The sequence below is a fragment of the Thermanaerothrix solaris genome (genome assembly GCF_032334255.1).
GTDB lineage: Bacteria > Chloroflexota > Anaerolineae > Anaerolineales > Anaerolineaceae > Thermanaerothrix > Thermanaerothrix solaris.
Window position 1 is genome coordinate 403196 of record NZ_JAUHMF010000001.1, and the last position, 57671, is coordinate 460866.

A 57671-nucleotide genomic window follows, 5' to 3' on the forward strand; every position below is an offset into this window, starting at 1 on the left:
GGCAATTGTGATGGCGCAAGCCGGGAGTCGGGTCTTGTTAATGGATACCGATTTGCGGCAACCGCAAGTCCATGAACGCTTGCGTTTACCTAATCGGTTAGGATTGAGTGATGTTTTGCGTGAACATAGTAATCTGGACGAGAGTCTGCATCATCTAACCACAGAGGGCATTGATGTCCTTACGAGTGGAACATTGCCACCCAACCCGGCTGAAGTCCTTTCCTCGGAACGCATGGCAAACCTCTTAAGTGAAGTAGCAATGCGCTATGATAAGGTAATTTTGGATGGGCCACCGTTCTTAATTTCAGATGCCATCGTTTTGGCTTCACGAGTGGACGGGGTATTGCTGGTCCTACGCGCCCGGAGCACATCACAAAGTGTAGCGTTGGAGGTGCTAGAACAATTAGATCGAGTAAAAGCGAGGGTTGTGGGAGCCGTACTTAATCGCGTTCAGGATTCCATTTCCAACCACTACTACCATAACTTAAAGTCTTATGCCTATATTTCTAAAGAAACCGACGAATTGACCTTACTCGAAGATTAGTGTTGCCCGGTGGGAGGAACCCATGCCCCAGTCCATCTGTCCTTATCTTGGGCTTAGACGAGACCCAAGCACAGTATTGGAATTTCCAAGTGAGCGCAACCATTGCCACCACGCTCGACCAATAGCACCGGTTAACTTAAGGCATCAGCGTTTATCATGTCTAACCGATCGCTACGTTAATTGTCCCGTCTATCATCAATCAAAAGCACAATCTCTCCCCGAGGACTTACTACTGCCAAGTTTTAATCAAACGCGCCAGCGGTGGGTGATCCTTGGGCTTTTTTTATTCCTTATTCTCGGTGGGGTAATTGTAGGTGGGGTGAGTGCATTCAAGATAGAGGGTCGTGGGATTATACCTAAAACGGGCGATATGAATGAACCAGGAGAAAGCTCTCAAGGTCTTTTACTGTTAACCGAAGCCCTGAGTTTGACCAAGGGGGCAGTAAATTCGCCAGATAACTTAACGGTGACTTCGGGGGTTCCAGTTGAATGTTATCCACCAGAAGGATGGGTGGCGTATTTGGTTAAACCAACAGATTCGCTTTTACGGTTGAGTCTATTGTTTCGCACCAGTGTTGAAGTGTTGCAATCAGCCAATTGTTTAGGGGAACGCACTCTAATCCGTCCGGGTGAAATACTTTATGTTCCCCCTTTGCCTACCCCAACTGCTACTTTCACCCGCACACCTACAAGAACCCGTGTTCCGGCTTCGGTTCTTAATCCCACGTCCCCTTCGCGTGGTGAAAACCCACCTCCATTTATTCCAACACCTACTTTCACCTTAGTAATGCCTTCCAATACTTCCCGTCCAACGGCTACCTCAGTACCGTCAACTTCGACCTCAACCCCTTTACCAACCCTTCCTCCACCCCCGCCGTCTCCAACCCTACCTCTTCCTACACTTCCACCAACTGTACCACCGCCTGAACCTACCTCAACATTGGAAGAGACTCCCACTTCTTAAGAAATCAATTCTTCACACTCTAGAAAACAATTTAGGAGCACAGGATGCTTGAGATAGCCTTTAGGTATCTCGTAGTAACATTGGCTTTAATGTTGCCAATCTATCACGGAACGGTGCAGTTGGGATTTTACCCACCAAATGAGGATAAATTGTGGCCATTGAATCTCAGCGCTGACGAGATCAACAATACTTCGCCTATTGCATCTGATGATTTTTTCTCAATATCCGAGGATTTGGATTTAATGGTTTCAGCACCGGGGGTTTTGGAAAATGATAGTGATTTAGAGAGCGATCCGCTTACCGCCATTAAAGTCAGCGATCCAGCACACGGGAGCTTGACGCTTAATAACGATGGTAGTTTCACTTACTCGCCAGATACAAATTACGTTGGGCCTGACTCGTTCACTTACAAAGCGAATGATGGTCAAGCAGATAGTAATGTGGCTGTGGTTACTATAACCATCACGCCAGTGAATGATCAACCCAAAGCCAACCCACAAGAAATAACCGTAGCCGAAGATAACAGTGTTGAGTTTGTTTTGACCGCTTCAGATGTAGATAATGAGGAATTAATTTTTAGCGTGGTAACACAACCGACTCATGGGATATTAACCGGAACACCTCCCTACTTGACATACACACCCGATGAAAATTTTTTCGGCTTGGACTCGTTCACGTTTAAAGTCAATGATGGGCAGTTAGACAGCGAAGTGGCGACTGTGAGCATTACAGTGACAGCGGTCAATGATGCGCCGATAGCAACAAACGACACCTATATGATGGACGAGGATGCAGTTCTGAATATACTTGCCCCTGGTGTGTTGAGCAACGATCAAGATGTTGAAGGGGATGTTTTGAGTGTTGAACTGGTGAATAATGTTAGCCATGGGGGACTGACCCTCAACACTACTGGCGGTTTCACTTATACGCCAATCGCCAATTACTATGGTACGGATTCATTTATTTATCGCGCTTATGATGGCCAACTTTATTCGAATGTGGCAGTAGCAACCATAACGATCAATAATCTCAACGATCCTCCTCTTGCGCTGGACGATTCCTATACAATAGCAGAAGATACGCTATTAAATATCCCCGCTCCAGGGATACTAAGCAACGATACTGATCCTGAGGGAAGGTCGTTAAGTGCAAGTAAAGTAAGCGATCCAACCCATGGTAGTCTGATCCTTAATAGCAATGGCGAGTTTACTTACTCACCGGCTTCGAATTATTATGGTCCAGATTCATTTACTTATGTTGCAAATGATGGTCAGTTAAGTAGCAATGTGGCAACGGTAAACATCACGGTGACCCCTGTCAACGATGCGCCAGTCGCAAACTCACAAACGAAAACCGTGGCAGAGGACGGTAGCACTGTCATTGTTCTGACAGGCGCGGATGTGGATGAGGATGCACTGACATTCACCGTGGTGACCCAACCGGCTCATGGAACGTTGAGTGGCCTACCCCCAAGTCTAACATACACACCCAATCCAGATTATTCCGGTTCGGATTCGTTCACTTTTAAGATAAGTGATGGTCAGGTGGATAGTAATGTAGCCATGGTAAGCATTACCGTTACCCCAGTCAATGATGCTCCTGTCGCATTAAGTGATGTTTTTTCTGTTAACGAGGATACGGTGTTGAGTGTAACTACTCTGGGTGTACTGATCAATGACCAAGATGCAGATGGGGACGTGTTGAGTGCTTTGCTGGTGAGCAACGTAGACCATGGGACATTGACTCTCAACACCAACGGTGGTTTCATTTACATCCCCAGCAAAGACTATAACGGCTCGGATTCGTTCACTTATTTTGCTAATGATGGTCAAGCCAACTCGAATCCAGCAACCGTAACGTTAATTGTAAATCCGATCAACGATGCGCCAGTGGTTGTTGATGATACATATCGAGCGAATATCTTGGGAATCCTTGTAAGTAATCCGAATGTTTTAGGAAATGATAGCGATGTGGATCAAGATAATTTATCAGTAGATCTCCGGAGTACCCCGATCCATGGGGTATTGAATATAAACAATAATGGCAACTTTACCTATGTCCCAACTCCGGACTATCGCGGAACCGACTCGTTCACCTATCGAGCCTACGATGGTAAGGCGTATTCAGTCCTTGCCACAGTGACCATTGAGGTTGACTCCGTTCGTCCATTGCCTCCGGATTGGATTCAGCCAGTAGGGAATGAAAGCATATATATCATGCGAGAGGACACGGTGACTTTGGGGGTCACAACTTATGACACGGACATAAATTATGTGCGATTTCAGTGGTGGAACCCCGTGAGTAATAATTATGAACTTCTTGGCGTAGATACAGAAAGCCCATTTTCAGTTGCTCTAAATTTTAGTCGTTTACCGGTAAATCAGTTGAGCCAAGTGTTTGCAGAGGTTTGGGATGATTTCGGAAATGTTTCACTTAACACATTGAACCAAGAGACTTACCTTCAAACCGTTCGACGAATTTTTATCTTTCCTACCACTTTTCGTAATCAAATCTATTTGCCACTGATCTTCAAATGACAGGTTAGGGTATAATAATGTCCGTTCCTTATGCCCACACTTGAGCGACTTTCAATCGTAGTGCCTGTTTTCAACGAGGAAGAAAACCTGCCTCTCTTATACCAGGCGATTTGTTCTGCCATGGCGGCTATCCCGTGGGTGTGGGAAGTCGTGTTTGTTAATGATGGTAGTCAAGACCGCAGTGGGGAAGTATTAGAGTCTTTGGCCGTTTTTGATCCTAACCACGTGCGAGTGGTTGAATTGCGACGCAATTTCGGGCAAACGGCGGCAATTGCCGCAGGAATAGATCATGCTTTTGGGGACGTCATCGTCCTAATGGATGCTGATCTGCAGAATGACCCAGCTGATATCCCAATGATGCTGGAAAAAATTCAAGAGGGATACGATGTCGTTAGCGGATGGCGTGTGCATCGAAAAGATGCATTTCTTACTCGTACTTTGCCATCACGGATTGCCAACGGCTTGATTTCTTGGGTTACTGGTGTCCATTTACACGATTATGGTTGTACCCTAAAAGCCTATCGGCGCGATGTCCTAACAGGGTTCAAACTCTACGGTGAAATGCATCGGTTTATTCCGGTTTACGCTCATGGAGTGGGAGCAAAGATCATCGAGGTGCCGGTTCGTCATCACCCGCGGCGTTTCGGAAAAGCAAAATATGGGCTTGAACGTACTCTCAAGGTGATCCTGGATTTATTTACGGTCAAATTTCTCAATAGTTATGCTAATAAACCCATTTACCTTTTCGGCGGCACCGGCGCGATATTGATTTTTCTTAGCACTCTGTTATTGCTCTATTTGTTCATTCGCCGTGTTTTCTTTGGCATCGGTGTGTTAACCTCGCCGTTTTTCCAAATGGCAACGATGATCGGGATTTTAGGATTCCAATCTATCTTAATGGGGTTGATTGCTGAATTACTGGTGCGGACCTATCATGAATCTCAAGGTAAGCCCACATATACGGTTAGACGAATTATTCGAGAAGGTGTAGAGGAACCAGTATCCCTGAGTAACACACGTTGAAGTGACCAAAGAATCTATGAAGCGCAAAAACGAACAACATCAACGCTTGTTTTTAGTCATCTCTCTAATGCTTGGGTTGGTGTTTGTTGGGGGATTGGTTCATTGGGCTCAGACTGTTAGTGGTCTGGGCTTTTTTGTTATATCTTGGAAATGGCGATTGGGTTTAGGGGGATGGATTGGTCTGGCTATTCTTTGGGCAGGATTGTTGATTACTGCTTATTTTCACGATATCACACCGTCTTTGTGGTTACAACGAACCATAACGTCGCGGATAGCTCGTTTTTGCGGTTTTGTCATTGCAATGGGTTTTATGATGATTCCGGTGGTTGCCATAAGTGGATGGTTGCCACATCCCGAAGTTTGGGAAGCCTTTCCAGCACGATTGATGTTATTAAGCGCTGGGATTTTTTTCGGTGGAATGGGAATCTCGTTGGTAACAAATGATGAGATTGGTTGGTTGGGATGGATAGGAAGCGCTTTGGTTTCGGGTATTGGATTTATTCTATTGCAGTATTTACCGGGGATTAGTTCTTATCCTCTTTCTCTAGGTTGGTCTGAGGCCAGTCGTTATTATTATGGCTCACTATTTTTCGCCAGGCGCATCTATGGCGTTTCCGTGCCCCTTTCGCCACTTCATCCGGCCCGCTATATGCTGTTGGCGATCCCGTTTGCATTGGGCCACCTTCCGTTATGGGTACATCGGTTTTGGCAAATTGCCTTATGGTTAGGAATGAGCCTCGCTACTTCAGCGGCTCTGGTAAAAAGATTGCCAATTGGAAATCGGCTTGCGCGTTTTTGGGCTGTCATTTGGGGAGCATTGTTCCTGTTGCAAGGGCCGGTGTATTATCACCTCACCTTGTGTGTCATCCCTGTATTATTGTTTTTTGATGCTAAAAAGCCCTGGCGCACATTGTTGGTGGTCCTAATCACCTCACTTTGGGCAGGGGTCTGCCGTATTAATTGGTTTCCTGTGCCCGGGGCACTGGCAATTTTTTTGTGGCTGCTTGAAGAACCTATCGGGGAACAACCTTTTTATCTTTACTACAGATGGCCTCTTATATTCGGCGTATTGGGTTTGGCTGTAGCCTTCGCTGCGCAAGCGGTATATATCACATTATCTGGGCAACCATCCTGGATGTATGAATCGACATTTACTTCGGATTTACTTTGGTATCGTCTTCTCCCTAGCCCGACCTATCCGATAGGGATTATTCGTGGTATCGTCTGGGTGTCTTTGCCATTATGGATTCTTATTACTGTCAATGGTTTACGTAACTTTAGTAGAATCAGCATTTGGCGATGGGCGGGAATTGCGGCTATTATAATGATTTTCTTTGTGGGGGGATTAGTGGTCAGTGTTAAGATCGGTGGGGGTAGTAATATTCATAATTTGGATGCCTATCTTATCTTTTTAATGACAATTGGAGCATACCTTGTAACCCATCGCGTCGTTGCGGATGGGAGATCGTTGCAAGTATGGCGTCCAATTCCTGTTTTGTTGTTATTAGCATTCCTGCCAGTAGGGTGGCACATGTATTTTGCGCACCCCATCATGAGGCTTGATGAAAAAATAGCCTGGCAGGATGTTGAAATCCTTCGGGATTGGGCTCAAAAAGCCACTGCTCAAGGGGGGAGAGTATTATTCATTAACCAACGCCATTTGTTGACCTTTGGGATCATACAGGGAGTGCCCCTGGAGCCAGAATATGAGTTACTGGTGTTAATGGAAATGGCAATGGCTAACAATTCTCGTTATCTCGGTCGTTTCTATAATGATTTAGAACAACGAAAATTTGATGTGATCATTGTTGGCACTCCTAATACACCAATAAAAGACCCTGCGAAGGATGCGTTTGCAGAAGAGAATAATGTTTGGGTAGAGAGGGTGGTCTTGCCGTTGCTACGGAATTATAAAGTCGCTCTTGTTTTGCAATCTGATGTCGCTGTGATGGTGCCGCGAATTGAAGACATCACCGTTTCTCCATAGATTGTGGTCGGGCGGTATGGTGTCTAAGGCAAATCGTTGCTAGATGGTCTTCATATAGACATTCCCAGCCCGGGTCTTGACGGAGAGCCATAATCAAACGAGAATCTTGGGGAAAAATTACCCAATTGATTTGATATTTGTCCAACCAAAACTTCCATCCTTCGTCCAGGGTTAAAATTTTCTCATACGTTCGCGTCAAATCTTCTCCATAAAAATCGGTTTGTCCATCTATAAAAACGCGATATTCTGGCCAAAGGCGGAATAGCAAATAGCCTCCCCAAGGAAAGTAATTCATCATGTTTCCTTGGGGTGAGGAGGCGATAATCCAGTTTGTAGCCTCGATTGGAAATACATTGGGATCAAATTGGTTGCGTTCTTTGAACCAAGGAGAAGTTAGAATCAGGCAGATAATGATTAATGAACCTATGGTTGCCCAGATGGGTAATCTAATCTTGGTTTGCAGGCTGATAAATTGCTTTTCACGATTTTCCCATCGGGTTCCCGTCAGGAATCTTTTTATTTGCATACTTAGAATTGGGGTCATAATTAGAGCGTATAAGGGAATATTGCGAGCGCTCATTAGTGCCAATGCTGTCCAACCCACCCCCAAAAAACGGTGGGCCATAGGAATTGGCTGTCTTTGTGACATGGCTAACCATAGGGAAAGTAGAATCATTATCAGGAAGGGCCAAGTAGTGAGCGATTGAAAATTGGGGGGAAGATATTCTTGTGTATGGCTAATGAGGTAGCGATTGGTTACGTACTCGATACTGGTTTTCCAGAGCCGGATACCAACCGGGTTGATTAAGGAGGTAACAAATAAGAGAATTCCGAGGCCGGAGAATTTTGCCAATTGACTGCGGAAAAAAGGGATGTCTTTTCTGTGCTTAAGATACTCCCCAAAAAATTCTGCCCAATAAGCCATGAAACAGGCAAATCCGGAAATGAAAGCACCATGGGTGTTAACCCAAATCAACATCAAAAGGAGAGGTTGCCAAAAGGGAAGGGGACGTCTGAGGCGAAGGTTTTCTAACATTCCAAACCAAATCGCAAGGTAAAGAAAAGTAAAAATGTGAGGTCTGGCTAAAAAATGTAAACTGGCCGCGGCAAACGAAAGGAGGCTCACCATTAGAGAAGTTAGAGGGAGAAGGCTTGCGGTAAGCGCCTGACGATAGATCAACGACCAAGTAATGGCGATCACCATTCCAACGAAGAGGACAATCCCGTTTAAGCCAGCCCATTGGTGAATTAGGGCAAAAGTCAATTGGGCCAACCATTCGTGAGGGGTAAGTGGTTGTCCATAGAGGGAATGTGAGAATAAATCTCGGGTTGGGATGGTGTAGGAGGATAAGATATAGTAGCCCAGGGTTAGATGTCGCCCCAAATCGCCGTCCTGGTTTAACAATCGTGGTCCAATTCCTATGACGCCAAGTAATGTGGCAAGGAAAAGGATTTCTTCAATCCTTGGTAAACCAATGGGAAAAAGGTACTTCTTCGCTTTCTTGATCGACATGGTTGGGGATATTTTACATGATAGATAAACGGGAAGATTGTGTGAAGTACAATAAAAATTATCGCACTATCTAATGCTTTATTTGAGGGATATAAGGCGTGTTTATATTGGCCCTTGTTTTGGGATTTATCTCAGGAAGTCTGCCTTTTTCTGTTTGGTTGGGAAAACTATTTTTATCGCAAGATATTCGAGAAATTGGCGATGGAAATCCTGGCGCCACAAATGTCTTTCGAACTGGTAATTGGAAGGTCGGAATATTGGCTTTGTTGTTAGATTACCTTAAAGGCGTTTTGCCAGTTGCCATTTCTTATTCGGTATGGGGGATCCAAGAAGGAAAATTAGTAGCAGTGATGATGGCCCCCTTATTGGGACACCAACTTTCGCCTTTTTTGGGATTTAGGGGTGGCAAGGGCGTGGCGACAACCTTTGGAGTTTGGACTGGGGTAACTATGTGGGAAGGCCCCATTGTTCTGGGTTCCCTTCTAACCATATTTTATTTCCTTTTTGACCATGATGCCTGGTCGGTTATTTTTGGTATGATCGGATTGCTTTTGTATTGGTTACTAAAGGGAGCAACTGCAGAAATTTATGGCGCAGCATTGGCAAATTTGTTCTTTTTATTGTGGACCCATCGGTTGGCACTAAACGGAAAGATTGGGTTAAGGTTTCTAAGGTTTCGATTAAAAAGTCGCTGAAGTTATTGAGTAAAGACAATGAGCACAAGGTGGCATATTCGTCCTTATTATCCTAATGATCGCGATGCCCTGTTTCGGATCGCAGGGGATACTGCTTTTTTCGGTAATCCTATTGAGGCTTACATGGAAGATCGAAGGCTTTTTCTGGATGCCTTTTATGCGTATTACACAGACTATGAATCTGAACATGCTTGGGTGGCAGTTGCTGATGGGAAGGTGATTGGATTTCTAGTAGGGAATCTAGATCCAAAAAAGTATCGAAGAACAATGGCACACAAAATCATTCCCGCAGTTATAAAAAGGCTTGGGCAAGGTGAATACAAAATTGGACCTAAAACGCGAAGATACTTACGTGAAGTTGCCCTGGCTTTCATTCGAGGGGAGATACCGAAGGTGGATGAGATGTTATACCCCTCTCATCTCCATCTGAACGTAGATGCCCAAAGGCGCGGACTTGGTATTGGCAAAGAACTGTTAATGGGCTATCTAAATCACTTGCGTTGCCTTGGAGTGCCGGGCGTTCATTTGCAAACGACTAACTTAAACCGAGCAGCCTGCCATGTGTATGAAAGTCTTGGTTTTTCTCTGCTTGAGGCTCGAAAGACCCGCGTGTGGGAGTGGATAGTCAACGAAAAAGTTGAGAATCGGTGCTATGGTATGCGATTGTAAAAAAAACAAGGCCTGCAATATTGCAGGCCTTGTTTGGTCTTGTGGTAATTCTAATGGATTGTTTTATTGTTTTACAACAACATTGCTGGCTTGCAAACCCTTAGGGCCGCGCTCGATTGAGAATTCGACGACCTGACCCTCTTCCAGAGTGCGGTAGCCATCGCCACGAATTGCAGAAAAATGAACAAAAACGTCATTTCCACCTTCGCGGGAGATGAAACCATAACCCTTACTTCCATTGAACCACTTGACCGTACCGATGTAACGTTCAGACATTGTAAATTGCCTCCTTCAGGCGATAAAAGGTATTTAGGTGTTCAGCTTGTTCCATCGGAACGATCAAACAATTAGGCTCACGGAAATTCCGTGAGCCGCCGTTCTTATTCCGCGAACTTACTGGTTTCCTTGGTTTTGTTTATATCATGGGGTTGCATTTGTGTCAAGGGGCTAGAAGCACTTTTGTTAGCGCAAAGTAGTAAAGTCCCCTTTGTGCAAAGTTAAAATGTCCCCTTTGAAGGGACACACAAACATGGATGAACTACTGAAGATGAGTAACCAAGAAATCACCCGCCTAGAAACAATGCAAAGGATCAAGGAGAAACGCTTGACGCAAATCGAAGCCGCCCGGCTGCTGGATTTGAGCGTGCGGCAGATCAAGCGGCTGTATCGTGCCTACAAGACCCAGGGTGCGGCAGGCTTGGTGAGCCGACGGCGGGGTAAGCCCAGCAACCATCGCCTGAAGGAGGAAACGCAGCAGAAAGTCCTTGACCTGCTCTATCAGCGCTACGCCGACTTTGGGCCGACCTTAGCCCACGAGAAGCTGACTGAGCAGCACCATCTCTCTATCTCACGGGAAAGTGTGCGTAAGATTATGATCGCCGAAGGGTTGTGGAAGCCAAGGCGGGCGAAGAGACCGCCGCTGCACCCGATGCGCCAGCGGCGCGCCTGCGTTGGCGAGTTAGTCCAAATAGATGGGTCGGATCACGCCTGGTTCGAGGAGCGTGGGCCAACGTGTACCCTGCTGGTGTTCGTGGACGATGCGACCGGCCAGTTGATGGAACTGTGGTTCGTGCCGGATGAAACGTTCTTCGCGTACTGCGAAGCCACCCGCCACTACCTCGAGCGTTACGGCAAACCGCTGGCTTTCTATAGCGATCAACATGGCATCTTCCGCGTCAACCAGCCGCGCCCGCTGGCCACCACCCCCGGTCTGACCCAGTTCGGGCGGGCTATGCAGGAATTAGACATCCAGATCCTCTGCGCCCATTCCCCGCAAGCCAAAGGCCGCGTCGAACGCGCCAATCAGACCCTGCAAGACCGCTTGGTCAAAGAACTGCGCCTGCGGGAGATTTCCGATATACAAACCGCCAATGCGTTCTTGCCTGAGTTTCGGGAGGACTTCAACCGACGCTTTGCCGTGACCCCGCGCAGCAGCCACAATGCCCATCGCCCCTTGCTGCCCACCGACGACCTCGATCGCATCCTCACGCACCAGGAAACCCGCACCCTCTCCAAGAACCTCACTGTCCAATTCAAGCAGACGATTTACCAAATCCAATCTGACCGCCCTGCCTATGCCCTGCGCCATGCCCATGTCACCGTCTGCGAAAACCCCCACGGCGACGTCACCATCCTTTACCAAAACCAGCCCTTAGCTTACTCGATTTACCAAAAGCCTGCTCGACAAGCCGACATCGTGGATACCAAAACCCTTGACCGCCAAATCAAAACGCCGCCATCCCCTGCTCCCAACCACCCCTGGCGGCGCTATGGACACCATCTCAACGGCAAACCTATTCAAGAGGCCTCGCCCCATGACGCTGACTGAAATCGCCCGTCTGTTGCCCTTCCTGGCTCTACTCAAGCAGGCCAAGCTAATCCGCTTATCCCAGCCCGGTCTGCCCTCCACCTCTTCTCAACCCTTCCATGGGGACATCTCTATTTTGCAAAACAGGGGACATTTCTATTTTGCATTGACAGGGGCTAGAAGCACTTTGTTAGCGCAAAGATGAAAACTCCCTGATTTGGCCCCCCTTCATGGTCCAGTCTCCCCCTATTTTTCTCTCTCAACCCTTCAAAAGGCACATTAATACATCGCTAAACAGGCCAAATGTCTATTCTGTATAGATAAGATGGGTTGAGAAAAGTCGGGGAGGTGCGAAAATTATAAATATCCTTGTCATTATGCTAAAATTTCACAATTCCAAGGTGATGGAGTTATATAGATGGAGCGAACGGTCCCAAGTACAGCATCAGGGGAGATTGCCCTTTACCTGCGAACAATTTATTCTCTATTGAGATCAACCGAAAAAGTGCAGATTCGAGCATTGGAGGAAGTTCATCTTGCCACTAATTCTTCGCTGCATCCTGATGCACGGAAGCCCACGCCTGACACTTCGGCTTTTATTTATAGTCTCCTCCGATTACCGGAGTGTATTTCAGAGGTTCAGACGGTTATCTTGGGACAAAGTTTACAAGTTTTTACACGACATGGCTATCCTGATGTAGACAAATGGCAGCAGGTTACTGCCCGTGCCCGGCGTCGGAGATGCTATTTTAACCACCGCGATACTCTGGCGTGTTTGATCGCAAGTCGCTCGGATATTGACGATTTGATCCCCACCCTGACCGCCTTTCAAATCGAATGGAATAAGCTCCACCGCCTGTTACAAGGACGGCCCGCAGACATCAGTTGGGAAAGACTCGTTAATGAACCGGCTTTATCACAAGAGTTGGCTAGCCTTTTGAAAATAAACGAGGAGGATTTAGAACGCCTGCGGGCGGTATGGGGAACACGATTTGCCGTAAATTTACAGCGAATTGCCCATCGCGCATGTAATATAAGCGTGCGTTTACTCAGTGGGTCATTGATAGAATACAGGCGTGCCACCCGAGCGTGGTGGGAAAATATCGTGCGAACTCATCCTGAATTATTGGAAAAGCCGGTTTACTTTATTTCTAGTAACACTCATAGTGTGGCCAATTTGCTTTCTGGTTATGCTCTTTCCAAACGTGAAGAATTGATTCGGTTTCTAAATCAGGAACAATTTTCAGATTGGCTTGACGAATGGCATAGTATTGAGCAGCGCCAGTCTTTGGGCGAAGAAAACTTTTTGTATTACATTCTAAAGAAATATCAACAAACTTCAAAAGGTCGCTACACACTTAAAGAGCAATTGGAGTATGAGAAAGAACGGGGGATATATCGCATTCCGAGCGGAAATTACTTTGATATTGAGGCTCAGGTTATCCGATTATCTGCCCTAAACAGCGCGAATTTTGATCCACGCATTCGCGCAGGGAATATGGACTATCTGAAGCAAAGCAATGCGCTTATTCTCAATATAGATTACCCCCTTGGTCTTGGGGCATATAATCTTCTTGCTCTCATTGCCGAATACGTTGAGCCTATTTTGGGGGTATATGTTATGGGCAAAGCCGCCACTTTAAATGGGCGTTTAGGGGATGTTATGATCCCTAATGTGGTCCAGGACGAGCATTCCCAGAACACCTATCTATTTCAAAACTGCTTTAGCGCTTCGGATGTTGCGCCTTATTTAATTTTTGGTACGGTGTTAGATAATCAGAAAGCGGTGAGCGTTTTCGGTACATTTCTACAAAATGCGCAGATTATGGATGTAGTCTATCGAGAAGGCTATACCGACGTTGAGATGGAAGCCGGTCCTTACCTTTCGGCTATTTATGAAATGACCCATCCTAAGCGGCATCCAGTTAATGAGATTGTGAGCCTTTACAATCTTCCTTTTGATGTTGGAATTCTGCATTATGCTTCAGACACTCCCCTAAGTAAAGGGAAGAATTTGGGTGCAGGTACTCTCTCCTATTTTGGCATGGATTCAACCTATGCAACAACCATTGCCATTTTGAGGCGAATTTTTTCCAACGAACGAGCACGACTTGCTTAAGAAACCAGAGCGGCCTCATCAATAATAAGGCCGCTCTGGGGTAAGGGGGGTTACTGGTCTAAGGCTCGAAGTTGGTCACGCAGGCGCGCGGCGGTCTCGCGGAAGGTTTCAAGTTTTTGCCGTTCCTTTTCAACAATCTGAGCTGGTGCTCGCTCGGCAAACGGCCCGGCAAGTAATACTTCCAACCGTGAAATTTGTTGTTCAGCTTCTGCCAATTCCTTCTGCAGGCGCGCCCGTTCTGCCTCAAAGTCAATCAAATTGGCCAGGGGAATGTAAATCTCGATACCCCTCGCGACCAAAGCAATTTCGTTGCCAGATCGAGTCGCCCGATCCTTGAGAATTTGCAATTCTTCCGTAGAGACCCCAGCGAGTGCGGCGATGATTTGAGATTGCTCATAAAGCATTTCAGCATGATCGCCTGCCACAATTACGGCAGGTATCTTCCTGGCGGGAGGAACTTTCTTCTCGGTGCGAACGTTGCGAATCGCTCGGATGATGTCCTGTACCATTGCAAAATGTTCGGTCTTTTCCTCTTCCCAATCCTCGGGGGGGTGAGGTTCAGGCCAACGCGCGATGATCAATGCCTCCGCCCAACCCTCTTTGGGGGCGAGCAACTCACTTTTTGATTGGGCAGCTTGTTTTAGATGCCCCCACAAAGATTCAGTGACAAAGGGGGTGAAAGGATGAAGTAATCTTAGACAAGCATCAAGGACACGCACCAGGGTATATGCCGTATAAAACGCTCGATCACCCCCTTGAGCCAATTGAAGTTTGGCGATCTCAATGTACCAGTCGGCGAATTCTGACCAGAAGAAATCGTAAATTTGTCGCCCGGCCTCGCCAAATTGGTAAGATTCAAATAATCGCTCCACCTCACGGAGAAGGTTCTGCAAGCGTGCCCAAATCCAAGAATCGGCTAATGTCCATTGGGGGGATGATTGAGGGGCTGGTGGGCACGAATCAAGCGCTCCAATGACGAACCTTCCAGCGTTCCACACTTTATTGGCAAAATTCCGATTGGCTTCCACCTTTTTAAGACTTAAATTGATATCATTTCCAGGAGTTGAACCAACTAGCAAAGTGAAGCGGAGCGCATCAGTGCCCATTTGATTCATGACCTCAAGAGGATCTATTACATTCCCCTTGGTCTTGCTCATTTTCTGTCCATGCTCATCACGGATTAGGCCATGTAAGTAAACCGTATGGAAGGGCTCGCGACCGGTAAACTCAAGGCCAAACATGATCATTCGAGCTACCCAGAAAAAGAGAATATCGTACCCGGTCTCCAGAACTGAGGTGGGATAGAAATATTTATAATCGGGGGTTTCTTCCGGCCACCCTAGGGTTGAGAATGGCCATAATCCTGATGAGAACCATGTATCTAAAACATCCTCATCCTGATGAATATGTGGACTACCACAAGTGGCGCAGGATGTAGGATCTTCGCGGGCAACGGTCATAGCTCCACAATCATCGCAATACCAAACCGGTATGCGATGCCCCCACCACAGTTGACGGCTGATACACCAGTCCTGAATGTTTTCCATCCAGTTGTAGTAGATTTTGGTGAAACGATCGGGTATGATACGGATGCGTCCTTCGCGTACGGCTTGTAATGCAGCATCAGCCAAGGGCTTTATACGAACGAACCATTGTTCGGAGAGTCGGGGTTCAATAATTTCGCCACCCCGTTGAGAGCGAGGTACGGTTATCGTATATGGTTCTTCTTTGATGACCAAGTCGGCTGCGCGCATGTCTTCCCAAAGTTTTTTACGGCATTCGAAGCGATCTAAACCAGCATATGGTCCACCGGCCTCATTAATTCGAGCCTCTTCGGTCATAATGTTGATGATTTCGAGATTATGGCGTAAGGCAATCTGGTAATCATTGGGATCATGGGCAGGGGTGACTTTGAGAGCTCCGGTACCAAAACCGGGGTCTACATATGAATCGGCGATGATTGGTATAAGACGCCCTAGAATGGGTACTCGTACTTTACGACCAATAAAAGAGGTGTAACGTTCGTCTTGAGGGTTAACCGCTACGGCAGTATCACCAAGGATGGTCTCAGGGCGGGTAGTAGCAACGGGAATATAGGTATTGGGATCGTCATCAAGAACGTATTTGAAATAATAGAGTGTGCCGGGCTCTTCAGAATACTCTACCTCAAGATCTGAAACTGCAGTACGGAGGCCAGGCGACCAATTGATCATTCGCAAACCACGGTAGATTAACCCTTTTTCATACAAACGCACAAAGGCTTCCCGCACAGCGCGTGAAAGTCCTTCGTCAAGGGTAAAACGCTCACGACTCCAATCGCACGAGGCACCTAAACGGCGAATCTGACGCGTAATGATGCCCCCGTATTTCTCTTTCCACGCCCATACCCGCTTAAGGAAAGCCTCACGTCCGAGTTGTTCGCGGCGTAGCCCTTCTTTTGCCAATTCACGTTCAACTAAAAGTTGGGTTGCAATTCCGGCGTGGTCGGTGCCGGGTACCCAGAGGGTGGGTTCCCCTTTCATGCGATGATAACGGATCATCAAATCTTCCATGGCTACAAACATGGCATGGCCGAGGTGTAGTTCACCTGTCACGTTGGGTGGGGGGATACTGATGACAAACGGTTTGTGAGAGGGATCAAAATTGGGCAAGTTGGGATCGTTCCATGGCTTGAAATAACCGCGTTCTTCCCACCATTTATAAAGCGGTTCTTCAATGGCAGAAAAATCATATGTTTTGGGCAGGTTGTAACCAGACATGTGCACCTCTTAGCGTTGAGTTCTTAGAATCTATCCCATATCGAAATGAAAAACCTTTCCTCCTCGCATGAGGACGAAAGGTTCTCTTCCGCGGTACCACCTCATTTCGCCGGTTTTTGACCAGCGCACTTTCCCGGACTACCATCCGGTTTTCGCGATAACGGGCTCACCCGTGCCGGTCTACTCTCCCCAAGCGGGATTTCTTCGGCCATAATGCCAGACGACTTCGGTCAGGTCTCTCTGCTGAGGCTCTCAGCCAATGACCTCTTTTTCTGTCAGAGGTTGCCCGACTTACTCCTTCTGGCGATTTGGTTATTGGATTTGACCCGATTATACAGAGAAGACAGTGAGATGTCAAATTAGCAAATGCCGTTATAATGGCTTATGTAATGAGGTACTTAAGGTTCGAGATGACAACTTCGAAAATTAATAGTTTATTTATTGGGGCAGTTATAGGTTTGCTTTTTCTTTTTGCGTGTTCCCCTATAAAACCTATAAAAGGGGAGGATTATCTTCTGGACAAGATCAGCACCAATACCCTTCCACCACTTCCTGAAGAAACTACTGGGCTCATCCCTTCTTTTTCGCCTATGCCCTCTTTTACGTTAACTCTGAGTCCAACACACACTTTCACCCAGACGCTAACTCCTACGATAACCCTCACCCCAACACCTTCAGCTACATTTACCGTCACGTTTACCCCGACGTTTGATTTTCCCGATGTTGTGGTTAAGATGCAGGCACATTGTCGTTATGGACCAGCCCGGGCTTTCCTCCATGCCGCTGATTTGTATCCGGGAGATCATGGTACGGTACGAGGCCGATTTCAGTATAGTGCCTGGTTATATGTGAAATTCGATAAACTCAACTACTTTTGCTGGGTCTCGCCCTCTGTAGTGGACGTAAACGGAGATATTACCAGGGTTTACTTCACCAAACCGCGTTTGCCTGGCCCGAGCGTTTTATATCCCCCGCCGAGTAATGTCCAGGCGATCCGGGATGGAACTCAGGTTACTGTGTCGTGGAGTCGTGTATCCATGACGGAAGACGATGATCGGGGGTACATGTTAGATGTGTTTGTCTGTCAGCAAGGTAACCTCATTTGGTGGCCTGTGGGATTATCGGACCAATATCAGACTAGTTATACGTTTACAGATGAGCCAGGGTGTGCTCAACCCTCTGGAGGGGTACTTTATACGGTTGAAAAGCATGGTTACTCTCAACCTGCTAATATCCCTTGGCCTGTGCCTTAAGAGAACCTAAGTATTGAGGGGGGCAAAAATAACCCTTGTTGTCGCTTCGGCAGTCATGGTTGCCTTATGGGTTTTTAAAGCGCGGTACTCAAAAGATTGGGAAAATTAATCTCGAAAGCAAGGATAACAGCCACAAAACCCCTATAATGTAGTCAGTGCTCCTGTCGTGTGGAGAATCTCACCAGGGCTTCGTTCTGTTCTTCGATAGGGCATTTTTTCATCAGGTTGATATCTAAGGAATTAAAGCCCCACTCGACCTTAATCGAACGAGTGGGGCGGGTTAATTTGCTAGACTAATTGATTAAAATCCTTTACGGCGGCGACCCTCGGCATCCGCGGCCTTTAGAGCCATGAAAACAGATTGAGGTGTGATGTCTCCAAGTTCGTTGAAAATGGTCTCACCAGGAGCACAGGCTTTTTCGGCGGCACGCATTAGATCGTCGTCACCGATATTCTTTAGACCAATTTCGGCGAGGGTTGTCGGAAGTCCTACTGCCTCACAGAAAGAGTAGACTTCATTAATGGCCTCAGGAGTTTTTCCGGTGAGGAATAAGGAGGCTAGGGTGCCGATTGCCACTTTTTCGCCATGGAAGTAATGATGGGTGGGTTCTAATACGGTTAGGCCATTGTGAATAGCATGGGCTGCTGCTAAACCACCCGACTCAAATCCCAGACCGCTGAGAAGGGTGTTGGCTTCAACTATTTTTTCAAAAGCTGGGGATACAACACCAGCGCGGTTGGCGGTCACGGCCTGAACACCGTAGGTGAGCAAAGTTTCGTAACAGAGTCGGGCTAAAGCATAAGCGGTCATTGAGCCAAGACGCCCTGTCATATTAGGGGCGCGTTTAATTTGGCAAGACTCGGCTTCAAACCAAGTGGCAAGAGCATCGCCCATGCCGCTGATCAGGAAGCGTACCGGGGCTTTAACAATGATGCGAGTGTCTACCAGTACGACGTTGGGATTGTTGGGCAGGAAGAGGTAGCGTTTAAATTGCCCCTCTGGCGTATAGATCACTGAAAGCGCACTGCATGGGGCATCGGTTGAAGCGATGGTTGGAACAACGATGACCGGAAGATGCAGAAAATATGCCACAGCCTTGGCGGTATCAAGTGTTTTTCCACCCCCTATTCCAATAACAACCTGAGCCTCGAAAGTTTGGCCTGCCGTTACTAACCGATCAATTTCTTCGTCTGAGCATTCTCCACCAAACTTTTCAACTTGGGTGTCAATGTGTCTTTGAAGAGAAGGAAGCAGTTCGGGAAGGATTGCTTCGTGAACGAATGGATCGGCCACCACCAAAGCTTTGGAGCCCAATCGAGCGCTTTCTTCGCCCAAGAGTTCCAACGCATTATAGCCTTGTACATAACGTCCAGGGAAAATTGTGGTTGTAATCATTGTCAAATACCTCCTAATAACTTGTGATAAAATTCACAATATGGATTCTAGCATATTGTTACAAAATTCACAAATAATAAAGCAGAACGATTATCATTGAAATAGGGTGATTTATGTCACAATATGGCTGATTCTACTATTATCGTTGCACTCCGCGTCTCATGAGTAAAAGATAGAGACCGAAAACAATAATAGCAATCGAGCCAGTGTTGCTGAGCAAGGTGGGGGTTGCAGAAGGATTGCCTGCGATGTACAGCGATATGCCGGCGATGCCCAATACTCCGCCCGGGATGAGAGGCCACCAAAGAGCGCTTTGCCTGATCATTCGACTGGTTAGAGAAATTAAGATCCAGCCGAACGCAAACCAGAGGAGAGATAAACCAATCGCGGTAAGGAGTGGTTCTATGGGAAGGCGGCTTATGAGAGCATAAATCCCAGGACCAATACCTAAAAGAAGACCACCTGGTATTAGCCAACCCACGGAACGATAGCGAACACCTAACGTAATAAAGAAAAGGCCACCCAAAACGGAAAATAAAAATGCAATGTCACTCAATCTGGCATGGGTAAAAAGGGCTACATAAGCAGTGACTGCTCCCAAAGGCGCAAGCAGGAACGCCCACCCGCTTGAACGAGTAAAGAAACATGGTGTGAGTAAACCAATAATCAAGCCACTTATTGCTACTCCCACCGCGATTACGCCAATCCAGATGATAAATTCAAAGGGCAAGGGGGCTAAAAACAGATAACCTTCCCAGGCTATTCCAAGGCTAAACAGGAAGGAACCCACTATCCAAAAAATAATTCGGCGCGCCCATAATGACCATCCAATGAGCAAGAGGCCACTTACGATCAGAGCCAGCCATCGGAGATGACCCGGCCATAGATAGGGGTCGGCAAGGATTAATAAACCGGCAATGACCAGTATCGAACCTATGGCTATTTGCCAAGGGGGTGGAAGGCGAATCTTTTTCTCGATTAGATCGCTATCGTTCATGATTGGGAGACCAGGAAGAACGTCATCACGCTAATTAACCTAAGTTTATGCATCTTTCAATCTATTGGGGGGTTTCTTAAGACATAATTGAGAGATGTTTAGGGAAGTATCCCTAATTCTCGTCCGCGAATAACTGCCTGAAGGCGGTCCTTTACATTTAGTTTGGACAGAATATTAGAAAGATGATTTTTCACCGTCCCTTCTGAAATAAAAAGACGTTCCGCGATCTCTTTGTTAGATATGCCCGTAGCGACCAATCGCAAAACCTCAATCTCACGTGGCGAAAGAATTTTTTCGGCTTCAATAGGATGAGAGGCGATACGAGGTAATCGTGAAAATTCAGCCACGACTTTGGCTGTTATTGAGGGTAGAAGGAAATATTCGCCTTTTGCGGCTGAGCGGATTGCCTCAAACAATTTTTCCGAAGACACATCTTTAAGAAGATAACCAATAGCGCCTGCGCGAAGTCCCTCAAAAACATCTTCGTCGTCGTCAAAGGTTGTGAGAACAATGATATTGCAATCGGGGTGTAGACTGCGAATGCGCCGGGTTGCCTGAACACCATCTAAAATGGGCATCCTCAAATCCATTAGGATAACCTGGGGGCGAAGCAAATGAGCAAGCCGAATTGCTTCTTCACCATTACTGGCTTCCCCTACGACCTCAAATTCGGGACGGGAATTTAAAAGCGTTTTTAGCCCTTCTCGAAAGAGAGCCTGGTCATCCACCAGCATAATTTTTATTTTGGTCATAATTTACCTCGGTCGGTAATACCATACGAATAGAGAATCCCTGACCTTCAATGGATTGAATATCAAGTTGACCATTGAGTTGCACGACGCGTTCTTGCATCCCTAGCAAACCAAATCCATTTTGTGTTGAGGTCATTCCACCAACGCCATCGTCTTGAATGGTTAGAAAGATCGCTGAAGGGGATTCAAAGTCTAAAGTCACCTGGAACTCGGTGGCATGGGCATGCTTAAGGGTGTTGTTTAAGCCTTCTTGGATCGCTCGCAGCAATGTTAGGGCAACTTGAGGTGAAATGGGGCGAGGGTTGCCAATAACGATGAGGGATGTCCTGATGCCGCCGTTACTTCCTGCGTCTAAAATCTGTTGGATTTGGGGGATTAATGGTCCTTCTGCTAAGGGTGCGCGGAGCGCTGCCACAGATTGGCGCACATCATGTAATGCTTGTTGAGTAAGGACTTCGGCCTTATTGAGTAGGTCAATGGCTTGGTGGGGATTTTGCTCTAGAATGGCTTTGGCGGCACGAATTTGAATATTGATCGCAGTCAGATGGTGACCGAGACCATCATGGATCTCGCGAGCAAGGCGGTTGCGTTCTCGGGTTATGGCCAATTCTTCGGCTTGAAGCGCGTATTCGCGTAACCTCTGGTTCGCGCTTTCAAGATCGTGAACTAATTGTTGCACTTCTTGCTTGGCTTTTTCTTCGTTCAAAGCCATTTGAGTGAATACCAGGATAAAGATTTGTCCGGCGAGGAAAACTGGGGCATTTGCCCAAGCCACTTGCCATCCACCCCCAACAATAATTGTAAGTAGAGCATACCCAACAAGAATAATGGCATTAACAGCCTGTCTCCACACCCCTTGCAACAAGATAACACTTTGACCCACAAGCGGGAGAAGGGCCAGAAAATCAAAACCGCTTTGCCCATCGAGAAAGACCAGACCCATTCCCAGTGGTATTTGAATTATAAAGTACAAGATACGGCGAGAGAGGTCAGTGCGTGCAAGGATCCATTGATAACCGTAAATCCCGATACCTAAATAAATTACCCCAATGAGCAGGGTGATGGTCAGGATAGGGATAGAAATGTCTCGGATTGTGCTCAGCATGGTGAAGAATGCCGCTAGCACCATGACTGAGAAAGCCAGATGGATCCCGCTGCCCGCGAAAACAGAATAATGGTTGCTTTTTGTCATTGTGACTCAATTATAAGACCTATGCATCCGAAACTTTTTACATATTGAGAAAATGGGGCTTAAGTATGACCTCACTCCTATTCTCTGATCAAGAGAAGAGTTTACACTCAAAGTATGGGAAAGTTTATGCGGGAGGGAAGGCCATGAATGTGCTCCTAGTTTATCCGGAATTTCCAGATACCTTTTGGAGTTTTAAACATGCTTTACGATTTATCGGAAGGAAGGCATCCTCGCCACCGTTAGGATTACTGACGGTGGCATCTATGCTTCCAGCAGATTGGTCCAAGCGTTTGGTGGATATGAATGTCGAACAACTCACTGATGAAGACATCGCCAGGGCAGATATAGTGATGATTTCAGCGATGGTGGTACAACGCTCCTCGGCCAAAGAGGTCATAAACCGTTCCAAGCGAGCGGGAAAACGCATTGTTGCTGGAGGACCGTTATTTTCAGCAGAATGGTTTAGATTCTCGGAGGTTGATCATCTGGTGCTGGGGGAAGGTGAGGTCACTTTGCCTCAATTCTTGGAAGACTTTGAAAAGGGGAATCCGGCTCCTCTTTATCAGGCCAGTTCCTATGCGGATCTGAGTGCAACGCCGATACCGGCATGGGAGTTGGCTAAAATTTCTGCTTACGAGTCTTTAAGTATCCAGTATTCCCGTGGCTGCCCTTACAACTGCGAGTTTTGCAATGTTACCGCCCTCTTCGGTCATCGTCCACGCACGAAAAGTGCCGAGCAGATTGTCGCGGAATTAAATACCATGTATTACGACCTGGGTTGGCGTCGAAACATCTTCTTTGTGGATGATAACTTTATTGGCAACCGTCGCCAAATAAAAGATGAAATATTACCGGCACTGATCACTTGGCGAAAAGGCAAAATAGGGTGCCCTTTTATTACCGAAGCCTCTATCAACCTTGCGGATGATCCGGAACTTATTTCCATGATGCGAGAAGCAGGTTTTGTGTCCGTGTTTGTTGGTATCGAAACCCCCTTAGAAGAAAGTTTACGTGAATGTCATAAATCGCACAATTTGCATCGAGATTTATTGAGTAGCGTGCGCCGCTTGCAACAAGCGGGTTTACAAGTTATGGGAGGCTTTATTGTAGGTTTTGACAACGATCCCCCTACTGTTTTTGAGCGGCAGGTTGAATTTATCCAACGCAGTGGTATCGTTACAGCCATGGTGGGAATGCTTCAGGCCCCTTATGGTACGCCATTATATGAACGATTGGCGGCTGAAGGTCGTTTGCAGGCCGAGATCAGTGGTGATAACACAGATGGTACTACTAATATCCTCCCTAAGATGGGACTCAATCAATTGCGGGAGGGTTATCAGTTTATTCTGAGAGAACTATATAATCCCCGAGGCTTCTATAGACGGATCATGACCTTTTTGGATCACTATGTACCACCTCGGATAGGTGTTCCGATAAAAGGGGAAGAGATAAAGGCTTTTGTTAAAGCGATTTGGGAATTAGGAATTAAGGGTGATGAGCGACGGGAATTCTGGCTTTTGCTCTTCCGTACTCTTTTAAAGTATCCCCAGAAGTTTGTTCACGCGATCACACTGGCTATTTATGGATTTCATTTTCGCAAAGTGATGCAGACGAATGAAATTTCATCCACTTTACGGATTCCATGATAATAGCAGATCTCTAAGTCGGTGCTCTAGTACTTTGAATGAGTAATACTTAAGACCCAAACGATAATTGTGCTCGGTCATTTCGCTCATAGCCTCAGGGTGAGTTAGGAGATGCTTGACTTGATTGATCGTGCGGTCAGTAATAAATCCATCAAACTCAATTGTGCGAAAGCCCTTGGGTTTGATGTCGTATGCATAGATTGAATAATTGTTAATAAGGATGGGGCGGCGAAAGTATACAGCTTCTAGAAAGGCGTTCCCAAAGCCCTCAAAGGTTGATGGGTAGGTTACTAGATCCGCTTGCGGATAAACATCCCAAAGGGAGTATATCCTGCGACCATCAGGTGTCTGCCCACGCTGATCACGAATTATGTCAGAGACAAAGTTTACGGATACATTCAGGGTCTGCGCCAGCCATCGGATGTGCTGCTCGTAGTCGTGTCCTTCATCGCCGCTAGCGTGCGAAATGATTAGGCGAGCCTTAAGTCCTAAACGGTGGATAAGCTCAATGGCATGTTCAATGCCTTTGCGCTGAACCACACGGGTGGGTTGAAGAAAGAAAAATTCATCGTCGTGAATCCCGAGATCTCGACGTAAAAATTTCGTGTAGTCATTATCTAAAACCGGTGGATTCTCGAAATCCATCACATTTCCAATTAAAACCGAGGCTATACCGGTTCGATGGGCCAACTGGTGAGCCGCAGACGAGTTTATAACAACGTGTCTGATAAAGGGGAGGTTAGGGGGGAAGGCTTGGTTAAGGTAATCCCAGACACAATTCACCATGAACCGTGTACGTTCCCAAAAGAAATCATGGTGATGAGCAATTGTGGGAATACCTGATTCGGCGATAAGTTCGCATAGCGCTAGCCCTAAAGGAATATTCATGGGAATAGCGAGAGCATTCTCGACAAGCAAAATGTCAACCTGAAACTGCTTGATGAAGTTTTTCAGATGATTTTTTAGATGACCTTTAATCCGAGAGATTTCTTTGGTTAAGCCGGGAGGGCGAATCCGGTGTCCGAACGCAATCGAATTGATCTTGATAATTTCAGGGTGATGAAATGAAGCTTCAGGAACGATATAACTGACATCGTTCGGACGATTAGACTCCCCGGCAAAATAGAAACAAGAATACCCTAATCGCTCCAGCACAATAGCCCATTTTTCGCTCTCTAAAGACACCCCATCCGTACCGGCAAAGCGGGTGGAAACAAAGCCCAAATTTTTCATCATCCCTCCGCAGAATCCATCCCAACAAACACCTTCATATTATAGATTGCAACATAGGTAGAAATCATGATAATGGAAGGGGATGAAAGGGATAGCACCCAAGTATCCGCAGCATAGTTGCAAATTCATTCAGGTTATCCAAAGCCCGCTCGACAACTTTATTGGCTGTGGAACCGAAAAAATCAACATAAAAAAGATATTCACCCGGTCTGCCAAAAACTGGTCTAGACTCAATTTTTGCCAGGTCAATTTCGCGGAGAGCAAACACAGCCAAAGCCCGAAACAAAGCACCTGGACGATTGATCAACGTAAAAACAATCGAGGTCTTGGCCTGGTTAAGAGGAGGATCAATGGCCTCGCGGCTCAAGATCAAGAAGCGGGTAAAGTTTGCCGAATGATCTTCGATCCCTTCGGCAAGAATGGACATGTTGTAAACTTCTGCGGCACGTCGCGAGGCGATGGCTGCCACAGCGGGATCGGCCTGGTTCAGTAACAAACGTACTGCGCCAGCAGTATCGTAGACAGGTTCGGTAGAAGGGATCCCCAAGCGTTTTAAGGTTTCACGACATTGCGCTAGTGCCTGAGGGTGGCTAATAACTTTTCTTAAGCGTTTGATATCCGCATTGGGCCAGCCGATCAAACAGTGTTGAATTCTCAAATGGTATTCTCCGATAATATGCAACGAACGAGACAATAAGAGATCATAATTTTGATGAACACTCCCCGCTAGAGAATTTTCAATCGGAATAATACCCTGATCTGCTATTTTTTGTTCGACAGCGTCGAACACGGCTTCAAATGATTCGCATGGCAGGGTTTCAATTTGAGAACCGAAATATTCAATAGCCGCGCTTTCGGAATAGGCACCGTGTTCACCTTGAAAGGCTATTATTTTCATGATAACTATATCTCTGAATTTGGAAATCGGGATTACTTTCCACTTACCCAATCTGCAATGAACATTTGGTATTTAACCGGATCGAATTCGATAAATCGATATGTGGCTGCGTGTTTGAGGAAATAAGGATCGCGTGAAAAATAATCACGAAGTTGTTCTTCGTTCTCCGCACGGGCAATGACAATACCGCCAACGCGAGGATTCATCGGTCCAGACATTAGGAGCATCCCACTATCGTAGCCTTCCTGTAAAAAGGCGCGATGTTCAGACACTAAAGGGGCAATTTGTTCAAATGGTAAAGTGTATGTAATTTCGACCAGAAAGTGCTTCATTGTGTATTCTACTCCCTCGCTGAGGTGTTGATTTGATTACGCTCAGTAAGAAGGTCCAACAATGCCATGAGACCATAGAGATAAGAACGCCATCCTAAGCCGCTAATCTGTCCTACGCATACTGGCGCTAGCAGAGAGGTATGCCGAAAGGGCTCGCGGGCATAAATATTAGAGAGATGAACCTCAATAGCGGGCTTGCCAATCGCTGCCAAGGTGTCGCGAATGGCTACGCTGGTGTGGGTATATCCTCCCGCGTTGATTAGCACACCGTCTAGCCATTCCATGTTGGCAATTATACGATCAATAATTTCCCCCTCGGAGTTGCTTTGAAAAATTCGTAGTACGGCATTATGGCTATTCGCATAGTCATGTAATTTACCATTAATCCATTCCAAAGCAACACTACCATAAACCTCAGGTTCGCGCCGTCCCAGCAACCCCAAATTCGGACCATGAATGACAAGAATGCGAAAAGAATCATCATTCAGCATTGACTGCCTCCTTGAGGGAATCTATAGATTGCCTTACGCTTCGTTCATCAATATCTGATATCAACCTTATCTCTCCAATCCGTGATGGCAAAGCCCAACGCAACTTGCCCTGCTTATGTTTTTTATCGTATCGTATAACACTAAATAGTTCCTCCCTTTCGAGCAGGGGATGATAGATTGGAAGGGACCATTGCTCAATAAGACGGATAATACGTCTCGCCTCACCTGAAGCAATGAGGCCAAGATGTTCTGCCAGTCTGGTTTCAACCCCCATCCCAATACTTACTGCTTCACCATGACGAATCGTGTAATTACTTAGAGTTTCCAATGCATGACCAATCGTATGTCCAAAATTCAAAATTGCCCTCAGCCCATTCTCATATGGGTCAGCCTGTACCACGTTTATCTTAACCGATACAGCACGAAGGAGCAAATTCTCGCCGACCCATACATTCTGTGGCCCACTTTCTAACCAAGAAAAAAGGAGTGGATCGGCAATAACCGCATGTTTGATGACCTCAGCCATCCCCGAAAGGAATTCGGATCTTGGTAATGTATCTAAATACTCTGGATCTATTAACACTGCCAAGGGTCGCTTAAAAGTACCGATTAAATTTTTTCCCTTGGGAAGGTCGAGCCCGGTTTTCCCGCCAATGCTAGCATCCACCATTGCTAACAACGAAGTGGGAATTTGGATAAGGGGCAAGCCGCGCATATACGTGGACGCCACAAATCCCACAATGTCCCCAATCACACCTCCTCCCAGGGCAATAACCAGATCGCCACGATCTATGTGTGCCCCCAGCAATTGGTCATATAAGCCTGCAACGGTCTCAAGATTCTTATACTCCTCACCATCGGGAATGGTAATTAAATAGGGGGTATAGCCGATCCTTCGCAACTCAGCGAGTAAAGGTTCACCATGAAGCGCAGCCACGGTATGGTTTGAGATCACAGCAATACGTATGGTATTTGAAAAGCCAAAGGAATTAAGAAGTGTATCAAGTAAAGAAAACACTCTTTTTCCCACCAAGATTTTGCACACCCCATCCGGATAACTCAAATCCATAACAGAAGTATTGACCAAACCCAAAACGGTATCCGCAATCTGCTGAGGCGATTTACTTGAAGTATCCACTTGCCAGAAAATCTTACGATAAACTTCGCGGCGCCTCTCCCAAAGTTCAACCAGAGTTCCCTTAGGATTATCATTCATTAACAAAGGACGATAAGACATTTCTTTATTATCTAAACGCCGCTGAAGCACTTCGAGATCACAAGTCAAACACACCACAGTCCCTGCCTGCTCACACAACTTTCGATTTTCGTCTCTTAAAAGAGTTCCTCCACCAGTTGCTAACACCAACCGCTCTTGTCTAAGAATCTCGCGCAGCATTTGAGACTCGAGTTCTCGAAAGGCAGCCTCTCCCCATTGAGCAAAAAACTCTGGTATGCTTTGACCAGTGCACCTACTTATCTCCTCATCTAAATCCATAAATGGCAATCCCATCTTCTCGGCCAGAAGCTTACCAACCGTTGTTTTTCCTGTTCCCATGAACCCGGTCAGGATTATTCGCTGCGTCATCGCTTCATCTCCTCGAGGCTATCACCCCCCAACTTCTCCAAAAGGGCATCCGCTAGTACCCATGCCAACATGGCTTCTCCAATAACTGAAGCCGCCGGCACAGCACAGATATCAGAGCGTTGATATACTGGCGTAGCAGCGCGGCCATTAACAACATCCACAGATTGATGGGGGGTACCGGTCGTTGCAATGGGTTTCATAGCTGCCCGAACCACGATCGGATTACCATTACTCATGCCTCCTTCGATTCCACCAGCACGGTTGGTGAAACGTGTAACCCCTCCTTTTGAATCAAGAAATATATCATCGTGTACCTGGGTGCCCGGTAGCCCCGCATTTTCAAAAGCGGGACCAATTTCGATCCCTTTTATCGCCTGGATTGACATCATTGCCATGGCGATCCGAGCATCCAGCCTGCGGTCCCAATGCACATGCGAACCCAAACCAACCGGTACATTGATCGCCTGGACCTCGAAGACACCTCCCAAGGTATCCTTTTTGCGTCGGGCTTCATCAATCGCCAATTTCATGCGTTCTCCATCTTCTGGATTGGGACAACGAACTTCACTGGCTTCTGCCTCCGACCACAATTCTGGATAAGGACGTAAGGGAATCCTGGCCACCACTGTCCCTATTTGACACACATAACTTCCAACCATAATATCAAACTGTGCTAATAATTGTTTGGCAATAGCACCAACTGCAACGCGAACTGCCGTCTCTCGAGCACTTGCGCGTTCTAAAATCGGTCGAGCATCGTTTAACCGATACTTAATCATCCCGGCATAATCAGCATGCCCCGGACGAGGTACGGTCAATGGCTCTAAAAGCCCCTGTTCCCACTTGTCTTTCCAATTCACCCAATCGCGATTTTCTATCCGTATCGCCAATGGCGCGCCGGTGGTGATCTTATTGATGACTCCGCTAAGAATTTCCACGCGATCTTGCTCAATTTTCATGCGGTGACTGCGGCCGTAACCCCCTTGACGCCGCAAAAGCTCTAAATTTATCCGATCCAGATCAATAGGTAGACCTGCTGGTAATCCTTCAATAATAGCCAGCAAGCAAGGCCCATGAGACTCACCTGCTGTGAGAAACCGCAACATATCATGCCTCCTTCGTAGAACAGATCGCTTCTAAACAAGCCTGGTGCATAACCTCGATCGGCGCATCTAACCCACACCAAGCTCGAAATGAGAGCGCGCCTTGATGCACTAACATCCCCAAGCCGTTTATTCCAACAGCACCCACGCTCTCGGCTTGTTTAAGCAGATGCGTTTTTAGGGGGTTATAGACCAAGTCAATAACCAGCCAATGCGCTGGAAGGCTAAACGACTCGGGCAGTGGTGAGATATCTGTTTCCGGCCATGTGCCAACCGGTGTGGCATTTATCAACACTGATACATCTTCGACCCGAGTAAGCCGATCCACCTCTCGGAACGAGATAAGATTGAAAGTGGTACTATATTCCCAACGCTCAATTTCTTTTAGCAAAGTTTGACCCCGTTCTAAATGACGCGTTACGAAGGAAACCGCCCTGAAACCGGTTTTACATAGCGCATAAGCCACCGCTCGGGCTGCTCCTCCGGCTCCTAAAATGATGGCGTGGTCATGGGGGATTTGTTCTAGGTAGGCAGATGTGCTCCGCAAAAAACCGTCTACATCGGTATTTTCTCCATAAAGCCATCTTCTCCCGCTGCTCGGATCTTCTCGAACCACAACAGTATTAACTGCTCCCAATGCCTTAGCCACTTCACTTGCTTGCTCCAGATAGGGAAATATCGCCTGTTTAAATGGGGCTGTCACGTTGAATCCTCTAATACCTAGCACCCGTAATCCATGCACTGCATCATCTAAATAGTGAGGAGGAAAAGGAAAGGCAAGGTAAACCCAATTGAGCCCTAAGTGAGAAAAGGCGGCATTGTGCATAACAGGCGATAGACTGTGATGCAATGGCCAGCCAATTATTCCCACAATTTGGGTTTGGGCATTAATACTGGACATAGTGGGCTCCTAGGCTTTGCATAACCGTCAGAAAACCCGGAAACGAATCGGCAGCACAATCTAGATCATCAATAACAGTTTCTCCCTGCGCCACCAAACCAGCTACAAAGAGACTCATAGCAAGGCGATGATCGCCGTGACTGCTAACCGGTATACCCCTTAATTGGGAGGGGCCCCAAATCTCAAAACCATCCGGTCTCTCTTCGATGCGAGCACCGAGCCTTTTTAACTCCTTAACCACGGTGGCAATGCGATCCGTTTCTTTAACCCTCAATTCTGAGGCATCGCGAACGATTGTTCGTCCCCGTGCTTGAGTCGCCAGAACGGCCAGGATGGGAAACTCATCAATCATCCGCACCACCAAATCACCCTTAATTTCTACGGCTTCTAACTCACTAGTCTGCACCTCAAGATCAGCCACCGGCTCGTTAGCCATTATGCGTTCACCTGCAATCCGTATATCTGCACCCATTTGATACAAAACGTCTAAAAACCCGATCCGGGTTGGGTTTATTCCTACATCCTTTATTCTGACTCGGGATTGAGGTGCAAGTAACGCGGCTGCCAGAATGAACGCCGCTGAGGAAAAGTCACCTGGCACCTTGATCTCTAAAGGCAATAAAGGATGGGTAGGAGGGATCAAGGTAATTTCACGTATTCCTTTAGATTCGCGGATATCTATGTTAACCCCCATGGCCCCCAACATTCGCTCGGTGTGATCACGGGTAGGGGCAGCTTCAAGGAGCGTAGCAGGCGAATCGGCATATATGCCTGCGAGCAAAATAGCGCTTTTCACTTGAGCACTTGGTACATCCAACGCTAAGCAAGCACCGCGCAGGTTTTGCCCTGTGATGATGATAGGAGCATATCCGTTCATCGTACAGATATGTGCTCCCATTTGCCGCAACGGACTAGCCACACGTTCCATAGGACGTCGAAGTAACTGTTCCTCCCCGGTGAGGGTGCTCTCAAAAGGTTGGGCGGCTAATAGACCCGTTAGTAAACGCATAGTAGTTCCGGAACGAACGCAATTGACCGGCTTTTCAGGGCAACGAAAACCCCTTAATCCACGTCCGTGAACAATGGCTGTATGCGAATCGGGTAACACTACTTCAATCCCCAGATCACGTAGTGCACCCGCTGTGGCTAGGCAATCACCACTCGGCAGAAAGTTAGACACTGTGGTCGTCCCCTGAGCTATAGCCCCTAGGAGCAGGGCGCGATGAGAGATAGATTTATCCCCAGGGAGATAAACCGTGCCTTCCAGCCTCGAACATTGGAAAACACGAACCGGACTCATTGGATATGCCTCCTTCGCTCTTCACGGGCGTTTTCCAACCAGGCTTTAAGTTGGGCCTCGTCTTCGCTCTCTAAGATCTGGATGAGCTCGTTAACAGTTTGCGCAAAGATCTTCATACTTCTAAGGATATTGGAGCGATTAGTTTGCAAGATGTCCAACATCATTTGAACATCCGAGCCCGCAAGCCGTGAGGTATCTCGAAATCCACTGGCAACCAGATGCCATAAAAAGTTTTCTGGATCACTCATCCGTGAGGCTGTGGCGACCAAGGTACAGGCTACCAAGTAGGGTAAGTGACTACTTGTTGCAACCAAACGATCGTGTGTTGCGGCATCCAGGATCACAGGACGAGCGCCAATGGACTTGACAAGCTGGATTGTTAGATCCAAAGCCCGAGGCGATGTTTTCTCCGTTGGGACAAGAACGAAAAGGCGATCCTGAAAAAGACTTGCATCCGCATTACGAGCACCGGAAACTTCTCGACCGCACAACGGATGACCCCCAATGGCTTCCACTCCCAAAGGTAAATGTTCCATTTTCTCGCAGATGCTTGTTTTAGTGCTCCCCAGATCCATAACAAGGGTTCCGGGCATTAGGTATGAGGGAATGGCTTCCAAGAAGGTTAAAATTGTCCGAACCGGTGTAGCCAAAACAATTACATCAGAATGGGGAATAGCATCCTCGAACCTCTGATGACCACAATCAATCCAACCCTGAGCGTGGCACCATTGAAGGGCTCCTGGGTCTTGATCAACACCCCAAATCCTATGACAATGTGGCCTTAAAGCCGCCGCGAGCGATGCACCCATTAGCCCCAACCCGATGATGGTAAAGTCTGTTTCAGACAGAGATTTCATAGCGAACGACCTACAGCCTGGGCTACAGGAGCGAGATTCTGCATAAGTGCACTAAAGCGCTCTGGGGTTAAAGATTGCGCACCATCCGAAAGCGCTTGATCCGGACGCGGATGTACCTCAATGATCAGCCCATCCGCCCCGGCAGCGACGGCCGCTCGCGAGACCGGTTCAACCAATTCCCAGCGCCCGGTGCCGTGACTGGGGTCAATAAAAACAGGTAAGTGCGAGAGCATCTTCAGCGCCGGCGCGGCATTGATGTCCAGGGTGTTACGAGTAAAGTTCTCAAAAGTACGTATTCCCCGCTCGCATAAAATCACGCGGTGATTGCCGTGGGTGAGAATGTATTCAGCAGACATGAGCAATTCTTCCAAAGTTGAGGACATCCCGCGTTTGAGTAAAACGGGTTTTTGAGATTCACCCACCGCATGAAGCAGAGGAAAGTTTTGCATATTACGGGCACCAATCTGTAAGATGTCGGCATACTCAGCCACCAACGGTAGGGTTTGGATATCCATCACCTCGGTTACAACCGGTAGCCCGGTGAGCTCGCTGGCCTCTTTGAGAAACCTTAAACCCTCTTCACCTAATCCCTGAAACGAATAGGGTGAGGTACGCGGCTTATAAGCCCCTCCGCGCAACATATGAGCTCCTGCCTCTTTGACCCTTTGAGCTGCTTCAAGAATTTGCTCACGACTCTCGACTGCACAAGGACCGGCAATCACCACAATACGTTCGCCCCCAACCTGGATGCCATTAATCTCAAACACCGTATTCTCCGGATGGAATTCTCGTGAAGCCAGTTTATAGGGTTTGAGCACGGGGATGAGTTTATCCACACCCTCCATGTGCACCAATTGATCACGATTGATGATACGATCATCTCCAATGACACCCAAAATGGTGACCTCGGTGCCTCGGGAAAAATGCACCTTAAGCCCATAGGATTCAATCCTTTGAGCCACTTTCTGAATCTGTTCCTCAGAGGCATTGGGTTTCATAACCACGATCATCGCGCTCCTCCTTTCAATTGCATTAAGGTTCATCCTGAGCCCAGTCAGGGCGCAGGGATTGGGCTTGTTCTAAATAAACATGATGGGGGGGAAGGGGCAGTGTGGCGTGAATTAACACGCGCAGGCAATGGGCTAAACTGTTCTCCACATTCATCTCCTGCAGGCACAACATAGGGACCTGTGACCATCCCATTTCCCGCACTGCCTGTGCCGGATAGACGGCATTCAGATCTGGTGTAGCCGAGAAGATAATAGAGACAACATTTTCGGGTGAAAGACGATTCTTTTCGATTAGTGCGCTCATCAAACGATGGGTGGAAGACAAGATGGCTTCGGGTGAATTCTCAAGACAAGTGATTGCGCCACGAATTGCGACTAAGTTCATAAACGCCACCTCCGGTTATAAAACAAATGACGTGGAGCAGGTTGCTCCACGTCATTCTTTACCAATCCAGGGGTTGCCTTTTTCTACCACTACCTACGGCTAACCACCTTCTTGGAGCAACCTGCTCCCAGGAGGGGCCCAATAAAAGTAGTAATAGAAAAAGGCAAACCGTGACATATGGGGTAAAACGATTCTTGGGTGTAGAATTGCCCGCTATATTAATCACTCGTCCCAAATTTGTCAAGGTTTTGTGGGCGTGGGTACTGAAATTTGGTAAATTGTTAGACAATTTTTTATACCACTTCTTCAAAATTGGGGTATGATAGTATATAAGCCCACCAAGTTTGAGGTCGTTTCGGGCTACTCCAATTCCACGATTTCCCAGACTGTGAGGTTCCCAAATGAACACCTACAAACGTGTCCACAATTTCAATCCCGGTCCTTCAGTCCTTCCAGTGCCGGTTCTGGAGCAAGCACAGCGAGAGATGCTTGACTATCAAGGAACCGGTATGTCGGTAATGGAAATGTCACACCGCTCCAAAGAATTCGAAGCCATTATCCAAACTGCCGAAGCTGACCTGCGCGAACTCTTGGGTATTCCCCAAAACTATAAGGTCATGTTCTTGCAAGGTGGGGCATCGTTGCAGTTCGCTATGGTGGCAATGAACCTACGGCCGGCTGGTGCTTCTGCTGATTACATTGTAACTGGTGCCTGGAGCCGTACCGCGCTCAAAGAGGCGCAGAAACTGGGCAATACGCGTGTGGTTTTTAACGGGGAAAGTGAAAACTTCACCCGATTACCCGAAGATGGTGAACTTTCATTTGATCCCAATGCTGCCTACGTTCACTTCTGCCATAACGAAACCATCCATGGTGTTGAGTTCAAACGAGAACCCGCTGTGCCTGAAGGGGTGCCATTAGTATGCGACATGTCCTCAGATTTCTTAAGTCAGCCAATTGATGTCAGCAAATATGGTGTTATTTACGCCGGCGCCCAGAAAAATGCCGGTCCTGCTGGCGTCACGATTGTGATTGTGCGGGAGGATCTGCTCGCTCGGGTACCGGAGAAACTCCCAGTGATGCTGGATTATAAGGTACTGGCTGAAAGTGGCTCTCTCCACAATACACCACCCTGTTACGCCATATATATCACCGGTTTAGTCCTAAAATGGCTGAAAGGCTTGGGTGGTGTGTCCAAAATGTATGAGATTAACCGCCAGAAAGCCGATATGGTATATAAGGTAATTGATGAAAGTGGCGGCTTCTACCGTGGTCATGCACGTCCTGAGGCACGCTCCATCATGAACATCCCTTTCCGCTTGCCTAGCGAAGAATTGGAGGAAATCTTCGTAAAAGAGGCCAAAAAGGCTGACTTGATCGGGCTGAAGGGGCACCGTTCCGTTGGCGGCCTGCGGGCTTCACTTTATAATGCGCTTCCATTAGAGTCCGCTCGTGCATTGGTAGATTTCATGAAAGACTTCCAACAACGATACGGATAAAATAATAGAAAAATTTCCCAAGCCCCTTGCTTCCATTATGGCAAGGGGCTTTACTTTTAGCGCTTGACCGCGATCAAGGTACCATCACCAGCCGGGTAAATATGTGCTACAACTCGCGAATCATTGGCGATCATGTGGTTGAAGTTACGTATAGCATCAATAGCAGGGCCGTGGAAAGGCAGGGCCACACTACCTCCCCATAGCGCGTTATGAAACGCAATTACCCCGCCCGAGGGGACCATAGTTAAGGCCCAGTCATAATAAAAAGGATAACCTTCCTTATCCGCATCAATGAAAACAAAATCAAACGGCCCTAACCGCGCTGCTTTGGAAAGCAAGTGCTTGGCTTCACCTTCGAGAAGGAGAATTCGCTCTGCCAGGCCTGCCCGCTCAAAATTCTGTCGGGCTAGCGCCGCATGTCGAGCCGATTTCTCAACGGTGACCACAATGCCATCTGGCGGAAGTGCGCGTGCGAGCCATAATGTGCTATAACCAACCAGCGTACCGATTTCCAATACACGGCGTGCCCGACATAAACGTACTAGTAAACTCAGAAACGCGCCTTCCTCTGGAGTAATGGCAATATCCGGAAGACCCTGGTCAAAGGACGCTTCACGCACTTGACGCAGAACCATATCCTCTGGGGCGAAAAGACGAGTTATATAGTCGTGAATGTTAGGTGAATCTGGGGTAGTTTGGGGCATTTAACTTGATTTAGCGATACATCATTTCCATCATAAAGGTGGAGGTTTTTCATTACAGTTGGATTATACAATGACCTCAAGCCTGTGAGCCATGGTACATATTCCAATTCCTCGGGTGCAATAACTCATGAAGATTAGCCCAAATTATTGTGATGACTTACACGTGACAAAAAGCACAAACTTGTTGTATACATGATTAGTCAACGTTGAGGCGAGGAGGTAGCGTATGCTTTATGCACTGGTAGGGGTGGGGGCGTTAGGCTGTGCCATTGCAGCGGTTGCATCGAAACGCATGTTGATCTCTGCCATTTGGTTAGCCCTGGCAAGCGCATTAGTCGCTTTGGATATGTATTTGCTTGGTGCGCCCTTCATTGCCGTCATTGAATTGAGTGTTGGGGCAGGGCTGGTTACCGTCCTTTTTGTCTTTGCCATCAACCTAACCGGAGACGAAGCACTTCCTGTCTCGAATTCCGGGCTCAAATGGCTTGCGCTCATTTTAATAATGGCCTGCAGTGGCATTACCGCTTACTTAGTAATCCCGCGCTCGTTAATGTCCGCTTCTAACCCTGAAACCCTGCCTCTACGCACGATTTTTTGGGATCTACGGCGTCTGGATACTTGGCTACAGGCATTCCTTATTTTTGCCGGGGCGCTTACAGTATTGGGACTTTTCCGCTCAACATCCCACGAATCGCCCAAAAAGGAGGAGTAATCTAATGGATTATCTCAATGGGATTGTCGTTGCCCTGACCATATTGGGATTAGTTGGGATTGGAATTTACGCTATCATTGTTTCGCGCAATTTGATTAAAGTCGTGGTCGGACTGCAAATTATGGTCAAAGGTGTGCTGCTGGCCTTCGTGCTTGCCGGGAGAGCCAGCGGCAATATTGGACTGGGGCAAAGCTTAGCACTCACCGTTATTGTGGTAGATACCATTGTTGCGGTTGTCGCCTTAGCGCTTACGGTTCAAGTGCGCAGGCGTTTTGGAAGCCTCGATCCTCAAGACTTAACCACATTGCGGAGGTGATACAGTGCCAAACTGGTTACTCCTCCTTCCTATAGTCATTCCTTGGTTGGGATGCATCGGTGTTTGGGCAGTAGGAGATCATCGCCCCAAACTCCAGCATAGCCTAGCGGTTATCTTTTCAGTGCTGTCTGCCGGCGCTGGCTTATTTTTGATTTCGTATAGCACACAGCAACTCACCCTGATACTCCCTCTCGGCGGCATTTTTGACGATTTTCGCTTAACCACCGATGGACTAGGCGTTTTTCTGGCTGTGGTCGCTACGGTGATTGGCGCGCTGGCCGTGATCTTCTCTGTGGATTACATGCATGGTGAGCATTCATTGGGGCGCTATTATGCCTTTGTCCTTTTCTTTATCGGTTCAATGGTTGGGTTGGTGCTAACTACCAGTTTGCTTTGGATGTTTGTGTTCTGGGAACTCACGGCGCTATGTTCTTATGCCCTGATTGCGTTTCACAATGATGATCCCAAGGCCGTTCGCGGTGGGATCAAAGCATTAATCATGACCCAGTTCGGCGGATTAGGACTGCTCTTCGGTGCCCTTGTGCTGTATGCCTATACTGGAAGTTACGACATTAATTTATTCTTGAGCAATCCTGCTGCCCTTCCCGCCTCTGTGTTAAGCTGGATGGCATTTGGTTTTTTGATCGCCGCTGCAGCAAAATCGGCGCAGTTCCCGTTTCAGACCTGGCTACCGGATGCCATGGAAGCACCCACGCCAGTGAGTGCGCTTATTCACGCTGCTACGATGGTCAACGCCGGGGTTTATCTTTTAGCGCGATTTTATCCGGCGTTCGAAGCGGTGCCGGGTTGGAAACTGGCAGTTATGATCGTCGGAATGCTCTCAGCCCTTCTCGCTGCCTTAATGGCACTGGTAGCCTTTGATTTGAAACGCGTGCTAGCCTATTCAACCGTAAGTCAGTTGGGATTTATGTTTTATGCGGTTGGTGCTGGCGGGATTTTCGCTAGCCAATTCCATCTCATGAGTCACTCCGTCTTCAAGGCACTGCTCTTTTTAGGTGCAGGTGCAGTCATTCACGCTTTAGGTACCCGGGATATGCGCGAGATGGGAGGACTGGGCAAGAGGATGCCCTTTACCCGAACGGTGTTTATTTTAGGTGCACTTGCCTTGGCTGGTATCCCTATCTTTAACGGCTTTTGGAGCAAGGAATTGATCCTAGAGGTAGGTTTTGAGCATGGCAATCCTGCTTGGATCGCTGCACTAATGGTCTTAACCGTAGGATTGACTGCAGCCTATACCCTGCGTATGGTTATTCTGGTCTTTTATGGTAAGGCGCGTTCAGAACATCATGTTCATGATGCGGGAGCAGCCATGAAAACAGCTCTATTGCCACTGGCAATTGGCTCCCTGAGTACATGGCTCTTGCTTGGACCCTTCTATCAAAGCCTTAAGACCAGTTTGCCATTCCATACCTTGGAATTAAACGAAGTGTGGGTTCAGTTAATCGAAACGATCAGCCCTGCAGGCTGGATGACTCTAGAAGTGGGATTAGAAATTATAAGTCAACCCTCAACCTATCTGGTTTTGCTGGTGATTATAGTGGGTGCGGTAGCCTGGTTGCGGCGCGACCGAATAGGCTCTCTTCTGATGACATTCAAAGGAGTGGAAAAGGCGGCACAAAACGGCTTTGGATTTGAGGCTATAAATGAAATCGTTGTCCGTGGCGTTCAGCAAACCGGCGAGGCATTACGAGTCACTCAAACCGGACATCTGGCATGGAACGTCATCGCCATTCTGTTGGGTTGGTTGGTGGTCCTTATCCTGACCATGCTGGGGAGGATCAGTTAGATGGATGCGAACATGGCCGTCATAGGACTATTTGTTTTGCCATTTGTTGGAGCCCCATTGGTTTATTTGGTGGATCGGATCCTCTTGCATCGGGGATCTAATTCGCGCTTTGGTCAATGGATGACCTTATTCTTACTGGTACTTTGTATGATTGGTTTGTTGGTTCTTTGGACGCAAAATGCGTCTCATAATTCACTATGGATCTTGATCGGTTCTATTTCGCTCCATTGGGATGGGCTATCATTTCTTTTAGCCTTTACGGTCGTCTTACTGGCAACATTGGTTACATTGTTTTCCGGTCCTTACATCGGTGCCGAGAAAGCCCAGGATAAATACTTTGCATTACTTTTGCTAATGGTTGGTGCCATTATCGGTCTTGGGGCTGCAAATGATTTGTTCAACCTGTGGGTATGGTTCGAACTGATGGCTGTTAGCACCTATCTTCTGGTGGCTTTTTATCCCCAGGAGAAAGGTTCGCTTGAGGCAGGGGTCAAGTACTTGGTGCAGAGCGCTATTGGATCGGTGTTTATTCTTCTGGCCATTGCAATTACTTATGCCTATGCTGGGACACTTCAATTGGATGGCATCCGCGCCCGATTCGTTGAACTCAATCCTGCTCTGATTGGGGCTGGAATGCTGTTTATTGTTGGCTTTGGGGTCAAGGCTGCCCTGGTCCCCATGCATACCTGGTTGCCCGATGCTCATGCCCAAGCCCCTAGTGGCATTAGCGCCATGCTCTCGGGGATTGTCATCGAAGCCGGGTTGGTGGCGATGCTCCGCGCGCTCTTTGCGCTTGGCGCAGAAACCGCCTGGTGGGGTACGCTTTTGATGGGATTTGGCGCGATCAACATGTTCCTAGGAAATTTGCTCGCACTGCGCCAGCAGCAAATCAAGCGATTGTTGGCTTTTTCCAGTGTGGCACAAGTGGGATATATGTTAGCGGGAATCGGGGTCGGGTTGGCCTATCACCAACCCACGGCAATTGCCGGTGGAATGTTTCACCTTTTCACCCATGCTCTCATGAAAGGGTTAGCCTTTCTGGCCGTGGGTGCGCTTCTGTATGCTTTGGTTATTAGTCAAAACCGGCATACACCACTAACCCTCGATGATGTTAGGGGAGCAGCTCGCCGCTACCCGCTGGTCTGTTTAACCCTGGCAATTGCACTGTTAGGACTGGGGGGACTACCACCTATGGCTGGTTTTATGTCAAAGTGGCAAATCCTGGTGGGTGGTTTCATGAGCCAATCTAGTGCTGGGTTAGCCCTAATGCTTTTTGCAGGATTAAATAGTGTCTTGTCGTTGGGATATTACGCTCCGATCGTGAATCGGCTTTACCAGCAATCCCCCTCTGAAGTCGTGGAGAAAGGTGGGCGTATTCCAGGACTCATGGTATTGCCATTGATCGTCTTCGGTTTAGGCATTCTTCTCCTGGGATTTGTTCCTTCGCTAATGAATCCCATTAATGAGTGGGCCGCATCAAGTCTAATGGGGTTGGGAATACGCTAAACTGGGAGAACGCTTATGGAGATTCTACTGACTCCCCCTCTTGCTTTTCTAATTTATCTGGTGGTTTCATTAGGAATTTTAGCCCTGGGTAAACTTCTTGCCCCGCCTGAAAAACCCTCACCACTCAAAGAGAGCCCTTACGCCAGCGGCGAAGAGGCGGAATTGGGTTTTGCCGCACCAGGATATTCACCTTTCTTTCTAATCGCGTTCTTCTTTGCCGTGGTTCATTTGGGTGTTTTGATCATCGGTACTGGAGAATTTTCACCCCGGATTTTGCCTTATCTTATCGGTGTGTTATTGACTTTGCTGGCAGTTATTTTGGGATAGGAATAACCGTAAAGGAGCGTAGAGATGAGCGAGAAAAAAGATACGCGTTTTCTGGACAAGATACGTACTTGGGCTAGAGTAAATTCCCCTTGGGCTTTGCACTACAACAGTGGTTCTTGTAATGGTTGTGATATCGAAATCCTGGCCACTCTGACTCCACGCTATGATGTGGAACGGTTTGGAATTAAATTGCAGGGTAGCCCCCGTCATGCGGATGTGTTAATCTGCACTGGGCCGGTAACCTTGCAATCACGCGATCGCTTGCTTCGCATTTACGAACAGATGCCGGAACCCAAATTTGTGGTGGTCGTGGGTTCATGTGGAATTTCCGGGGGAGTCTTCCAAGGATGTTATAACGTATTGGGAGGAATTGAAAAAGTTATCCCGGTAGATATGTATATTCCTGGCTGCCCTCCTAAACCCGAAGCGATTATTTTTGGTATCGTGCAACTGCTCGAAGCCTTGAAAACAGGGCGCAAACCCGACTCACCCATTTCTTTACCGCAACCGGCATTCGAAACGGCGGGAGGAACAGAATGAACCAGGAAGGAACTCAGGATGAGCTTCTAAAACAGGCGCTAGATATGATCCGTCCATGGGTTAAAGAGGAACGCAATCCTCAACCCAACCGCCTGGATGTAGTGATCGGACGTGAGGATCTGTTGGCAGTGGTTGAGGCACTAAAGAATGCCCGCTGGGGTTATCTAAGCGCTATTACCGGGATGGATCGTCCGGCTACGTCAACACCCGAATCCGCAGAGCAGCAGGAAGGCGCAATTGAGGTGTTATATCACTTTTGTGAAAGAAATAATGTCCTGACTCTGCGCGTTAATGTTCCCTATGGGGATGCCTCTCTCCCATCAATTTGCAATATTTTACCCTCGGCAACCTTGTTTGAGCGCGAATTGAGTGAGATGTTTGGTGTCAACATAATGGGAACACCAGATCCCAGCCGGCTACTTCTGCCAGATAACTGGCCCAATGGGGTTTACCCCTTACGAAAATCATTTACTGGCTTTTCAGAGGTTACGGAGGCGCAAAAATGAGCGGTGAGAGATTTGTTATTCCCATCGGCCCTCAACACCCAGCACTAAAAGAACCAAGTCATTTCGAGATTTTTGTAGACGGTGAACAAGTGATCGGTGCCACTCTACGGTTGGGTTATGTGCACCGTGGAATTGAAAAGGGGGCTGAGCAACGCACCTGGACCCAAAATCTTTATTTAATGGAACGCATTTGTGGCATTTGTTCCCACGTTCACGCACTGGCGTTCTCACAGGGTGTCGAGGCCCTGGCTGGGGTACAAGCCCCACCCCGGGCTCGTGCTATCCGGCAAGTTATTGCCGAATTGGAACGCCTCCACAGTCATTTGCTCTGGCTAGGGGTTGCTGCTCATGAAGCGGGGTTTGATGCGTTGTTTATGTATAGCTGGCGGGACCGCGAAGTCGTTATGGACTTGCTGGAATTGTTAAGCGGCAATCGGGTCAACTACTCGGCCAACTTGCTAGGCGGTGTGAAGTTTGACATTACTGCTGAGCAAAAAGTTCGCATCTTAGATGGGCTAAACTTTATCGAGGAACGGGTTCACTATTATCTGGGTGTGGTTAACACCGATGAAACCTTTCTGGCACGAACCCGTGGGGTTGGTCTGCTTTCCCGAGACGAAGCCGAACGCTTAGGCGCTGTTGGTCCAACAGCACGGGCTTCCGGTGTGACACGGGATGTACGAGTGGACGCTCCATATGCCGCCTATTCCGAGTTTCCGGTGAAAATGGTGGTCAGCCAGCAGGGAGATTTGCAAGCCCGCTTTGTCGTCCGCCTGGATGAATGCTTTGAGAGTATCCGTGTTCTTCGTGAGATTCTGAATAATATGCCGGAAAGTGAACTGGTCGCTAGAATGCCTCGGCGTATCCCCGCTGGGGAGGTAGTCAGCCGTGTTGAAGCACCAAGGGGAGAACTGTTTTATTTCATCGTTAGCAGTGGTGGAGATAAACCCGAGCGAGTTAAGGTACGCACCCCCAGCCTGGCTAACTGGGGCACGGTATTGGCAACTGCTCCAGGTCATAAACTGGCTGACATTCCCATGTTAGTAGCCGGAATTGATCCTTGTTTCTCGTGCAATGATCGATGATGCCAAACCTGTTGTTCACGGAGTAGCCATCCTATGACCCTGAGTCTGCATCCATTAGTGATACTGCTGGTTTTTCCAGGCGGGTTTTTCCTGATCCTGGCTAGTTTGGCCTATGAGTATGTGGATAGAAAACTGGTGGCACGATTCCAAAACCGCATCGGTCCGCGCTGGTTCCAGCCGCTTGCAGATTTGGTCAAACTTCTCTCAAAGGAAGAAATTGTTCCTCAGGGTGTTCAGCGCGGGCTGTTTTATCTTTTACCTCTCTTTGCTCTTGCCTCCGCATTAACCGCTGCGCTCTATGTACCTATGGTTGGTTTTAAACCCGCTTATACCTTTCAGGGGGATCTTATCGTCACAATTTATTTACTCAGTGTGTTAACTTTAAGCATGGGACTTGCCGGTGCGAGCACGGTAGATCGTTTCGCGCTGGTGGGTGCCACCCGAACATTGACACAGTTATTCTCATATGAGGCGCCCTTTATGCTGGCGTTGTTAGGGCCAGCCATTGCGGCACAGTCCTGGCAAATTGGTACCATCAATGAGTTCACCGGACAGAATCTCTGGTTGTTGGTTGCCCAGCCCATCGGATTCTTGGTTGCTTTAGTGGGCTTGATGGGTAAGTTGGAACTCCCTCCCTTTGATGCACCTGAGGCTGAAACGGAAATTGTCGCAGGTGCTCTGACCGAGTACAGTGGACGTGGTTTGGCCTTATTCCGCTTGGGAAAAGATATCGAACTGGTTATTGGATTAACGCTAGTGTCAGCGTTTTATTTGGGAGGAATACATTCACCTCTCGATTTTATTCTCAAGACCTTGGGATTGCTTCTCGTTGTCGCTTTGATGCAAACTCTCTTTGCCCGCTTGCGCATTGACCAAGTGGTTGGGTTGTGGTGGCGGATTGGGACAATTTTGGCAGTCATACAGTTGATCGCCATCATTGCCGGACGCTATTTGGGGACTCTATTGTTCTAGAGGTGTAACTATGACCATTGGCAGTATGTTCGGCGACGTCTTTCGCTCGTTGTTTAAGAAACCCGTAACGGAGCGTTACCCGTTCCAACGCCCTCGGATTCCAGAGCGTCTGCGCGCAAAAGTCGTGTGGAATCCGGAAAACTGCTCAGGTTGCCAACTATGTGTTAAGGACTGTCCGGCCAATGCGCTGGAACTCATTGTTGTGGATAAGGCTAGTAAACGGTTTGTGATGCGTTATCACGCTGATCGCTGTATTTATTGCGCCCAATGTATTGAGAGTTGTCGTTTTAAATGCCTGGGTTTTTCCACCGAGGAGTGGGAACTTGCCTCAGCCAACAAGACACCCTTCGAGGTATTGTATGGGCGAAATGAGGATATTCAGTTCCTGCTCGAACGCGCCGCTCAAGCATGCTCGGAACAACCGGATGAGTGTAGAGAGGTTAAGTAATTCTAATTGCACTGATATTGGGGAGAGTTTGTATGTGGTAATTTATTATTTCAAGTAATCTAACCATAAACAAACTTATAATTTGCTCTTTGTAATGTAGTGCTTTGTTGAGCGCGTAAACGGAATCACCTAAGTTATTCGTGTAGATTAATTTGAATTTAGAGAAGGCAACCCCAGAGAGACTAACAACAACACATGGTATCAAAAAAGAGCAACGCAAATTACAAAGTGAGCAGTGAGCTTGGCTGTTTGTGTGTGGAGTCACACAGTGAGCCCAGAGAAAGCAAGGATCGGTTCGGTATCACAGTTATGCTTGCTTACTAACAATCGAAAACACATAAATTCTGATTTGTATAAATAATCAGAATTTATATTAGCGTTCTTACATTACCGCTTCGGCAGTCTGTGACCCAATAAATAACCCGGTGAATGATGAATAAAAGATATGGCTGTTAAAGCCCAATCGAGTTCGTGTGCTTCCGCAGCAGCCGAATATCCCATTGATGCCGTGTTGCTTGATCTTGAGTTGCCGGATATTCACGGTTGGGATTGGCTAGCAAAACTACGTCAAACCTCTGCATATGCTGACCTACCCGTAGTAATCATCTCCGCAGAAGAGCAACCAGAAGCCACGCTCACACCCGATGGTAACGTACTCGAATTAAGCCTCCCTCGCCCATTGACCATGCATGAAACGCGCGAAATAATACGCGTAATTCTGAACACAATTTTGCCTCGCTATCCCCAAACAACCACTTCTACTGATTTTACAGGTCACAATTAACCTGGCACCGCTGCCATTAAAGCGCGGTTTTGAGTTAAATTAAGACAAAAACACTTGATTTTTCCTTTCAAATATGTCATAATTAATCACGTATAATCACATTCGATAGCGTTCATTTGTATTAACTCTCTTTTTGTGAGGTTTAGAGCCATATTCATCTCTTTTTCCCTTGTCGTCCCCTCAAAATTGGAGTCCATTCCCGATAGTCCTGTAACCTGCTTTTCAAAAATGCTTCAACCAGCAATGCGCTTTCTCCAGTCATTTCTAAATCATACCGCTAGTAGTTCCTAATCTCCCCCATTTTGACCAGAACAGGAAGGTTGCAATGACTAAGATCGCGTTTATCGGCGCTGGTAGCCTTGAGTTCACTACAAGCCTTGTGCGGGATATCCTTACCTTCCCTCTCTTACAAAACGCTACTCTTGCGCTAATGGATATCAATGCTGAGCGCTTAGAATTTGCCGAGCGGGCAGTGCGGAAAATTATTGCGGCTGGAAACTACCCTGCTAACGTACAGGCAACCCTTGATCGCACCGAGGCCCTTAGAGACGCCGATGTAGTGCTCACCACCATCCTCGTTGGTTCTACAGATGTGTGGCGCCACGATATAGAAATACCCAAGAAGTATGGGGTTGATATCAATGTTGGCGATACCCGCGGCCCAAGCGGCATCTTTCGCTTCCTGCGCACACTTCCCCCCATGCTTGAAATCGTGCGCGATATGGAACGCCTTTGTCCTAAAGCCGTTTTGCTTAATTACACCAATCCCATGGCTATGCTATGTGGAGCCCTACAACGTCAGACCTTTATTCCGGTAACGGGTCTTTGCCACAGTGTGCAAGGGACGGCAAAAATGCTGGCTGAGTGGATCGGAGCCCCTTTTGATGAAATCACTTACACTTGCGCGGGAATAAACCACCAAGCCTTTTTCCTAAAATATGAATGGAATGGTGAAGATGCCTATCCCCTCATCCGCAAGGCTGTCATCGAACGCCCTGAGATTTACAACCAAGAGCAAGTGCGTAACGAGATGTTTCTTCATCTCGATTACTACCCTACCGAATCAAGTGGACACAACTCGGAATATAATCCCTGGTTTCGCAAACGCCCCGATCTGATCGAAAAGTACTGCACCCATGGTACGGGTTGGAACCCTGGTGAGTATGCCTACATACTCAAAGAATATCAGAAAACCGAACTTACTTGGAAAGAGCGTGTTCGTGCAGACCTAGCGCGCGAGTTAACGCCAGAAGATCTAAAACGTGGTGACGAGTATGCCGCGTACATCATCAATGCACTGATGGGAGGTGAACCCTTCGGCTTCAACGGAAACGTGCCTAATACCCACCTGATTACCAATCTGCCTTACGGGGCTTGCGTGGAAGTTCCCGTTTATGTGGACAAAGGGGGTTTTCATCCCATTTATGTGGGTGCTCTGCCTCCCCAACTGGTCGCGCTAATTCACACCAATGTCATGGTAGAAGAGATGGCTATTGAAGCCGCCCTAACCGGAAATGCTCGTTTGGTAATGCAGGCCTGCCTCCACGACCCCCTGACTGCCGCGGTTCTTTCCATGGAAGAAATCAAAACCATGGTTAAGGAAATGTTTGTCCAAAATCGCGCATACTTGCCTCAATTTACCAAGATTGATGTCGAGTAGATAGAAATGCTTCTGGAAAACTACCGTCCTCGTCCCAAATTGGTGACCAAAGTAACACCGGTCCTTTACCCTCGCCATCCGGTCATTGATGCTCACAATCACCTGGCCGAGCCGTTTGGTGGCGGTTGGGACAAGAAACCCCTCTCTCAATTGCTAGATATTTTGGATGAAGCAGGCGTGCGCATTTATGTTGATTTGGATGGCGGTTGGGGTGAAAATATACTTACCACCCACCTCAACCTTTTCAAAGCCCGTGCCCCAGAACGATTTCGCGTCTTCGGGGGTGTGGATTGGAGCAAGTGGTCAGAATTGGGCAACCGTTTTCCAGATTGGGCAGCCAATCGGCTACGAGTCCAAAAAGAATGGGGGGCTGACGGTCTTAAAGTATGGAAACTCTTTGGCCTTCAGGTACGCGACCACGAAGGAAATTTGGTCAAAGTAGACGATCCACGGCTAGATATCCTCTGGGAAACAGCAGCGGATTTAAAGCTTCCGGTGCTTATCCACGTTGCCGATCCGGTAGCCTTTTTTGATCCCGTTGACGAAACGAATGAACGCTGGGAAGAACTCAATCAGCATCCAGATTGGGTCTTTACTAGCCCCCCTTACCCGCCATTTACCGAGATTTTAGAAGCCTTTTACCGTCTAGTCAAAGCGCACCCACGCACGCTGTTCATTGGTGCTCATGTTGGCTGTTATGCCGAAAACCTAGCCTGGGTAAGTAAGATGCTTGATGATTGTCCAAATTATTACATTGATATCGCCGCGCGAATCGGCGAACTTGGACGACAACCGTATTCGGCCCGACGTTTCTTTATCCAATATCAAGATCGCATCCTCTTCGGTAGTGATCTGGGCCCCGACTTAGAGGCCTATCGCATTTATTACCGTTTCTTAGAAACTGATGATGAATACTTTAACTACAACCCAGGAGATGTTCCGCTCCAAGGGCGCTGGTTTATCTATGGCCTTTACCTCCCTGCTGAGGTGCTGGCTAAGGTTTATTACCAAAATGCTCAGGAGGTGCTTGGAATCCAAACTTTACCCTGACTTACAACCCAGACAACACCTACCCGATCTTGTCTTTTCAGGAAGGAGAGATGAAGATGAAACGCAATCCCTTGTATTTGCTTATGATTCTCGTTTTGGTGTTAATGGTGGCTCTCTCAGCATGTGCTCCAGCGGCTACCCCCACCCCGACCGCTCCGGCTTCGACCTCAGCAACTGCCGAGACCACCACACCGCCTACGGCGTCTCCTCAACCCGCTCAGGAAAAAATCACGGTAATCTTTCCCCGTCACGAGGCCGATATTGTCGGTGCCTTTGAAGCCCGTGTTCGCGAATTTGAAAAAACAACCGGGATAAAAGTCGAATTAATTCAGAGTGACTGGGATTCGGTTGCCGACCGCGTGATCCCTGAAATGGCAACCGGGGGTAGCGCTTATGATGTGGTGGAATTTGATAACGGCTGGGTGGCTGAATGGTGTGGGGCAGGATGGGTTACCCCTCTCAATGATTTTATGCCTGAGGGATTCACTCAGGGCATGATCCCTGGCCTAGTAGATCTCTTCTCCTGCCCGGACGGAAAACTTTACGGCGTGGTTTGGAACAATGATACACGCTTTTTCTATTACAACGCCGCCAAGTTAGAAACTGCCGGTTATACCCAACCCCCTCGCACCTGGCAAGAATTCAAAGAGATGAGCCTAGCTGCTAAGGATAAGGGCGTGGTCCAATATGGCATGGCGCCATCTTGGAATCAAGAATGGGCACTGGCTAACGAATTCCATTTCTGGACCTATACCTTCGGCGGCAAAATTGTTGACGAACAAGGGTGTTTCGAGTTTAACAAAGATCCTAACACCCTGGCAGCCCTTCAGTTTATGATTGACGCGCTCAAAGAAGGTGTGGCTAACCCTGCAGGCTTAACTTACGACCAAGCCACTGCTCAAGATGCTTTTCTTAAGGGTGACACCCTATTCCTGCCTCAGGGTATCGCGGGCTTAATGGCTTATACTCAGGATCCCAACATTTCAAAAGTTGCGGGTCAAGTTAAAGTTGGCCTTGTACCTGGTGCCACTCCCGACTTAAGCGCAACCCTTACTCTACCCGAAGCCTATGCCATTCCGGCAAACTCCAAACATAAAGAAGCGGCCTGGAAATTTATCCAGTTCATGACCAGCCGCGAGACAAATAAAATTCTTGCTCAGGAAATCGGTCTCTTGCCCATCTGGACCGACCTCTATACCGATCCTGACCTTCTGGCCAAATATCCCTTCTGGGCTGATTTCCAAGCACAGTTGTCTACGGCGCGAGGTCTATCCAAGTTAACTTGGTATGGCGACTTTGTGGATGTAACCATCGCTGAAGTTCACAAGGCCTTGGCGGGCGAACAAACCGCCCAGCAAGCGTTAGATAATATGGCCAAAGGATTAGCCCAGTTCGAGTGTCAACCCTGATCAAAACCCTGATCAAATGTAATGGGGGGACAAGATAATTAGGCGTCTTGTCCCCCCAACTCCAAGAGTCAACCACACTGACTATGCCGAGAAAATTACGCTCACGCCCTCTAACAGACAACCCGCAACTATTAGGCCTATTACTCACTTTGCCGGCATTAATGGCCATACTAGCGGTGGTTTTAATCCCAATCGTTAGTTCCTTCTGGCTTAGCCTTCATCAAAAGGATCTTTCGCGCCCGCAATACGATGCTTTTATCGCTCTTAAGAATTACCTAACTCTGCTACGCGATTCGCGTTATCTTAACTCGCTTTGGGTTACCTTCCGCTTTAGCCTAACTTCAGTCATTATGGAGGTAATCCTTGGAGTAAGTATTGCCCTAGTCCTAAATCAACGATTCGTAGGACGGGGCTTTGTGCGCGGTTTGATGATACTGCCATGGGCGATGCCCTCAATTGTCAATGCAGCCATGTGGAAATGGATCTATAACGCCGATTATGGGGCGTTGAACGCCTTACTCACCCAACTGCATATCATTGAAGGTTATCGTGTTTGGCTGGCCGATCCGACCTGGGCAACGATCTTGATCATTCTCGCAAATGTTTGGAAGGAAACACCCTTTACAGTCATCCTGGTTCTGGCGGCACTCCAGGCTATTCCAGAGGATCTCTATGAAGCAGCCCGTGTGGACGGCGCATCGGCCTGGCGTTCGTTTTGGCATATCACCCTTCCCCTTATCAGCCCCGTGCTCATGGTTGCATCAATGTTGCAGTTTATCTGGGGCTTTCAGACTTTCGAACTTGTTTATGTGACAACAGGTGGTGGACCTTTCAGTACCACGGAATTGACCACTTTAAGAGTCTACGCAACAACCTTTCGGTCGTTACGCTTTGGGTACGGTGCCGCTATGGCTTACTTGACCAGTTTGGTTATTCTAATTCCGGCGGTTTTTTATATTCGCTCGGCTTACCGCCGTGTGGTGGAGATGTAGCATGAGAGTCCTATCAAAGCGTTTTGTGTCCAGGCTCTTGCTCTACATTCTGGTCATAATAATTGTGGTGTGGACGGTTGCTCCCTATTTATGGCTGATTATTTCATCCTTCTCCTCCAAAATTGAATTGCTAACCGTGCCTCTGCGTTGGATCCCCTCTCGACCCACATTGGAAAATTATCGTTCGCTCTTTTTTGAATACGGGGAAGAAAGCGTTAATGTTAGGCTTTTCATAAAGTCCCTAACCAATTCTGTAATTATCTCATTAAGCACGATGAGTATTGCAACTGTCTTAGGAGTTTTTGCGGCTTATGCCATTGCCCGATTGCGTTTTCGCGGCAATCAGGGGATGATCCTGACCATGATGTCCATTCAATTGATACCCCCAATTATCCTGGTCATCCCTCTTTATGTCATCATGCGCCAGGCAAAATTGCTGGATACCCACCTTGGTCTCATTATCGTAGATTTAAGCATTGCTTTGCCCTTGGTTATCTGGTTAATGCGGAGTTATTTTGCCTCTATTCCTTCGGAATTAGAGGATGCAGCTCGCATTGATGGATGCACATATTTTGATGCGCTATTTCGAATCGTCCTCCCCCTTTCTGGACCAGGATTAGTAAGCGTAATGATCTTTGCCTTTATTGCATCATGGAATGAATATCTCTATGCCTTTATCTATACGAACATTAATGCTAAAACCCTACCTGTATTAATCGGCGAGTTCAGTACCAAACTTGGGCTTGAGTACCTGAAAATTGCAGCGGCGGGAGTATTAGCCAGTTTACCCCCCGTGTTTTTAGCATTGATCTTCCAGCGTTTCATCATCCGAGGTTTAACTGCTGGCGCAATTAAGTGAGCAAACCATGGAGAGGAAAACATGGGTATGGTCTTAAAATTTGGTGCTTTGAACTTAGTTTTCGATGAGCAGGCTGCAATTTCTCTGTTTCATAACGACAAGTTGGTCAGCCAACTCTTCCCTTTGGTAGAACTCTATAATCAAATCCCTTTAGATTCACCGGTAAAAACCGCCTTCCAAGGTCCTGTAGACCTTTCCTCTTCATTAGGGAAAGGGTTTCGTTATTCGGTTGAGATAACATATAAGTGTGACTTAATCTGCATCATTAATATAGATTATTTTCCCCGTTGGCACGATACCGTCTTTTTACATTGGAGGTTCGAAAATCGCGGTGATCTTCCAATAGAGATTAATCGCCTGAGCCTTCCTCGGATGTCAATTCCGCGTCCATCTTCTCAAAGTGTGTGGACGTTTCAGGGCGCTGCAGTTCAATGGGGTCAGGATTTCGCGTTTGAACTACCATCAACTTTTTATAGAGACAACTTTCTTGGACATCTTCAGGATGGTGAAGGGGGTGGTATCCCCTTGGTGGATTTTTGGACCCCTGACTTAGGAATTGCACTGGGACATCTTGAAACCGTATCTCAACCCTGGTATATGCCTGTTGAAGCCAGCGTCGACCAGATCGTCGCATCCTTACAATGGCGAAGCAACACCCATCTTGAACCAGGAAATAGTTTGGATGGTTTGTATACCGTGCTGATGATTCACCACGGTGATTTTTTTGAGCCTTTAGCGCGTTATCGCGAAATGATGAAATTACGGGGTGTTGTACCAGCCCAGCCCTCAACCGAAGATTATGAACCGGCTTGGTGTTCATGGGGCTACGAATTTGATGTTCGTCCGGAAGAAATCGAAGGGGTATTACCCATGCTCACCCGTTTGGGAATTCGCTGGGTGACGCTGGACGACCGCTGGTTTGATCATTACGGAGATTGGAACCCCCGGCAAGATACCTTCCCAAGCGGGGACGAGGAAATGAAAAACCTGGTGGAAAGGATCCACCAAGCAGGGTTAAAGGCTCAATTATGGTGGTATCCACTTTGCGCTGAGGATGGGCATGGACAATGGGACACATTAACCTATGGCTATTCTCGAGTACTCTTAGAGCACCCTGATTGGGTGGTGCTGAATTCTGACGGATCTATCGCTCGTAATAACCGCCATTTGGCAATGCTTTGTCCTGCCTTATCCGAGGTTCAAAATTACACTCTCAAACTGGTCGAACGCTTTATCGGTGAATGGGGATTTGATGGCTTCAAATTGGATAATATTTACACGATGGCCCAATGCTACAACCCTGCTCATGGTCATCAGGAACCAGAAGAATCAATCCAGGGCTTCGGTTCACTTTATCGCCAAATTCTCACCGAAAGTCGGCGATTACGACAACAGGCTGTGATCCAAATCTGCCCATGCGGGACACCTCTCACTTTCGACCTCATTCCTGCTGTTTCGCAAACGGTCGCTGCAGATCCAACCTCCAGTTATCAGGTACGCCAAAGGATAAAATTTTATAAGGCACTTATGGGACCCCAATCAGCAGTATTTGCTGATCATGTTGAACTCACGGACGGCGGTGAGGATTTTGCTTCTCAAATTGGTGCGGGTGGAGTACCCGGTACAAAATTCGTCTGGCCTGAACGGCCTGAAATCCTGTCCCGGTTGCGGGAAGTTTGGTTGCTTACCTCAGAAAAGGAGGAGGTGTGGCGGAAATGGTTTCAAATTTACCATGAACACCGACTCGCTGAGGGTGAATATCTCAATCTTTACGATATGGCTTTTGATTATCCGGAAAGCCATGTTATCCGCAAAGGGCATCGCTTTTATTATGCTTTCTTTGCACCCAATTTCAAAGGGGAAGTTGAGTTCAGAGGCTTAGAAGCCAAGTCGTATCGGCTAGTGGATTACGTCAATGGTCGTAATGTTGGGGTCATTCATGGGGAAAACCCTGTTCTGCATATTGAGTTCGAGCAATCACTCTTAGTGGTTGCAATTCCTGAAAATCTTTGACCACAAAGGGAGTTCTATGAAGCCGGGTGATTTTACCTATCATGAAATAACGACGCAAACTGAAGCCTGGGTTGAGGCACTCGATGTTGTCGAGCGCTCCCGCACTGACCTGACCACCCTTTTCAGTCACCACTACAGCCAAGTAATTTTTACTGGATGTGGTTCTACGTACTACCTTTCAAAGGCCGCTGCAGCCCTTTTCCAAGAATGTACCGGCCGTATTGCCCGAGCCGCCCCCGCGGGCGAGCTGTTGCTCAACGAAAGAACAATTCTACCAAGCAACCACGTTGAGCCCACCTTATTGATTGCCATAAGCCGATCTGGCACCACCACTGAAACCCTGCGTGCCGTTGAACGCTTCAAAACCCATCATCGCGGCAAGGTATTGGTCATCACAAATTATGCCGATCGCCCGCTCCCCCAGTTGGCCGATCTTTCGTTGATCATTGAAAAAGGCCAGGAAGAAAGTATCGCCCAGACTCGCTCCTTCGCTTCAATGTATGTTGCGGCTGTTGCCACAAGCCTTCTCGCCGGGGAGCATCACAGCGAGCGCTCAGCCATGTACCAATTAGCTGAGAAAGGGCAAACATTGCTAAGCTCCTACGCTTCTCTGGCTCAAGAAATAGGCGAAAATTTGAATTTTGATCGTTTTTACTTTTTGGGCAGTGGTATTCGATATGGACTTGCCTGTGAAGCAAATCTGAAAATGAAAGAAATGACCCTTACCCACAGTGAACCTTTCCATTTCCTGGAATTCCGCCATGGCCCAATGTCCATGGTTGGGGGTCATACCGTTGTAGTGGGTCTGCTATCCGAGTCAAATTTTCCACACGAATGGGCCGTTTTGGAGGAAATGCAAAGTCTTGGAGCCAGGATTCTCTCTCTAGCGAATCGTGGCGATAAAGTCAGCATAAAATTTCATAGCCACCTTCCCGAATTAGTGTATGGTGTCCTCTATTTACCTGTATTGCAACTAATGGCTTACTATCGTGCCTTAGCCAAGGGGTTGGACCCAGATCGTCCTACCCACTTAAGCGCTGTCGTTGAACTTGATACACTCTAGAAAGGAGGTTAATTCAAAGACATTAGCCACTTACTTCCATCATATAAAATCGCGATTCTTTTCTAAACTAATGGAATGGAGGAAACCATGAGAAAGACTGCCCTGTTCCTGACCTTTCTCCTAGCACTATCTATGATTTTGAGCGCATGTGCTGGAAGTACACCAACGGCTGTGCCGGCACAAGCCTCACCCACCTCAGCACCGATTGAAGCAACGTCTCCCCCCTCGGAGGGAAAAGTCGAATTGCGGATGATGATGTGGGGCGCCCCCGAAGAATTAGATATCTGGAAGCAAATTGTGGCCGATTTTCAATCCGCCAACCCCAATATTAACGTGAGCGTTGAAGTCTCTGAATGGGAATCGTACTGGACAAAACTGAAAACTCTTTTGGCAGCGGGGACTCCCCCGGATATCTTCGCCATTGATGCTCCCTACTACTTAGACTATCAAACCCGCGGGGTATTGCTCAATTTGCAGCCCTATCTTGATGCCAACCCTCATGTACTCGACGATGTCTATCCTCAGACCTTGAAGGCCTATCAAACTGCTGAGGGCTATTTTGGCCTTCCGCGCGACTTTCAGACCATCGTCGTCTTTTATAACAAAGATATGTTTGATGCCGCAGGCATTCCTTATCCCTCTCCCGATTGGACCTATGATGAATTTCGCGCTACTGCCAAAGCACTCACGATTGATAAGGATAAAGATGGGGTCATTGATCAATATGGCTACGCCACTGATTTGTGGGATATGGAACTGTTTTGGAGTGAGGCGATCTGGGCGTTTGGCGGTGACATAATCAGCCCGGATCATACTAAGACCCTGATTGGCAGCCCCGAAGCCCGCAAGGCTTGGCAATTTATTTACGACATGATGTTTGTAGATAAATCCATGCCCGATTCCACCACTGCCGCCCAATATGGTGGTGATCTCTTCCAGGCCGGTAAGGCAGCGATGACCACAATTGGTCACTGGGCTGTACCAGGATATGCAGAAGCTGGCCTAAATTTTGACGTTGTACCCATGCCTGTTGGCCCAGCCGGTCGAGCAACCAGCGTCAACAGCGCAGGATTTGTCATCGCAAAAGCCACGAAGAACCCTGATGCAGCGTGGAAGTTCCTCGAATTTGTGATCAGTCCACCTGCGCAAACGCGTCTGGCGGAGCTCGGGTTTGCCTGCCCCGTGCTCAAATCAGTCGCAGAGAGCCCGGCTTTCCTGGAGCAGAAGATTAAGATCAACCATAAAGTATTCCTCGACTCGCTTGAATTTGCCCGCATGAAGCCGGTCTTCAAGGGCTATGATGAGTGGGCTTCGGTCATTGGTGATGGCATGGCACCAATTTGGGCAGGTGAAGAGGCTGATCTAAACGCCATTCTGGATGAGATCATTCCCCAAGCCGATGAGGTCTTAAAACAATACAATCCATAAGAATTTTCAATAAACGGAGGGGTTTCCTTCTTGATGAGACCCCTCCGTTCACTTAGCCAGGAGATTATTTTATGGAAGCAGGGATCAAGCCCCTTGGTCGAGAAAGGGTATGGTTGTGGATCCTTTTAGCCCCTACCCTCTTTGGTTTGGTTTTCAGTGCCTTTGGCGCTTTACTGGCCACGCTCGGTCTTTCTTTTACCGAATGGGATCTGTTCACCTCTCCAAAGTGGGTGGGGCTTAGCAATTACATGACCTTATTTACAGATAAGCGGTTTTTACGAGCATTGGCAAATACCGCACAATTTGCGATTCTTTACGTTCCAGGAGTCGTTATCATCTCTTTGATTATCGCAGTGTTGATGAACCGGGCAATCAAGGGAGTCTCGCTATATCGAACAATGTACTATTTACCAGTAGTAACCTCTGCTGTCGCCACAGCACTGGTTTGGAATATGATATATGGAAAGGACACGGGAGTTTTGAATTTCGTCCTTAAACAATTAGGGATGCAGCCAGTATGCTGGTTGTGCACCGATCACGCCATGCTCTCAGTTGTGATTGTAAACATTTGGGGGGCTATTGGCGAAGGGATGATCATTTTCTTGGCAGGACTCACGGCGATCCCAAAGGAATACTATGAGGCTTCAGAAATCGATGGGGCGAATCGCTTTCAGCAGTTCTTTAGAATTACCCTACCTTTGATCACGCCGAGCATTTTCTTTCAAACCCTAATTTCTACCATAAACGCCTTTCAGGCCTTTGACTATATCTACATGCTAACGCGGAGAGGACAGGGAGACAGTTCGATTCCGGTGGTGGTGTTTTCGATTTACCGCAACGCCTGGCACTTCAACAAATATGGTGTGGCCAGCGCTCAAGCCATTGAACTCACATTAATTGTGGCTGTACTCATGGCGGTCTATTTGTGGGCGGAGAAAAAATTTGTCGTTTACGAATAACTTGCGAGGCAATAATGAGCAGCAATAAAAGAATTGAGAAAATAGTACTAGATGGCGTGACCTACCTTCTTCTTTCGTTGGGTGCCATTATAATGGTGACCCCTTTCTTATGGATGATTGCTACCTCATTTAAGCGCCCAGCTGATCAATTCACCATGGCCCTGATCCCTAACCCAGTCACATTGGACAATTATCGCAGTCTATTTAATGTTGATCTGAATTTTCCTTTGATGTTCATGAATAGTACAGTGATTTCATTGCTTGTAACCGTTGGGCAGTTACTTACCTGCTCAATGGCCGCATTTTGTTTTGCAGTGGTCAAGTTCAAGGGACGAGAAGTCCTTTTCGCTGCATTGCTTGCCACCTTGCTCATCCCATTTCACGTCACATTAATCCCTAATTTTATTATCTTTAAATGGCTAGGTTTGACTGGCACTAGTGTCCCGATTTGGTTACCGGCCTTCTGGGGTGGCGCATTTGGCACTTTTCTGATTCGGCAGTATTTCCTTACCATCCCCCGCGACTTGGTGGATGCGGCACGTGTAGATGGCGCTTCGCTTCTTCAAATATTCTGGCGCGTTTATCTCCCGTTAGCCAAACCCGCCTTGGCTGCTCTGGCAATTTTCACCTTCCAGGGTGCTTGGAATGACTTGCTTCACCCGCTAATCTACATGCCCGCAGCGCCCAACACGACATTAACGGTAGGGTTAGCATTTTTCCAACAGCAAATGGTATTGGGTGGAAAGTTCACCGTTCTGATGGCCGGTGCATTTGTCAGTATTCTTCCCTTGCTTCTGGTGTTCTTCTTTGCCCAAAGGTATTTTATCCAGGGGATTGCCCTGACCGGGGTTAAGCGATAATCAAGGGGGCTACCTTTGTACGGCTTTTCGTTTCAAATGAACCTCTACGATGAATAGATGCCTAGGCAGTAGTGTTCATCTTATGGAGTTTCCAAACTAACGCATAGAAATGACATTTTAGGGTTTCATTAACCTCGATGCTTTTCCCCATCATTACATTCCAATAGCTCTCAGTAACCACAGTACCACCATGCCCGCAAACACGGTCAACAACGTGTTGCGTG

Annotated in this window: 54 protein-coding genes (2 of these 54 running past the window's edge); 34 read left to right on the forward strand and 20 right to left on the reverse strand. The window is 47.5% G+C overall.

Translation table 11 applies throughout. From position 1 onward, the window contains the following. The 5 genes from QYE77_RS01830 to QYE77_RS01850 form a co-directional block, all read left to right on the forward strand. Nucleotides 1–544 carry the 3' end of a polysaccharide biosynthesis tyrosine autokinase gene (locus tag QYE77_RS01830; protein ID WP_315623638.1) on the forward strand. It extends 1307 nt beyond the left edge of the window, so the window shows 544 of its 1851 coding nt (coding positions 1308–1851); its start codon lies beyond the left edge, outside the window; its stop codon occupies nucleotides 542–544. Nucleotides 545–914: 370 nt separating this feature from the next. After that, on the forward strand, nucleotides 915–1508 hold the full coding sequence (locus QYE77_RS01835; protein WP_315623639.1) for a LysM peptidoglycan-binding domain-containing protein: 594 nt from the start codon (nucleotides 915–917) through the stop codon (nucleotides 1506–1508). 44 nt (nucleotides 1509–1552) lie between these two features. Next, a complete protein-coding gene (locus QYE77_RS01840) occupies nucleotides 1553–4045 on the forward strand; it encodes a tandem-95 repeat protein (protein WP_315623640.1) in 2493 nt (830 codons plus the stop codon). Between the two features lie 30 nt (nucleotides 4046–4075). Then, the gene (locus QYE77_RS01845) at nucleotides 4076–5068 is read left to right on the forward strand and encodes a glycosyltransferase family 2 protein (RefSeq protein WP_315623641.1); all 993 of its coding nucleotides are present in this window, start codon (nucleotides 4076–4078) and stop codon (nucleotides 5066–5068) included. A 16-nt stretch (nucleotides 5069–5084) separates the two neighbouring features. Next, nucleotides 5085–7055, forward strand: a complete 1971-nt coding sequence (locus QYE77_RS01850; RefSeq protein ID WP_315623642.1) for a hypothetical protein — start codon at nucleotides 5085–5087, stop codon at nucleotides 7053–7055. On the opposite strand, the gene QYE77_RS01855 is transcribed toward QYE77_RS01850, so the two are convergent. Then, complete coding sequence (locus QYE77_RS01855) at nucleotides 7039–8319, reverse strand: hypothetical protein (RefSeq protein WP_315623643.1); 1281 nt, start codon at nucleotides 8317–8319, stop codon at nucleotides 7039–7041. The two genes, QYE77_RS01850 and QYE77_RS01855, sit on opposite strands and share 17 nt — an antisense overlap. A 347-nt stretch (nucleotides 8320–8666) precedes the next feature. Between QYE77_RS01855 and QYE77_RS01860 the strand changes: the two genes are divergently transcribed. Together QYE77_RS01860 and QYE77_RS01865 are read left to right on the forward strand one after the other, a co-directional pair. Then, nucleotides 8667–9263: a glycerol-3-phosphate acyltransferase gene (locus QYE77_RS01860; RefSeq protein ID WP_315623644.1), complete on the forward strand. Its 597-nt coding sequence runs from the start codon at nucleotides 8667–8669 to the stop codon at nucleotides 9261–9263. 18 nt (nucleotides 9264–9281) lie between these two features. Next, a complete protein-coding gene (locus tag QYE77_RS01865; protein WP_315623645.1) occupies nucleotides 9282–9932 on the forward strand; it encodes a GNAT family N-acetyltransferase in 651 nt (216 codons plus the stop codon). A gap of 63 nt (nucleotides 9933–9995) precedes the next feature. Here QYE77_RS01865 and QYE77_RS01870 read toward each other — a convergent pair whose 3' ends face one another. Beyond that, nucleotides 9996–10208, reverse strand: a complete 213-nt coding sequence (locus tag QYE77_RS01870; protein WP_315623646.1) for a cold-shock protein — start codon at nucleotides 10206–10208, stop codon at nucleotides 9996–9998. Nucleotides 10209–10461: 253 nt separating this feature from the next. Between QYE77_RS01870 and QYE77_RS01875 the strand changes: the two genes are divergently transcribed. From QYE77_RS01875 to QYE77_RS01885, 3 genes are all read left to right on the forward strand, one after another. After that, nucleotides 10462–11760 (forward strand): ISNCY family transposase, encoded by a 1299-nt coding sequence (locus QYE77_RS01875; RefSeq protein WP_315623647.1) that lies wholly within the window; start codon nucleotides 10462–10464, stop codon nucleotides 11758–11760. After that, nucleotides 11747–11944: a hypothetical protein gene (locus QYE77_RS01880; protein ID WP_315623648.1), complete on the forward strand. Its 198-nt coding sequence runs from the start codon at nucleotides 11747–11749 to the stop codon at nucleotides 11942–11944. The genes QYE77_RS01875 and QYE77_RS01880 overlap by 14 nt, the downstream gene beginning before the upstream one ends. Before the next feature lie 213 nt (nucleotides 11945–12157). Beyond that, on the forward strand, nucleotides 12158–13858 hold the full coding sequence (locus tag QYE77_RS01885; RefSeq protein ID WP_315623649.1) for a DUF6909 family protein: 1701 nt from the start codon (nucleotides 12158–12160) through the stop codon (nucleotides 13856–13858). 50 nt (nucleotides 13859–13908) lie between these two features. On the opposite strand, the gene QYE77_RS01890 is transcribed toward QYE77_RS01885, so the two are convergent. Next, on the reverse strand, nucleotides 13909–16617 hold the full coding sequence (locus tag QYE77_RS01890) for a valine--tRNA ligase (RefSeq protein ID WP_315623650.1): 2709 nt from the start codon (nucleotides 16615–16617) through the stop codon (nucleotides 13909–13911). A gap of 410 nt (nucleotides 16618–17027) precedes the next feature. Between QYE77_RS01890 and QYE77_RS01895 the strand changes: the two genes are divergently transcribed. After that, nucleotides 17028–17870 (forward strand): fibronectin type III domain-containing protein, encoded by an 843-nt coding sequence (locus QYE77_RS01895; RefSeq protein ID WP_315623651.1) that lies wholly within the window; start codon nucleotides 17028–17030, stop codon nucleotides 17868–17870. 301 nt (nucleotides 17871–18171) lie between these two features. Here the strand turns inward: QYE77_RS01895 and QYE77_RS01900 are convergent, their stop codons facing one another. The 4 genes from QYE77_RS01900 to QYE77_RS01915 all read right to left on the reverse strand — a co-directional run bounded on the left by QYE77_RS01900 (nucleotide 18172) and on the right by QYE77_RS01915 (nucleotide 22207). Continuing rightward, nucleotides 18172–19266, reverse strand: coding sequence for a glycerol dehydrogenase (locus QYE77_RS01900; protein WP_315623652.1), 1095 nt, complete (start codon nucleotides 19264–19266; stop codon nucleotides 18172–18174). 139 nt (nucleotides 19267–19405) lie between these two features. Continuing rightward, entirely contained in the window at nucleotides 19406–20263 is an 858-nt protein-coding gene (locus QYE77_RS01905) for a hypothetical protein (protein ID WP_315623653.1), read from the reverse strand. A 98-nt stretch (nucleotides 20264–20361) separates the two neighbouring features. After that, nucleotides 20362–21015, reverse strand: a complete 654-nt coding sequence (locus QYE77_RS01910; protein ID WP_315623654.1) for a response regulator transcription factor — start codon at nucleotides 21013–21015, stop codon at nucleotides 20362–20364. Then, on the reverse strand, nucleotides 20984–22207 hold the full coding sequence (locus QYE77_RS01915) for a sensor histidine kinase (protein WP_315623655.1): 1224 nt from the start codon (nucleotides 22205–22207) through the stop codon (nucleotides 20984–20986). Before QYE77_RS01915 ends, QYE77_RS01910 begins: the two co-directional genes overlap by 32 nt. 143 nt (nucleotides 22208–22350) lie before the next feature. Between QYE77_RS01915 and QYE77_RS01920 the strand changes: the two genes are divergently transcribed. After that, nucleotides 22351–23853 carry a B12-binding domain-containing radical SAM protein gene (locus QYE77_RS01920; RefSeq protein ID WP_315623656.1) on the forward strand — a complete coding sequence of 501 codons (1503 nt, stop codon included), beginning with the start codon at nucleotides 22351–22353 and terminating at the stop codon, nucleotides 23851–23853. Here the strand turns inward: QYE77_RS01920 and QYE77_RS01925 are convergent. The 11 genes from QYE77_RS01925 to aroH form a co-directional block, all read right to left on the reverse strand. Next, the gene (locus tag QYE77_RS01925) at nucleotides 23839–25089 is read right to left on the reverse strand and encodes a glycosyltransferase family 4 protein (protein WP_315623657.1); all 1251 of its coding nucleotides are present in this window, start codon (nucleotides 25087–25089) and stop codon (nucleotides 23839–23841) included. The two genes, QYE77_RS01920 and QYE77_RS01925, sit on opposite strands and share 15 nt — an antisense overlap. 61 nt (nucleotides 25090–25150) lie before the next feature. Then, on the reverse strand, nucleotides 25151–25984 hold the full coding sequence (pheA, locus tag QYE77_RS01930; protein WP_315623658.1) for a prephenate dehydratase: 834 nt from the start codon (nucleotides 25982–25984) through the stop codon (nucleotides 25151–25153). 32 nt (nucleotides 25985–26016) lie between these two features. Continuing rightward, the gene (locus tag QYE77_RS01935; protein ID WP_315623659.1) at nucleotides 26017–26316 is read right to left on the reverse strand and encodes a YciI family protein; all 300 of its coding nucleotides are present in this window, start codon (nucleotides 26314–26316) and stop codon (nucleotides 26017–26019) included. 8 nt (nucleotides 26317–26324) lie between these two features. Further along, entirely contained in the window at nucleotides 26325–26807 is a 483-nt protein-coding gene (gene aroQ, locus QYE77_RS01940) for a type II 3-dehydroquinate dehydratase (RefSeq protein ID WP_315623660.1), read from the reverse strand. Then, nucleotides 26797–28392: a 3-dehydroquinate synthase gene (gene aroB / locus QYE77_RS01945; RefSeq protein WP_315623661.1), complete on the reverse strand. Its 1596-nt coding sequence runs from the start codon at nucleotides 28390–28392 to the stop codon at nucleotides 26797–26799. Before aroB ends, aroQ begins: the two co-directional genes overlap by 11 nt. Beyond that, the gene (aroC, locus tag QYE77_RS01950; protein ID WP_315623662.1) at nucleotides 28389–29498 is read right to left on the reverse strand and encodes a chorismate synthase; all 1110 of its coding nucleotides are present in this window, start codon (nucleotides 29496–29498) and stop codon (nucleotides 28389–28391) included. Before aroC ends, aroB begins: the two co-directional genes overlap by 4 nt. Nucleotide 29499: 1 nt before the next feature. Then, a complete protein-coding gene (locus tag QYE77_RS01955; RefSeq protein ID WP_315623663.1) occupies nucleotides 29500–30396 on the reverse strand; it encodes a shikimate dehydrogenase in 897 nt (298 codons plus the stop codon). Continuing rightward, nucleotides 30383–31696 carry a 3-phosphoshikimate 1-carboxyvinyltransferase gene (gene aroA, locus QYE77_RS01960; protein ID WP_315623664.1) on the reverse strand — a complete coding sequence of 438 codons (1314 nt, stop codon included), beginning with the start codon at nucleotides 31694–31696 and terminating at the stop codon, nucleotides 30383–30385. The genes QYE77_RS01955 and aroA overlap by 14 nt, the downstream gene beginning before the upstream one ends. Continuing rightward, complete coding sequence (locus QYE77_RS01965; protein ID WP_315623665.1) at nucleotides 31693–32553, reverse strand: prephenate dehydrogenase; 861 nt, start codon at nucleotides 32551–32553, stop codon at nucleotides 31693–31695. Before QYE77_RS01965 ends, aroA begins: the two co-directional genes overlap by 4 nt. Then, nucleotides 32550–33563, reverse strand: coding sequence for a 3-deoxy-7-phosphoheptulonate synthase (gene aroF, locus QYE77_RS01970; RefSeq protein WP_315623666.1), 1014 nt, complete (start codon nucleotides 33561–33563; stop codon nucleotides 32550–32552). Before aroF ends, QYE77_RS01965 begins: the two co-directional genes overlap by 4 nt. Before the next feature lie 22 nt (nucleotides 33564–33585). Next, entirely contained in the window at nucleotides 33586–33948 is a 363-nt protein-coding gene (gene aroH / locus QYE77_RS01975; RefSeq protein WP_315623667.1) for a chorismate mutase, read from the reverse strand. Nucleotides 33949–34349: 401 nt separating this feature from the next. Here aroH and serC point away from each other — a divergent pair, with 401 nt between their 5' ends. Beyond that, nucleotides 34350–35447 carry a 3-phosphoserine/phosphohydroxythreonine transaminase gene (gene serC / locus QYE77_RS01980; protein ID WP_315623668.1) on the forward strand — a complete coding sequence of 366 codons (1098 nt, stop codon included), beginning with the start codon at nucleotides 34350–34352 and terminating at the stop codon, nucleotides 35445–35447. 56 nt (nucleotides 35448–35503) lie between these two features. Here the strand turns inward: serC and QYE77_RS01985 are convergent, their stop codons facing one another. Continuing rightward, nucleotides 35504–36082 carry an O-methyltransferase gene (locus QYE77_RS01985; protein WP_315623669.1) on the reverse strand — a complete coding sequence of 193 codons (579 nt, stop codon included), beginning with the start codon at nucleotides 36080–36082 and terminating at the stop codon, nucleotides 35504–35506. 295 nt (nucleotides 36083–36377) lie between these two features. On the opposite strand from QYE77_RS01985, the gene QYE77_RS01990 reads away from it, so the two are divergent. The 21 genes from QYE77_RS01990 to QYE77_RS02090 all read left to right on the forward strand — a co-directional run bounded on the left by QYE77_RS01990 (nucleotide 36378) and on the right by QYE77_RS02090 (nucleotide 57447). Next, nucleotides 36378–36863, forward strand: coding sequence for an NADH-quinone oxidoreductase subunit J (locus tag QYE77_RS01990; protein ID WP_315623670.1), 486 nt, complete (start codon nucleotides 36378–36380; stop codon nucleotides 36861–36863). Nucleotides 36864–36867: 4 nt separating this feature from the next. Further along, complete coding sequence (locus QYE77_RS01995; protein ID WP_315623671.1) at nucleotides 36868–37179, forward strand: NADH-quinone oxidoreductase subunit NuoK; 312 nt, start codon at nucleotides 36868–36870, stop codon at nucleotides 37177–37179. Between the two features lie 4 nt (nucleotides 37180–37183). After that, nucleotides 37184–38986 (forward strand): NADH-quinone oxidoreductase subunit 5 family protein, encoded by a 1803-nt coding sequence (locus QYE77_RS02000; protein WP_315623672.1) that lies wholly within the window; start codon nucleotides 37184–37186, stop codon nucleotides 38984–38986. After that, nucleotides 38987–40492: a complex I subunit 5 family protein gene (locus QYE77_RS02005; RefSeq protein WP_315623673.1), complete on the forward strand. Its 1506-nt coding sequence runs from the start codon at nucleotides 38987–38989 to the stop codon at nucleotides 40490–40492. It abuts the gene before it with no gap. A gap of 15 nt (nucleotides 40493–40507) precedes the next feature. After that, nucleotides 40508–40819, forward strand: coding sequence for a hypothetical protein (locus QYE77_RS02010; RefSeq protein ID WP_315623674.1), 312 nt, complete (start codon nucleotides 40508–40510; stop codon nucleotides 40817–40819). Between the two features lie 24 nt (nucleotides 40820–40843). Continuing rightward, nucleotides 40844–41359, forward strand: a complete 516-nt coding sequence (locus QYE77_RS02015) for an NADH-quinone oxidoreductase subunit B family protein (RefSeq protein WP_315623675.1) — start codon at nucleotides 40844–40846, stop codon at nucleotides 41357–41359. Next, nucleotides 41356–41865: an NADH-quinone oxidoreductase subunit C gene (locus QYE77_RS02020; protein ID WP_315623676.1), complete on the forward strand. Its 510-nt coding sequence runs from the start codon at nucleotides 41356–41358 to the stop codon at nucleotides 41863–41865. The genes QYE77_RS02015 and QYE77_RS02020 overlap by 4 nt, the downstream gene beginning before the upstream one ends. Then, complete coding sequence (locus QYE77_RS02025) at nucleotides 41862–42950, forward strand: hydrogenase large subunit (protein WP_315623677.1); 1089 nt, start codon at nucleotides 41862–41864, stop codon at nucleotides 42948–42950. The genes QYE77_RS02020 and QYE77_RS02025 overlap by 4 nt, the downstream gene beginning before the upstream one ends. A gap of 33 nt (nucleotides 42951–42983) precedes the next feature. Next, nucleotides 42984–43922 (forward strand): complex I subunit 1 family protein, encoded by a 939-nt coding sequence (locus tag QYE77_RS02030; RefSeq protein ID WP_315623678.1) that lies wholly within the window; start codon nucleotides 42984–42986, stop codon nucleotides 43920–43922. Between the two features lie 10 nt (nucleotides 43923–43932). Continuing rightward, complete coding sequence (locus tag QYE77_RS02035; RefSeq protein WP_315623679.1) at nucleotides 43933–44370, forward strand: 4Fe-4S binding protein; 438 nt, start codon at nucleotides 43933–43935, stop codon at nucleotides 44368–44370. 445 nt (nucleotides 44371–44815) lie between these two features. Beyond that, nucleotides 44816–45154, forward strand: a complete 339-nt coding sequence (locus tag QYE77_RS02040) for a response regulator (protein ID WP_315623680.1) — start codon at nucleotides 44816–44818, stop codon at nucleotides 45152–45154. Nucleotides 45155–45479: 325 nt separating this feature from the next. Further along, nucleotides 45480–46814 carry an alpha-galactosidase gene (gene melA, locus QYE77_RS02045; RefSeq protein WP_315623681.1) on the forward strand — a complete coding sequence of 445 codons (1335 nt, stop codon included), beginning with the start codon at nucleotides 45480–45482 and terminating at the stop codon, nucleotides 46812–46814. A gap of 6 nt (nucleotides 46815–46820) precedes the next feature. Continuing rightward, the gene (locus QYE77_RS02050) at nucleotides 46821–47864 is read left to right on the forward strand and encodes an amidohydrolase family protein (protein ID WP_315623682.1); all 1044 of its coding nucleotides are present in this window, start codon (nucleotides 46821–46823) and stop codon (nucleotides 47862–47864) included. 56 nt (nucleotides 47865–47920) lie between these two features. Then, complete coding sequence (locus tag QYE77_RS02055; RefSeq protein WP_315623684.1) at nucleotides 47921–49273, forward strand: extracellular solute-binding protein; 1353 nt, start codon at nucleotides 47921–47923, stop codon at nucleotides 49271–49273. An 83-nt stretch (nucleotides 49274–49356) separates the two neighbouring features. Beyond that, complete coding sequence (locus tag QYE77_RS02060) at nucleotides 49357–50265, forward strand: carbohydrate ABC transporter permease (protein WP_315623685.1); 909 nt, start codon at nucleotides 49357–49359, stop codon at nucleotides 50263–50265. A gap of 1 nt (nucleotide 50266) precedes the next feature. After that, nucleotides 50267–51124, forward strand: coding sequence for a carbohydrate ABC transporter permease (locus QYE77_RS02065; protein ID WP_315623686.1), 858 nt, complete (start codon nucleotides 50267–50269; stop codon nucleotides 51122–51124). Between the two features lie 21 nt (nucleotides 51125–51145). After that, nucleotides 51146–53137, forward strand: coding sequence for a glycoside hydrolase family 36 protein (locus QYE77_RS02070; protein ID WP_315623687.1), 1992 nt, complete (start codon nucleotides 51146–51148; stop codon nucleotides 53135–53137). Between the two features lie 16 nt (nucleotides 53138–53153). After that, nucleotides 53154–54200, forward strand: a complete 1047-nt coding sequence (locus QYE77_RS02075) for an SIS domain-containing protein (RefSeq protein ID WP_315623688.1) — start codon at nucleotides 53154–53156, stop codon at nucleotides 54198–54200. An 87-nt stretch (nucleotides 54201–54287) separates the two neighbouring features. Continuing rightward, nucleotides 54288–55628, forward strand: coding sequence for an ABC transporter substrate-binding protein (locus QYE77_RS02080; protein WP_315623689.1), 1341 nt, complete (start codon nucleotides 54288–54290; stop codon nucleotides 55626–55628). A gap of 71 nt (nucleotides 55629–55699) precedes the next feature. Continuing rightward, nucleotides 55700–56587: a carbohydrate ABC transporter permease gene (locus QYE77_RS02085; protein WP_315623690.1), complete on the forward strand. Its 888-nt coding sequence runs from the start codon at nucleotides 55700–55702 to the stop codon at nucleotides 56585–56587. A 14-nt stretch (nucleotides 56588–56601) separates the two neighbouring features. Beyond that, complete coding sequence (locus tag QYE77_RS02090) at nucleotides 56602–57447, forward strand: carbohydrate ABC transporter permease (RefSeq protein ID WP_315623691.1); 846 nt, start codon at nucleotides 56602–56604, stop codon at nucleotides 57445–57447. A 153-nt stretch (nucleotides 57448–57600) separates the two neighbouring features. Here QYE77_RS02090 and QYE77_RS02095 read toward each other — a convergent pair whose 3' ends face one another. After that, a protein-coding gene (locus tag QYE77_RS02095) for an AzlD domain-containing protein (RefSeq protein ID WP_315623692.1) crosses the window boundary here: on the reverse strand, nucleotides 57601–57671 show its 3' end. It continues 247 nt past the right edge of the window; 71 of the gene's 318 nt are visible here — the last part of the coding sequence; the start codon falls outside the window, past its right edge — the gene reads right to left on this strand; its stop codon occupies nucleotides 57601–57603.

What these genes read in the sequence shown, in the direction of transcription:
- QYE77_RS02025 (WP_315623677.1), top strand. Translation starts at nt 41,862, where the DNA reads ATGAGCGGTGAGAGATTTGTTATTCCCATCGGCCCTCAACACCCAGCA.
- QYE77_RS02010 (WP_315623674.1), top strand. Translation starts at nt 40,508, where the DNA reads ATGGAGATTCTACTGACTCCCCCTCTTGCTTTTCTAATTTATCTGGTG.
- aroA (WP_315623664.1), bottom strand. Translation starts at nt 31,696, where the DNA reads ATGAGTCCGGTTCGTGTTTTCCAATGTTCGAGGCTGGAAGGCACGGTT.
- serC (WP_315623668.1), top strand. Translation starts at nt 34,350, where the DNA reads ATGAACACCTACAAACGTGTCCACAATTTCAATCCCGGTCCTTCAGTC.
- QYE77_RS01875 (WP_315623647.1), top strand. Translation starts at nt 10,462, where the DNA reads ATGGATGAACTACTGAAGATGAGTAACCAAGAAATCACCCGCCTAGAA.
- QYE77_RS02015 (WP_315623675.1), top strand. Translation starts at nt 40,844, where the DNA reads ATGAGCGAGAAAAAAGATACGCGTTTTCTGGACAAGATACGTACTTGG.
- QYE77_RS02090 (WP_315623691.1), top strand. Translation starts at nt 56,602, where the DNA reads ATGAGCAGCAATAAAAGAATTGAGAAAATAGTACTAGATGGCGTGACC.
- aroC (WP_315623662.1), bottom strand. Translation starts at nt 29,498, where the DNA reads ATGTTGCGGTTTCTCACAGCAGGTGAGTCTCATGGGCCTTGCTTGCTG.
- aroQ (WP_315623660.1), bottom strand. Translation starts at nt 26,807, where the DNA reads ATGCTGAATGATGATTCTTTTCGCATTCTTGTCATTCATGGTCCGAAT.
- QYE77_RS02060 (WP_315623685.1), top strand. Translation starts at nt 49,357, where the DNA reads ATGCCGAGAAAATTACGCTCACGCCCTCTAACAGACAACCCGCAACTA.
- QYE77_RS02030 (WP_315623678.1), top strand. Translation starts at nt 42,984, where the DNA reads ATGACCCTGAGTCTGCATCCATTAGTGATACTGCTGGTTTTTCCAGGC.
- QYE77_RS02075 (WP_315623688.1), top strand. Translation starts at nt 53,154, where the DNA reads ATGAAGCCGGGTGATTTTACCTATCATGAAATAACGACGCAAACTGAA.
- QYE77_RS01905 (WP_315623653.1), bottom strand. Translation starts at nt 20,263, where the DNA reads ATGAACGATAGCGATCTAATCGAGAAAAAGATTCGCCTTCCACCCCCT.
- aroH (WP_315623667.1), bottom strand. Translation starts at nt 33,948, where the DNA reads ATGAACTTAGTCGCAATTCGTGGCGCAATCACTTGTCTTGAGAATTCA.
- QYE77_RS02085 (WP_315623690.1), top strand. Translation starts at nt 55,700, where the DNA reads ATGGAAGCAGGGATCAAGCCCCTTGGTCGAGAAAGGGTATGGTTGTGG.
- QYE77_RS01925 (WP_315623657.1), bottom strand. Translation starts at nt 25,089, where the DNA reads ATGATGAAAAATTTGGGCTTTGTTTCCACCCGCTTTGCCGGTACGGAT.
- QYE77_RS02020 (WP_315623676.1), top strand. Translation starts at nt 41,356, where the DNA reads ATGAACCAGGAAGGAACTCAGGATGAGCTTCTAAAACAGGCGCTAGAT.
- QYE77_RS01985 (WP_315623669.1), bottom strand. Translation starts at nt 36,082, where the DNA reads ATGGTTCTGCGTCAAGTGCGTGAAGCGTCCTTTGACCAGGGTCTTCCG.
- QYE77_RS01835 (WP_315623639.1), top strand. Translation starts at nt 915, where the DNA reads ATGAATGAACCAGGAGAAAGCTCTCAAGGTCTTTTACTGTTAACCGAA.
- QYE77_RS02080 (WP_315623689.1), top strand. Translation starts at nt 54,288, where the DNA reads ATGAGAAAGACTGCCCTGTTCCTGACCTTTCTCCTAGCACTATCTATG.
- melA (WP_315623681.1), top strand. Translation starts at nt 45,480, where the DNA reads ATGACTAAGATCGCGTTTATCGGCGCTGGTAGCCTTGAGTTCACTACA.
- QYE77_RS01995 (WP_315623671.1), top strand. Translation starts at nt 36,868, where the DNA reads ATGGATTATCTCAATGGGATTGTCGTTGCCCTGACCATATTGGGATTA.
- aroB (WP_315623661.1), bottom strand. Translation starts at nt 28,392, where the DNA reads ATGACGCAGCGAATAATCCTGACCGGGTTCATGGGAACAGGAAAAACA.
- QYE77_RS01845 (WP_315623641.1), top strand. Translation starts at nt 4,076, where the DNA reads ATGCCCACACTTGAGCGACTTTCAATCGTAGTGCCTGTTTTCAACGAG.
- QYE77_RS01915 (WP_315623655.1), bottom strand. Translation starts at nt 22,207, where the DNA reads ATGACAAAAAGCAACCATTATTCTGTTTTCGCGGGCAGCGGGATCCAT.
- QYE77_RS02005 (WP_315623673.1), top strand. Translation starts at nt 38,987, where the DNA reads ATGGATGCGAACATGGCCGTCATAGGACTATTTGTTTTGCCATTTGTT.
- QYE77_RS01840 (WP_315623640.1), top strand. Translation starts at nt 1,553, where the DNA reads ATGCTTGAGATAGCCTTTAGGTATCTCGTAGTAACATTGGCTTTAATG.
- QYE77_RS01900 (WP_315623652.1), bottom strand. Translation starts at nt 19,266, where the DNA reads ATGATTACAACCACAATTTTCCCTGGACGTTATGTACAAGGCTATAAT.
- QYE77_RS02065 (WP_315623686.1), top strand. Translation starts at nt 50,267, where the DNA reads ATGAGAGTCCTATCAAAGCGTTTTGTGTCCAGGCTCTTGCTCTACATT.
- QYE77_RS02050 (WP_315623682.1), top strand. Translation starts at nt 46,821, where the DNA reads ATGCTTCTGGAAAACTACCGTCCTCGTCCCAAATTGGTGACCAAAGTA.
- QYE77_RS01955 (WP_315623663.1), bottom strand. Translation starts at nt 30,396, where the DNA reads ATGTCCAGTATTAATGCCCAAACCCAAATTGTGGGAATAATTGGCTGG.
- QYE77_RS01965 (WP_315623665.1), bottom strand. Translation starts at nt 32,553, where the DNA reads ATGAAATCTCTGTCTGAAACAGACTTTACCATCATCGGGTTGGGGCTA.
- QYE77_RS01880 (WP_315623648.1), top strand. Translation starts at nt 11,747, where the DNA reads ATGACGCTGACTGAAATCGCCCGTCTGTTGCCCTTCCTGGCTCTACTC.
- aroF (WP_315623666.1), bottom strand. Translation starts at nt 33,563, where the DNA reads ATGATCGTGGTTATGAAACCCAATGCCTCTGAGGAACAGATTCAGAAA.
- QYE77_RS01990 (WP_315623670.1), top strand. Translation starts at nt 36,378, where the DNA reads ATGCTTTATGCACTGGTAGGGGTGGGGGCGTTAGGCTGTGCCATTGCA.
- QYE77_RS01890 (WP_315623650.1), bottom strand. Translation starts at nt 16,617, where the DNA reads ATGTCTGGTTACAACCTGCCCAAAACATATGATTTTTCTGCCATTGAA.
- QYE77_RS01885 (WP_315623649.1), top strand. Translation starts at nt 12,158, where the DNA reads ATGGAGCGAACGGTCCCAAGTACAGCATCAGGGGAGATTGCCCTTTAC.
- QYE77_RS02040 (WP_315623680.1), top strand. Translation starts at nt 44,816, where the DNA reads ATGGCTGTTAAAGCCCAATCGAGTTCGTGTGCTTCCGCAGCAGCCGAA.
- pheA (WP_315623658.1), bottom strand. Translation starts at nt 25,984, where the DNA reads ATGAAAATAATAGCCTTTCAAGGTGAACACGGTGCCTATTCCGAAAGC.
- QYE77_RS01865 (WP_315623645.1), top strand. Translation starts at nt 9,282, where the DNA reads ATGAGCACAAGGTGGCATATTCGTCCTTATTATCCTAATGATCGCGAT.
- QYE77_RS01910 (WP_315623654.1), bottom strand. Translation starts at nt 21,015, where the DNA reads ATGACCAAAATAAAAATTATGCTGGTGGATGACCAGGCTCTCTTTCGA.
- QYE77_RS01935 (WP_315623659.1), bottom strand. Translation starts at nt 26,316, where the DNA reads ATGAAGCACTTTCTGGTCGAAATTACATACACTTTACCATTTGAACAA.
- QYE77_RS02070 (WP_315623687.1), top strand. Translation starts at nt 51,146, where the DNA reads ATGGGTATGGTCTTAAAATTTGGTGCTTTGAACTTAGTTTTCGATGAG.
- QYE77_RS01870 (WP_315623646.1), bottom strand. Translation starts at nt 10,208, where the DNA reads ATGTCTGAACGTTACATCGGTACGGTCAAGTGGTTCAATGGAAGTAAG.
- QYE77_RS02055 (WP_315623684.1), top strand. Translation starts at nt 47,921, where the DNA reads ATGAAACGCAATCCCTTGTATTTGCTTATGATTCTCGTTTTGGTGTTA.
- QYE77_RS02035 (WP_315623679.1), top strand. Translation starts at nt 43,933, where the DNA reads ATGACCATTGGCAGTATGTTCGGCGACGTCTTTCGCTCGTTGTTTAAG.
- QYE77_RS01920 (WP_315623656.1), top strand. Translation starts at nt 22,351, where the DNA reads ATGAATGTGCTCCTAGTTTATCCGGAATTTCCAGATACCTTTTGGAGT.
- QYE77_RS01895 (WP_315623651.1), top strand. Translation starts at nt 17,028, where the DNA reads ATGACAACTTCGAAAATTAATAGTTTATTTATTGGGGCAGTTATAGGT.
- QYE77_RS01850 (WP_315623642.1), top strand. Translation starts at nt 5,085, where the DNA reads ATGAAGCGCAAAAACGAACAACATCAACGCTTGTTTTTAGTCATCTCT.